Below are 57,409 nucleotides of genomic sequence, written 5' to 3'. Positions count from 1 at the left end.
CCACGAAGAAGAACGACAGCCGGGGCGCGAAGTCGTCCACGGCCAGCCCGGCCGCCAGCGCCGCCCGGACGTACTCCACGCCGTTGGCCAGCGTGAACGCGATCTCCTGCGCGGGCGACGCGCCGGCCTCGGCCATGTGGTAACCGGAGATGGAGATGGTGTTCCACTTCGGCACCTCGGCCCGGCAGTAGGCGAAGGTGTCGGCGACCAGCCGCAGCGAGGGCTTCGGCGGGAAGATGTACGTCCCCCGCGCGATGTACTCCTTGAGGATGTCGTTCTGGATGGTGCCGTTGAGCGCCCCGCCCGGCACCCCGGTCTCCTCCGCCACGAGCTGGTAGAGCAGCAACAGCACCGAGCCGGGGGCGTTGATGGTCATCGAGGTGGAGACCTTGTCCAGCGGGATGCCGCCGAAGAGCGTGCGCATGTCCTCGATGGAGTCGATCGCGACGCCGACCTTGCCCACCTCGCCGTGCGCGATCGGGTCGTCGGAGTCGTACCCCATCTGGGTGGGCAGGTCGAACGCGACCGACAGGCCCATGGTGCCGGCCCGCAGGAGCTGGTGATAGCGCGCGTTGCTCTCGGTGGCGGTGCCGAAGCCGGCGTACTGCCGCATGGTCCACGGCCGGGACGTGTACATCGTCGGGTAGACCCCGCGGGTGTACGGGTACTCGCCCGGCTCACCGAGTCGGGCGTCCAGGTCCGCCGGAAGGTCGGCCGCCGTGTAGACGCCCTTGATCGGGAAACCCGACTCGCTTGACCGCGCATCACTCATTACCGGATGGTAGGACGCGGCTGCCGCCCGGTGGGTGAGGGATACCGCACACCGGCGCCGGCGGCCCACCGGAGGTGAGTAGCTGGCCACATACCGTCGAGTAGGTAAACGCCCGCCGCGTCGGGTTTCGCATCGGGCGTCGGAACCAGCAAGATAGAGGGGTTGTGTCCCAGCCCCCTCGATATCCCCCGGTGGCTTTTCTGTGACTCAGATTCCGACGTGGAGCGGCGGACCGGCCAGTCCCCCCACTGGACGCGCGGCGCCCGGCACCACCATCGGTGGTCGCTACTCGCTGCGATCCCCGGTGGGCAACGGCGGCATGGGCACGGTCTGGCGGGCCACAGACACACTTCTGCGCCGCGACGTGGCGGTCAAGGAGGTCGTCCTCCCGCCGGGGCTCGCCCCCAGCGACCGCGACGCGCTCTACGAACGGACGCTGCGCGAGGCCCGCGCCGCCGCCGCGATCCAGCACCCGGCCGTGGTGCAGGTGTACGACGTGGTCACCGAGGGTGGCCGGCCGTGGATCGTGATGGAGCTGCTGGACGCCCGCAGCCTGGCCGACATGGTCATCGAGGACGGGCCGGTCGCGCCGCGTGCGGTCGCCAAGATCGGCATCGCGCTGCTCGGCGCGCTGGAGGTGGCCCACGCGCTCAGCGTCCTGCACCGCGACGTCAAGCCGGCCAACGTGCTGATCTGCTCCGACGGGCGCTGCGTGCTGACCGACTTCGGCGTCGCCCGGATGCCCACCGACGTGCAGCTCACCACGCCCGGCATGGTGCTCGGCTCGCCGCACTTCATCTCCCCCGAGCGGGCCATGGGCCAGGAGTTCGGCCCGCCCAGCGACCTGTTCTCGCTCGGCGTGACGCTCTACACCGCGGTCGAGGGCCGGCCCCCGTTCGACAAGGGCGACCCGATCGAGACCATGCACGCCGTGGTCGAGGACCCGCCCGCCACGCCGCAGCGCAGCGGCCCGCTCACCGGCGTGCTGATGGGCCTGCTGGAGAAGGACCCGGCCCGCCGCCTCGACGTGCACCGGGCCCGGGCCATGCTGCGCGAGCTGCTCGCCGGCCCGCTGACCAGCACCGCCACCGCGGTCAACTCGGTCACCGACCCGTACGCGGTGGTGCCGGTGCCGCGCCCGACCACGCCGCCGCCGGCCGCGCCGGAGCCGAAGCCCAGCGGGCAGATCGGCGGCCGGGCGATGATCGGCCCGAGCGAGTCGCTCACCGACCGGCTCGCCGCGCTGCGGCGCGGGGAGCGCCCCGCCGCGAAGCCGGCGACCGGCGCCGCGGCGCTCGACGAGACGAGCGCCGACGCGCTCGCCGGCCCGCTGCACACGCCGACCGGCGCGATGTCCGGGCCGGACGCCCCCGAGGCCACCCAGCCCATCTCGTCGTCGGACACCACGGTCCGCTTCGGCCAGGGCGCGGGCACGGACGCCACCCAGCGTGTCGCCACCGGCCCGCCGGCCACCTACGGCGGCAACGCCGACGCCACCCAGCCGGTGTACGGCGGCGGCGCGCAGTGGTCGGTGCCGGGCACCGGCCAGCCGTGGACCACGCCGGCCACCGCGCCGGTCGCGGACGGGGGCCGGCCTTCGGGGCTGCTCGGCAAGGTCAAGGCGTGGCCCCGCAAGGTCCAGCTCGCCGCCGCCGGTGGCCTGGCGGTGGTGCTGCTGGTGAGCGTGATCGCGCTGACCAGCGGCGGCGGTGACGACGCGCCACCGCCGATCGTGGGCACGCTGCCGTCGAACTCGGCCGCCGCCGCGCCGGAGATGCAGGAGCAGACCGTCAAGGGCATCACCATCCAGGTGCCGAAGGGCTGGCAGCGGCAGACCGGCGGCCTTTACGTCGACTACGTCGACCCGAACGACGAGGGTCGCAAGGTGCGGGTCATCGCGGAGGAGTGGGGCGGCACCTCGATCAGTTGGGCCGAGTTCGCCTCACGCAACCTGAAGAAGAACAGCGCCAAGAGCAAGAACTGCCCGGCCCCGTACACCGAGGTGTCGGTCTCCGAGCAGCCACTCGCCGGCCAGACCGCGGGCCAGGTCGAATACACCTGCGGCGAGGGCGACGCCATGCGGCACGGCATCTGGCGAGGGCTGGTCAAGGACGGCAAGGTCTACTCGTTCTACCTCTCCTCCACCGACGCGCGGTTCGCCGAGAGTAAGCCGATCTTCGACGCGATGGCCGGTTCGTTCCAGCTCACGGCCGACAACTGAATCGAGGCCGACGACCGGTGGTGATCCGCCGCCGTGCTATCAAGAGGCCATGGCGGCGGACACCACTGACCTTGACGACCTTCGCGGCCGAGCCGAGCGCTGGCTCGCCGACGACCCCGACCCGGCCGACCGGGACGAGCTGCGCGCCGTCCTCGACGGGCTGCCCGGCACGGCCGCCGAGCTGGCCGACCGGTTCGCCGGCCCGCTGACGTTCGGCACCGCCGGCCTGCGCGGCCCGCTGCGCGCCGGGCCCAACGGGATGAACCTGGCCGTGGTCACCCGGGCCGCCGCCGGGCTGGTCGGCTGGCTCGCCGCCCAGGGCGGCGAGGGCCCGCTGGTGATCGGGTACGACGCCCGGCGCGGCTCCCGCGCGTTCGCCGAGCGCACCGCCCAGGTGGCCACCGGCGCGGGCCGGCCGGCGCTGCTGCTGCCCCGCCCGCTGCCCACGCCGGTGCTGGCGTTCGCGGTCCGGCAGCTCGGCGCCGTCGCCGGCGTGATGGTCACCGCCAGCCACAACCCGCCGCAGGACAACGGCTACAAGGTGTACCTGGGTGCGCAGCTCGGCGGTGAGCTGGGCGCGGGGGCGCAGATCGTGCCGCCGGCCGACGCCGGTATCGAGGCCGCGATCCGGGCGGTCGGCCCGCTCGCCCGGGTGCCGCTCGGCCCGGCCGGCCAGGTGCTCGGTGACGACCTGGTCGCCGCGTACGTGGACCGGGCCGCCGCGGTGGTGGACCCGGCCGGCCCACGCGACCTGAGGGTGGCGTACACGCCGCTGCACGGGGTGGGCGCGGCGGTGCTGACCGCCGCGTTCGCGCGGGCCGGCTTCGGCGTGCCCGGGGTGGTGCCCGAGCAGGCGGAACCGGATCCGGCGTTCCCGACCGTCAACTTCCCCAACCCGGAGGAGCCGGGCGCGGTGGACCTGCTGGTCGCGCTCGCCGACCGCACCGGCGCGGACCTGGCGATCGCCAACGACCCGGACGCGGACCGGTGCGCGGTGGCCGTACGCGATGCCGGGTCCTGGCGGATGCTGCGCGGCGACGAGGTGGGCGCGCTGCTCGCCGACCACCTGATGCGGCGCGGCGTGACCGGCCTGTACGCCACCACCATCGTCTCGTCGACGCTGCTGCGGGCGATGGCCGAGGCGCGCGGGCTGCCCTACGACGAGACGTTGACCGGGTTCAAGTGGATCGTCCGGGCCGGCGGCGGCCGGGAGCCGCTGGTGTACGGCTACGAGGAGGCGCTGGGCTACTGCGTCGCGCCGGGGCACGTGCGGGACAAGGACGGCATCACCGCCGCGCTGACCGTCGCCGAACTGGCCGCCGGCCTCAGGGCCCAGGGCCGGACGCTCACCGACCGGCTGGACGAGCTGGCCGCCGAGTTCGGCGTGCACCACACCGACCAGCTCTCGGTGCGGGTGGAGGACCTGCGGGTGATCGCGGACGCGATGGCGCGGATCCGGGCGGCCACCCCGACGTCGCTGCTCGGGCAGCCGGTCGCCGAGGCATCCGACCTGCTTCCCGAGGCGGACGTGGTGATCCTGCGCACCGACGCCGCCCGGGTGGTCATCCGGCCCTCCGGCACCGAGCCGAAGCTGAAGGCGTACCTGGAGGTGGTGGCACCGGTGACCGACGGCGACGTGCCGGCGGCCCGCAGCCGCGCCCGGGCGGCCGTCACCGAGCTGCGCACCGAGATCGCCGCCGCGCTCGGCCTCTGCCCGTGACAGGGGCAAGGAGGGGCCCTTCTTAACCCCCGAGGGTGAGAAGGGGCCCCTCCTATACCGGAGGCGTTAAGAAGGGGCCCTTCCTTACCGTTTGCCGAGGGCGGCGTCGACCGCCTGGCCCAGCGCGACGATCACCAAGCTGATCGAGGGGCGTACCACGCTGTCGTCCAGGCTCACCGTGCCGGAGAAGCCGGCGCCGGCCGCGATCTCCTCCAGGCGCTTGCCGGCGTCGTCCGCGTCGGCGCCGGTGAGCCCGAGCGCCGGTTCCATCCGCAGCACCGCGACCAGCGTGGCGAGCGCGGCGGTCCGCTCGTCCGGGAGCTGCCCGCTGGTCAGCGCGTCGGCCAGCCGCCGTCGGATGTCCGCCTCGACCGAGGCGTCCGCCACCGGGTAGCGGTGCACGTGGATGAAGCCCAGCTCGGTCTCGTCGACGTCGCGGACCACGCCGCGTTCGCAGAGGTCGCCGAGGATCTTGTCGCGCAGCCCGTGCCGCAGGCGCTGCACCCAGGACGACGGCGTGTGCGGGGTGTCCGCGGCCATCTTGGCGAGCACCGCGTCCGCGATCGGCTCGCCGGTCGGCGCCGGGTCGACCACCGCGAGGTTCCCGTCCGCGTACGCGATCCGGCCGGCCAGGGCCAGCTCGACCAGCACCGCCGCGGCCATGCCCAGGTCCAGGCTGATCCGGGGCATGGCGGCCTTGCCGGATTCGTCGTCATACGCGAGGAGGAGCAACTCCTCGGCGAGCGCAACACCAGTCATGGCCCGGAACGCTAGCGCCTCCCCGCACCCCGCGCACCAACTCGCCGGGGTCGCGTCCCCCGGGTCGCCTGATTCACGGAAAGCGGGCCTTTCCGAGGGGAAATGCGCCCTCTTTCCGTGAATCAGCGACAACCCGGGCGTCAGAAGCGGGGCATTCCGCCGAACTGGCGGTCGCCGGCGTCGCCGAGGCCGGGGACGATGAACATCTTGTCGTTCAGGCCCTCGTCGATCGACGCGGTGACCAGGCGCAGCGGCAGGCCGCTCCGCTCCAGCCGCTCGATGCCGACCGGGGCGGCCAGCACGCAGAGCACGGTGATGTCGGTGCAGCCCCGGTCGGCGAGCAGCCGGCAGCAGTGCTCCAGCGAGCCGCCGGTGGCCAGCATCGGGTCGAGCACCAGCACCGGCAGGCCGCTGAGATCCCGGGGCAGCGACTCCATGTACGCCCGCGGCTCGTACGTCTCCTCGTCGCGGGCCAGGCCCACGAAGCCCATCGACGACTCGGGCACCAGGGCGAGCGCGGCGTCGGCCATGCCGAGCCCGGCCCGCAGCACCGGCACGAGCAGCGGCGGGTTGGCCAGCCGGGTGCCCTCGGTGGCGGTGACCGGGGTCTGGATCGAGTAGTTCTCGACGGGGAAGGAGCGTGCGGCCTCGTACACCAGCATGGTGGTGAGTTCGCGCAGCGCCGCCCGGAACGACGAGGAGTCGGTCCGGGCGTCCCGCATGGCGGTCAGCCGCGTCTGGGCGAGCGGATGGTCAATGACGGTTACGTCCACGATCGCTCAACCTACCGGTCCCCGGCCGGTGGCACGGCGGGTGCGGCCCGACCAGCGATGCCGCTCACGTGTGCCGAATGCGACCCGTTGGCCGTGACCAAGATCACTCGACTCGCAGGTGCGTACTATTCGGGGCATGACGGCGACAGCGACGTCGGCCCGGTCGGACCTCTCCGAGCTGGGACGATCCGAGACCGCTCTGCGGAACTTCCTGCACGGCCTACCGGGCGTGGACCAGGTCGGCGCGGAGCAGCGGGCGGCCCAGCTCGGCACCCGCTCCATCAAGACCACGGCCAAGGCCGAGGCGATCGACCTGGCCATCCGGATGGTCGACCTGACCACCCTCGAAGGGGCCGACACCCCGGGCAAGGTGCGGGCGCTGGCGGCCAAGGCGCTGCGCCCCGACCCGGCCGACCCGTCCTGCCCGCACGTCGGCGCGGTCTGCGTCTACCCGGCGATGGTCCCGTACGTGGCCGAGGTGCTGCGCGGCAGCGATGCCGGCTCCGGGCGGCCATCCGGCGGACCGGGACACGCGCCGGCCGGAGTCGGCACTGTGCACCTGGCCAGCGTGGCGACCTCGTTCCCGTCCGGGCAGGCCCCGTTGGAGATCAAGCTCGCCGACGTCCGGGCGGCCGTCGAGGCCGGCGCGGACGAGATCGACATGGTGATCAACCGGGGCGCGTTCCTGGCCGGCCGCTACGGCGAGGTGTACGACGAGATCGTGGCCACCAAGTCCGCCTGCGGGGACGCCCACCTCAAGGTGATCCTGGAGACCGGCGAGCTGGCCACCTACGACAACGTGCGGCGCGCGTCCTGGCTCGCCATGCTGGCCGGCGGCGACTTCATCAAGACCTCCACCGGCAAGGTCCCGGTCGCGGCGACGCTGCCGGTGACGCTGGTGATGCTGGAGGCGGTCCGCGACTTCCGCGCCGCCACCGGGCGGCAGGTCGGCGTGAAGCCGGCCGGCGGCATCAAGAACACCAAGGACGCGATCAAGTACCTGGTCATGGTCAACGAGACGGTCGGCGCCGACTGGCTCCACCCGGACTGGTTCCGGTTCGGCGCGTCCAGCCTGCTCAACGACCTGCTGATGCAGCGCACCAAGCTGACGACCGGCGTCTACGCCGGCCCCGACTACTTCACCCTGGACTGACCGCGATGTTCGAATACGCACCCGCCCCCGAGTCGCGCTCGGTGGTCGACCTCAGGCCCTCGTACGGGCTCTTCGTCGACGGGGAGTTCGTCGACCCGGCCGACGGTGGCAGCTTCAAGTCGATCAACCCGGCCTCCGAGGAGGTCCTCGCCGAGATCGCCGAGGCCGGCAGCGCGGACGTGGACCGCGCGGTCCGGGCCGCCCGGACGGCGTACGAGAAGGTCTGGGGTCCGATGCCGGGCCGGGACCGGGCGAAGTACCTGTTCCGGATCGCCCGGATCGTCCAGGAGCGCTCGCGCGAGCTGGCCGTGCTGGAGTCGCTTGACAACGGCAAGCCGATCAAGGAGTCGCGCGACGTCGACCTGCCGCTTGTCGCCGCGCACTTCTTCTACTACGCCGGCTGGGCGGACAAGCTGGAGCACGCCGGTTTCGGGTCCGACCCGAAGCCGCTGGGCGTGGCCGCGCAGGTCATCCCGTGGAACTTCCCGCTGCTCATGCTGGCCTGGAAGATCGCCCCGGCGCTCGCCGCCGGCAACACGGTGGTGCTGAAGCCGGCCGAGACCACGCCGCTGACCGCGCTGCTGTTCGCCGAGATCTGCCAGCAGGCCGACCTGCCGGCCGGCGTGGTCAACATCGTCACCGGGGCCGGCGACACCGGCCGCGCGCTCGTCGAGCACCCGGGCGTGGACAAGGTCGCGTTCACCGGCTCCACCGAGGTCGGCAAGGCCATCGCCCGCGCGGTCGCCGGCACCCGCAAGAAGCTCACCCTGGAGCTGGGCGGCAAGGCCGCCAACATCGTCTTCGACGACGCCCCGGTCGACCAGGCGGTCGAGGGGATCGTCAACGGCATCTTCTTCAACCAGGGGCACGTGTGCTGCGCCGGGTCCCGGCTGCTGGTCCAGGAGTCGGTCGCCGAGCAGGTGCTGGAGTCGCTCAAGCGCCGGATGGCCCGGCTGCGGGTCGGTGACCCGCTGGACAAGAACACCGACGTCGGCGCGATCAACTCGGCCGAGCAGTTGGCGCGCATCCGCGAGCTGTCCGACGTCGGCGCCGCCGAGGGGGCCGAGCGCTGGTCGCCGCCGTGCGAGCTGCCGGACCGCGGGTTCTGGTTCGCGCCGACCATCTTCACCGGGGTCACCCAGGCGCACCGGATCGCCCGCGAGGAGATCTTCGGCCCGGTGCTGTCCGTGCTGACGTTCCGCACCCCGGCGGAGGCGGTGGAGAAGGCCAACAACACGCCGTACGGGCTGTCGGCCGGGATCTGGACCGACAAGGGTTCCCGGATCCTGTGGGTGGCCGACCGGCTGCGCGCCGGCGTGGTGTGGGCCAACACGTTCAACAAGTTCGACCCGACCTCACCGTTCGGCGGCTACAAGGAGTCGGGCTACGGTCGCGAGGGCGGCCGGCAGGGGCTGGAGGCGTACCTCAATGTCTGAGCGGGTCGCGGTACGCAAGACGTACAAGCTCTTCATCGGCGGGAAGTTCCCGCGCAGCGAGTCGGGACGGTCGTATCTCGTGCAGGACTCCAACGTGTCGCTGGCCTCCCGCAAGGACGCGCGGGACGCGGTGGTCGCCGCCCGGGCCGCGGTGAAGGGCTGGGCCGGGGCGACCGCGTACAACCGGGGTCAGATCCTCTACCGGGTCGCCGAGATGCTGGAGGGCCGGCGCGAGCAGTTCGTGGCGCTCGGCGTTCCGGCCGACGAGGTGGACGCGGCGATCGACCGCTGGGTCTGGTACGCCGGCTGGTCCGACAAGCTCCCCCAGGTCTACGGCGGAGCGAACCCGGTGGCCGGTCCGTTCTTCAACCTGTCCGCGCCGGAGCCGACCGGGGTGGTCGCCGTGGTGGCCCCGGAGACGCCGGCGCTGCTCGGCCTGGTGAGCGTGATCGCCCCGGCGATCGTCACCGGCAACACGGTGGTGGTGGCCGCCTCCCCGGCCGCGCCGCTGGCGGCGGTCACGCTGGCCGAGGTGCTGGCCACCTCCGACCTGCCGGGCGGAGTGGTGAACATCCTCACCGGGCGGATCACCGAGACGGTGCCGACGCTCGCCGCGCACATGGACGTCAACGCGATCGACCTGACCGGGGTGGCGGACGCCGAGTTGGCGGTGGAGCTGGAGGTCAAGGCCGCGGAGAACCTCAAGCGGGTGCTCCGACCGGCCCCGGCCGACCACGACTGGCACACCGACCCGGGTCTGACCCGGATGACCACGCTCCTGGAGACCAAGACCGTCTGGCACCCCAAGGGCGTCTGACCCGCCTCACCCCTCCCCCTCCCCCAGATCCGCACGCTTTCACGGAAAGAGGGGCCATCCAGGCGCGGATGGCCCCTCTTTCCGTGAATCAGGGCAGGAGTGGGGTGGGGGGTGGGGGGTGGGGGCGCGGGGCGGCGGCGGGCGGGGGTGGGGGCGGGTCTACTACGGGGGGTAGGATTGGCGGGTGACTCGGCTGGGGGACCTTGAGCGTGCGGTGATGGACGTGCTGTGGGACTCGGTGCCCGCCACGTCGGACGGGGTGACCGTGCGCGAGGTCGCCGACGCCCTCGACGGGCGTGAGCTGGCCTACACCACCGTGATGACGGTGCTGGACCGGCTCGCCGGCAAGGGCATGGTCCAGCGCGAGCGGGAGGGGCGGGCCTGGCGGTACCGGCCGGCGGCCACCCGCGAGGCGCACATCGCCCAGCTCATGCTCGACGCGCTCGATCTCGGCGGCAGCCGGGACGCCGCGTTGGTGCGCTTCGCCCGCTCGGTCACCGGCACGGAGGCGGACGTGCTCCGCGCCGCGCTCGGCGCCGAGGCCGGGCTGGCCGACCCGCGACCGGGCGGGCCGGCGCTCGACGAGGCGACGGACCGGTAGGCGGCTGTCGTGGCGTACGCCGTGCACTTCGCCGCCACCGTCCTGGCCTGCTGGCTGACCGCGCAGGTCCTCGCCGCCGCGCGGTGGACGTGGCGCGCGCCGCGGGTGGCGATCGTCTGCTGGCAGGCGGTCGGGCTGGCGCTGGGGCTGTCCGCCATGGGGCTGCCGATGGCGGTCGGGCTCGCCGCCTACGACCGGCCGACCGGGAGCGCGCTGCTGGCGCTCGGTGACGACCTGGCCCACGGCACGCTGCCGGCCGGCGTGGGCGCGGTGCACCTCAGCCTGGTCGGGGTCGGTTTCGGCATCGGCGCGGTGCTGGTCACCACCACGGTGCGCAGCCTGCACGGCGCGGTCCGCGCCCAACGCCGGCACCGGGAGCTGCTGAGCCTGGTGGCCCGGCGCGATCCGACGGTGCCCGGCGCGCTGGTGCTCGACCATCCGAGCGCGGCGGCGTACTGCCTGCCCGGCGTGCGCCCCCGGGTGGTGGTGAGCGCCGGCACCGTCGACCTGTTGGACCCGGCCGAGCTGGCGGCGGTGCTCACCCACGAGCGGGCGCACGCGCAGGAGCGGCACGACCTGGTGCTGCTGCCGTTCACCGCGTTGTGCCGGGCGCTGCCCTGGTTCCGCTGGGTGCGTGACGCGCACGCCCGGGTGGCGTTGCTGGTCGAGATGCGCGCCGACGACAAGGCCCGGGAGCTGCACGCGGACGCGCCGCTGGCCGGCGCGTTGCGGCGGTTCGCCGCCGCCGGGCACCGGGTGACGCCGGCCGGCACGCTCGGCATCGGCGACCGGGACCTCGACGTACGGGTGCAGCGCCTGCTGGTGGCGGACCGCCCGCCCCGGGTGCTCGGCGCCACCGCGCTGGCCGTCGCCGGCACGCTCGTCGCGCTGCCGGTCTCCCTGTTCCTGAGCTGAGCCGTCCCCTACGGGATTGTTCCGGGTTCACGGGCCCGCATAGGTAGAAAGTCTACGTGTAGGGTGCCTATGACAAGCGAGCCAACCCGTGGGAGAACGCGCCATGGACCCCCTGCTCCTCGCCCGCCTCCAGTTCGCCACCACCACCTCGATCCACTTCCTGTTCGTGGTGGTCACGCTCGGCCTGGTCACGCTGCTGGTCGGCCTCCAGACCGCCGGCTACCTCACCGGCAATCCGGTCTACGAGCGGCTCACCCGGTTCTGGGGCCAGCTCTACGTGATCAACTACGTGCTCGGCATCGCCACCGGGATCGTGATGGAGTTCCAGTTCGGGCTGAACTGGAGCGGCCTGTCGCGCTACGTGGGCAACGTGTTCGGCGCGCCGCTGGCCATCGAGACGCTCGTCGCGTTCTTCCTGGAGTCCACGTTCCTCGGGATGTGGATCTTCGGGTGGCACCGGCTGCGGCGCGGCGTGCACCTGGCGCTGCTCTGGGGCGTCGCGCTGACCGCGTACGCCTCGGCGTTCTGGATCATGGTGGCGAACGCCTGGCTCCAGCACCCGGTCGGCTACGAGGTACGCGACGGCGTGGCCCACCTCACCGACTTCGGCGCGCTTGTCACCAACCCCACGTTCGGCTTCGCGTTCGGTCACGTGGTGTCCGCGAGCCTGGTCACCGGCGGACTGCTGATGGCCGCGGTCAGCGCGTGGCACCTGCTCCGGCGTACCCCCGACTTCCTGCTGTTCCGCACCTCGCTGCGGCTCGGCCTGGTCACCGCGGCGCTCGCGGTGAGCGCGTTGCAGGGCTTCGGCTTCGCCCAGTTCGGCCCGGTCGGTCAGCTCCAGCCCACCAAGTTCGGCGGCGGCCCGGACCGGGACGCGATGGTCGCCGACTGGACCGCCCGGTTCGGCCCGGGCGACTGGGAGCCGCCGGTGCTCGCCAGCGTCGGGCTCGGCTTCATGATCCTGATCGGCTTCGCGCTGGGCTGCGTCTGGCTGCTGCTGCCGCTGCTCTGGCGCGACTGGATCATCCGGCTGCGGTTCCCGCTCTGGCTGCTCCTGCTCGGCCTGCCGCTGCCGTTCGTGGCCGTGCTGCTCGGCTGGATCGCCCGCGAGGTGGGCCGCCAGCCCTGGGTGGCGTACGGGCTGCTGCCCACCGCACAGGCCGTCTCGCCGGTGTCGCCCGCGCTGATGCTCGCCTCGCTGATCGGCTTCGGCCTGCTGCTCGGCGCGCTCGCGGTCACCAACTGGACGCTGCTGGCCCGGCACGCCGCCCGGGGCGCGCTCGACCCCGCGCTCGGCCGCCCGCCCGCGCCCGACACCGACGCCCACCACCAGCCCGTGTTCGCCTGAGGGAGCCCGCCGTGGAACTCGCCTGGTACGCCCTGCTCGGCCTCTTCTTCGCCACCTACCTGGTGCTCGGCGGCTACGACTACGGTGTCGGCCTGCTGCTGGCCCGGCGCGCCGGAGCGGGCACCGGTCGGGCCGCGCTCACCGCGGTCGGGCCGTTCTTCCTCGGCAACGAGGTCTGGCTGGTGGCCACCGTCGGCATCCTGTTCGGCGCGTTCCCCACGCTGGAGGGTGAGCTGCTCGCCGGCTTCTACCCGGTGGTGCTCGGCGCGCTGGCCGGGGTGGTGCTGGTCACCGCCGGCGTGCAGTTGCGCGGTCGGGTCGGTGGCGGGGCGACCCGGGCCGGCTGGGACCGGATCGTGGTGGTCGGCGGCGTGCTGGCCGCGCTGGGCTGGGGCGCGCTGCTCGGCGGGCTGCTCCAGGGCGTGCCGCTGACCGCCGACGGGCACGTGGCCGGCGTCGGCCACGTGGTGACCCCGTTCGTGGCCGCCACCGGGTTGACGCTGCTCGCGCTGGTCGCGGTGCACGGTGCGACGTTCCTCACGCTCCGGCTGCCGCCCGCCGACGCCCCGGCCCTCGCCCGGCTGGCCCGCGGCCTGGTGCCCGCCGCGCTCACCGCGGTCGCCGCGACCACCGTCCTGGGCCTGCTCTCCGACCGGGTACGCGCCGCCGTGGCGCGACCGGCGCTCGCCGTACTCCTGCCATTGGTGCTGGTGGGAGCGCTGTTGGTGGTCCGCGCGGCGCTGCGCCGGGGCCGGGCCGGGGTGGCGTTTGCAGCGACCGCGACGGCGCTGGCGCTGCCGGCGCCGCTGGTCGGGGCCGCGCTCTGGCCCCGGATCCTGGTGGCCACCGGTGACCCGGCGGCCTCGCTGACCGTCGCCGGGGCCGCCGCCAGCCGCCCGACGCTGGCGCTGCTGGGCTGGCTCGTGCTGCCGCTCCTGCCGGCCCTACTAGGCTTTCAGGCGATGTGCTGGTGGGTGTTCCGAGGACGGATCGACGGCAGGGCACCGGTGTACTGGTGAACCGCCGCCCGTTCGATCCGCGTCTGCTGCGCCGGGTCCCCGCGGCCCGGCGCGACCTCGCCGTGCTCGCGGCGCTGGGCGGCCTGACCGCGCTGCTGGTGGTCGCCCAGGCCACCGCGCTGGCGACGCTGCTGGCCACCGCGGTCGACGGGCGGCTGCACCGGCCGGCGCTCGCCGGTTTCCTGGCCGCGGTCGCCGCCCGGGCGCTGGTGAGCTGGGCGCAGGGCACGGTGGCGGCGCGGGCCGCCGCGACGGTCAAGGCGGCGCTCCGGGCCGACCTGCTCCGCGCGGTCGGCCGGCACGGTCCCACCTGGGTCGCCGGCCGGCGGGCCGGGCAACTCGCCACGCTGGCCGGGCGCGGGCTGGACGCGCTCGACCCCTACTTCACCGGATACCTCCCCCAGCTCGTGCTCAGCGTGACCGTGCCGGCGGCGGTGCTGGCCCGGATCGTGTTCGCCGACTGGAGTTCGGCGCTGATCATCGCGCTCACCATCCCGCTCATCCCGATCTTCGGCGCGCTGCTCGGCTGGCAGGCGCAGGCCGCCACCGAACGGCAGTGGCGGCGACTGTCGCTGCTCGGCGGCCACTTCCTCGACATGGTCGCCGGGCTGCCCACGCTGCGCGCGTTCGGCCGGGCCCGGGCCCAGGTCGACGTGGTGCGCCGGATGGCCGACGGCCACCGCGAGGCCACCATGCGGACGCTGCGGATCGCCTTCCTCTCCGCGCTGGTGCTGGAGCTGGTCGCCACGCTCTCCGTCGCGCTGGTCGCGGTGCCGGTCGGCATCCGGCTGCTCGGCGGCGGGATCACGCTCTCCACCGCGCTGCTGGTGCTGCTGCTCACCCCGGAGGCGTACCTGCCGCTGCGGGCCGCCGGCAGCCGGTTCCACGCCAGCATGGAGGGGCTCGCCGCGCTGGACGAGGCGTTCACGCTGTCCGCGACCGACGCGCCGACCGCTCCGGCCGCCGCCGGGGGCACGGCCCCGGACGGCGGCGGCGAGATCCGCTTCGAGGGCGTGACCGTCGCGTACGACCGGACGACCGCGCTGCGCGACGTCACGCTGACCATCCGGCCCGGCGACCGGGTGGCGATCATCGGTCCCAGCGGCGCGGGCAAGAGCACGCTGCTCAATCTGCTGCTCGGCTTTGTCACGCCGACCGCCGGCCGGGTCACCGTCGACGGGACCGACCTGGCCGGGGCCGACCCGGACGCCTGGCGTCGCGAGGTGGCCTGGGTGCCGCAGCGGGCGCACCTGTTCGCCGGTTCCCTGGCCGACAACATCCGCCTCGGGGCGCCGGGCACCCCGGACGACGCGCTGGCCGCCGCCGTCGCCGACGCCGCGCTGGACGAGGTGGTCGGCGCGCTGCCCGACGGGCTCGGCACCCGGCTCGGCGAGCGCGGCCACGGCCTGTCCAGCGGGCAGCGGCAGCGCGTCGCGCTGGCCCGCGCGTTCCTGCGGGACGCCCCGCTGGTGCTGCTCGACGAGCCGACCGCCCGGCTGGACAGCGCCAGTGAGGCGGTGGTGCTGGACGCCACCCGCCGGCTGGTCGCCGGCCGGACCGCGCTGCTCGTCGCGCACCGGCCCGCGCTGCTGGCCGACGCGGACCGGATCCTGCGCGTCGAGGACGGCCGGGTCACCGAACTGCGCCCCACGACCACCGGCCCGGCGGTGGCCCGATGACGCCGCCCGCCCGCCCGGCACCCGCCGACCGCGTCGGCACGACGGTGACCGGCCGCGACGCCCGCACGACGGTGGCCCGGTGACCGCCGGCGACGGCGTCACGCCGGTGGGCCGGGTGCCCGCCGGGCCGACCGGGGTCCCGGTCGAGCCGTCCGGCGCGCCGGAACCGCCGGCGCCGGCCCGTCGCGACGCCGAGCGGGTGGTGCTGCGCCTGGCCCGGCCGTACCTGGGCCGGCTGCTGGGTGCCGGGCTGCTCGCCGCGGCCACCGAGTTCGCCGGGTTGGCGTTGATGGCCACCGCCACCTGGCTGCTGATGAGCGCCGCCGGCCGGCCGCCGCTGGACCGGCTCACCGTTGCCATCGTCGCGGTCCGGGCGCTCGCGGTCGGCCGGGGCGTGTTCCGCTACACCGAACGGCTCGCCGGGCACGACGCCGTGCTCCGCATGATCACCGACGTCCGGGCCCGGGTCTTCGCCACCCTCGCGGCCCGGCGCGACGCCGCCGACCGGCGCTCCGGGGACGCGCTCAGCCGGCTGGTCTCCGACGTCGAGGCGGCCCAGGACCTGCTCCTGCGGGTGCTGGTGCCGGGTGCGGCGGCGGCGCTGGTCAGCCTGCTCGCCGTCGGTGGCGCCGTGCTGATCGCACCGTCGGCCGCCGGCGTGCTCGCGGTCGGCCTGCTGGTGGCCGGAGTGGCGCTGCCCGCGCTGGCCACCCGGCTCACCCGGCGGGCCGCCGACGAGATGGCCCCGCTGCGGGGCGCGCTCGCGGTGGACGCGGTCGACCTCACCCACGGCGCCGCCGACCTGGCCGCGTTCGGGGCGACCGACGCCGCGCTGGCCGCCGCGAACGGGCGGGCCGGCCGGCTGGCCCGGCTGGAACGCCGGCTCGCCGCGGTCGGCTTCGCGGTGGACGCGACGGGCGTGCTGGTGGGTGGCCTCACCGCCGCCGCCGTGGTGTTCGTGGCGCTGCGCGCCGACGTGCGCGGGGTGCTGGTCGGCGTGCTCGCGGTGGGCACGCTGGCCGCCGTCGAGGTGGCGCTCGCCCTGGTCGCCGCCGCTCGGCAACGGACCCAGCTCCGGGCCGGCCTGGCCCGGGTCGCCGACCTGCTCACCGAGCCCGCGGCGCCAGCCCCGTCCGGCGTCCCGGGGCCGGCGCCGAGCGGCCACGACGTGTGCTTCGAAGGGGTGACGGTCCGCTACCGGGCCGGTGCCGCGCCCGCGCTGGCCGGGTTCGACCTCGACCTGCCGGCCGGCCGTCGGGTGGCCGTGGTCGGCCCGAGCGGGGCCGGCAAGAGCACGCTGGCCGCGGTGCTCACCGGCGCGGTCCACCCCGACGCCGGCCGGGTCACCGTCGGCGGCGTACCGGTGGCGGAGCACCCGGCCGGTCAGCTCCCCCGGGTGGTCGGCGGCCTGCTCGCCGAGGCGTACGTCTTCCACGCCACGGTGCGGGAGAATCTGCTGCTGGGCCGACCGGACGCCAGCGACGCGGACCTGGCCGGGGCCACCCGGGCGGCCGGGCTGCTGGACTGGGTACGCGACCAGCCCGACGGCTGGGACACCGTGGTCGGCGAGCAGGGCGGGCAGCTCTCCGGCGGGCAGCGGCAGCGGTTGGCGCTGGCCCGGGCGTTACTGGCCGCCCCGCCGGTGCTGGTGCTTGACGAGCCGACCGAGGGTCTCGACCCGGCGGCGGCGGACGCGGTGCTCGCCGCCACCCTGGCCGCCACTCCGGCCGGGCACTCGGTGCTGCTGATCAGCCACCGGCTCAGCGGCCTGGCCGGGCTGGACGAGATCGTGGTGCTGGAGGACGGCGGCGTGGTGCAGCGCGGCCGGCACGAGGAGCTGGTGGCGCGCCCCGGCTGGTACCGCGACCAGTGGCTGCGCCAGGCGGCGGCCGAGCGCGGATATCTGGCGCTCACCCCCTGAGCCCGCAATGGGGGAATTCCCGGACGCGCCGGCATGCCCCGGGTGGCAGGCTGGTGACCATGTGGGAGCTACCGGTCGAGGGCCGGCTGCGTGAGCTGTCCGGGCGGCTGCACGGGCCGACCCGGCTCAAGGCCGACCTGCTGACCGAGGCGCGGCACGCGCTGGAGGACGCCGTCGAGGCGTACCGGGAGGGCGGTCTGTCGCGGGCGGAGGCGGAGCGGCGTGCGGTGGCCGAGTTCGGCACCGTCGGCCAGCTCGCGCCGGGCTTCCAGGCCGAGCTGGCCGCCGGCGCGCTGCGCGGGCTGGCGCTGCGCACGCTCGCGGTCGCCACGGTGCTGATCGCCGCCGGGGATCTCACCTGGCAGGGGTCGAGCTGGAGCGCCGGCCCGCGACCGCCGACGGGCTACCTGCTGCTCGCCTCGTCGATACACGGCATCTGGGGAACGATCGCCGGGCTGGCGCTGGCCGGGCTGGCGCTCGGCGCGCTCGCCGCCCGGCGGGGCTCGCCGGGGCTCGTCCGGTCGGCCCGCGCGGTCGGCTTCGGGCTGACCGGTGGGCTGCTGGTCGGCGCGCTCGCCGGCGGCGCCCTGTTCGGCTGGTCGGTGCGGCTGTGGGACGCGGCGCTGACCTGGCCGCCGATGGTCATCGGGGCGGTGGTGGCGTCGGCGGCCTGGTTTTCGCTGGCCCGGTCGGCCCGCTGGTGGCTGCTCAGCACGCGCGGCCCACGGTTCGCCCGTCGGTGAGGTGACTCGGGCCGGTGTCGCAGGCGGCCGGCGCCGGCCAGCGTCGCGGACGGCTCAGGCGGGCGTCGCGGGCGCTCAGGCGGGCGTCGCGGGCGGCTCGGTCGGGCCGAGGAAACGGCCCACGGTGGCGCTGAACTCGCGCCAGCCGGCCCGTTCCCCGGCCAGTGCCCGACTGCCGGCGTCGGTGAGCTGGTAGGTGCGCCGTTCCCGGCCGTTGACGGTGCTCCAGGTGCTGGCCACCAGGCCGGCCCGTTCCAGCCGGCGCAACGCCGGATAGATGGTGCCGGTGGGCAGGTCCAGCGTGCCGCCGCTGCGGGCCCGCAACGCCTCGATGATCGCGTAGCCGTGCTGCGCGCCCTGTTCCAGCACGGCCAGCAGCAGCGCGTCCAGGTGTCCGTGCAGCGCCTGCGCCCTCATGCGTAGAAAGCCTACTTGTCGGGCGATCGAGGCGCCACCGGGTGCGGCTCCCGGTCGGAACCGGTTGCCCACTAGGGTATGTGCGCAGAGTCACTCGGCGGCGCGACGCCGCCGGGTGGGCACCCAGACGCACACGGAGGTCAGCGTGGCCCGCCAGTCGCCCCAACGGCCCGACGCCGACGAGCCCGAGCTCGACGACACCGACACCTCGGCCGCAGCAGACGAGGTCGAGGTCGACCGCCCGGCGGCGGACCGCGCACTCTGGGACGAGGTGCGGATCGACCCGGTGGAGATCGCCCTGCCCGCCGGCACCGGCTTCACGCTGCGGGCCTACCGGTCGGCGCGCGAGCTGACCCCGACCGACGTCGCCGAGCGCGACCAGGACGACCCCTTCCTGGCCCGCCGCCAGGTCGTCGAGGCCGAGGAGGACGAGGAGGTGGTGATCCTCGACGAGGAGTTCGCCGCCCTCTCCGCCGAGGAGGACGACGAGGACGAGAAGTCCGACGGGAAGCGCCGCCGCGGCAAGGCCGACGCGGACGCCGACGACGAGGCGGTCCCCGGCGACGACGAGGCCGACGCCGACGACGAGGCGGACGAGGACGACGACGCCGCGGGCGACGAGGAGGTGCCGGTCTTCCTCACCCACAAGGGGCGGCTGCTGCTCTTCAAGACGCCGGAGTCGCTCGTCACTTTCATCCGTTCCGGTGCGCCCAACGACCTCTCTCAACTGGACAGCTGGAATGAACTGTCCGAACGGCTCGAACCGGCCGACGTGGCCCCGCTGGACGAGGACACCTACGAGCTCGACCTGGTGGTGGAGAACCTGCGCGGCGGGCACGACGCGTGGGATCCGGCGCTGCTGATCGAGGCCGGCGAGGTCGCCCGTGACCTGGCGTACGCCCTGCGGCTACCGGCCGTTCTGGACATGCTCTCCGCCGGCTCCAGCCTGGACGATCTGGACGAGGCGCTGCGTGCTTCCGTCAACGGCGGGGTCGGTGGTTTCCTGGGTCGTCGCCGGCTGAAGAAAATCGGGGCACAAACCGCAAGTTTGGGTTGGCGCACCATTGTCGGCAAGATCTCTGCCGTCGTGGACTGGCGCGACTGACCCGGAGCGGGGAGCATCAGTCTCTGGCAGAGCAAGACCTGTGTCCCGGGAGGAGGACGACGCTGTGGCGCTCGTACGCGTGTACTGCGGTCTGGCCTCGGCAGATCCGGCCGACCGAACGGCTTCGGCCGGAACGACGCTGACGTCCGCTGTGGTCGACGACGCAGGCCGTCTGCTGCACGTCTGTGAGATCGGTGACGAGCCCGCCGGCTACGCCCGGCTGGTCACGCTGCTGGTGGAGCGGTCCGGTGGGCCGAGCGGCGTGGCCATCGCCGCGGACAGCGACGACCACACCGTCACCTCGCTGCTCAGCGCCGCCGGCCGGCCGTTGGCGATCGCTGACGACGACTCGGTCGACGACTTCGCCGAGCGGTTCGCCGACGACGACTCGCTGGAGGAGATGCAGTCCCCGCCGGCCGAGCGCCGGGCGGTCGGGCTGGCCCGGGCGCTCCAGGCCGGCGCGCTCTCCGCGGTGACGCTCCCGGCGCCCCGTGACCTGGCCGGCTACAAGCAGGTCCTCTCCGCCCACGCGGCACTGGCCAGCGGGCGGCACTCGGCCGCGGTGACGCTGCGCGAGGTGCTCCGCGAGCTCTACCCGGCCGCGCTGCGCGCGTACCCCGATCCCGCCGAGCCGGTCGCGCTGGCGGTCCTCGACGCGCTGCCCGAGCCGAGCATGCTGACCGGCACCTCGGCGCGGGGCCGCGACCTCGGCGCCGCCGCCGACGCGGTCGCCGCGCAACTGGCCGCCGACGGCCTGGCCGACGCCGACACCGTCACCGAGGCGGTGACCGCGCTCCGGGTCGCCATCTCCGAGACGCCCCGCCGGGCCACCGTCAACCGGGCGCTCACCGCCGCCGTCGCCGAGACGGTGCGGCAGGCCGTCGCCTCCGTCCGTGCCTGCGACGCCGGCTGCGACGCGCTGGTCGGCGCGCTGGCCGAGCGCACCACGCCGACCCCGGCCACCGGTCGTCGGGCCGCCGCCCGCCGCGGCGAGCAGGTCGACGAACTCGCCGTGACGCAGCCCGCGGGGCTGCGCCCGGTCCCGCCGGCGCAGCCCGAGCCGCTCGCCGAGCAGCCCGGCCGGCGCAGTCGCCCCGAGCCGGACCTCGACGCCACCGAGCCGGCGGGCCGCCGCAGCCGCCCCGAGCCGGTCCCCGGTGGCCGGCGCAGCCGCCCGGAACCGGTCTCCGGCCCGACCGGGCCGACCGTGCCCCGCCCGCTCGGCCCGCCGCCGGTGGCGCCCGCACCGGTCGCCCCGCCGCCGGTCGCCCCGGCCCCGGTCACCCCCGTCGCCCCGGCCGCGTCGCTGGGTCGCCCGACGTCCGCGTCGCCGAGCCGTCCCGAGCCCACCGGCGCGCCCCTGCCGTCGCGGGTGGACGGGCCGACCAACCGGCCGGTCTCCGCGCCGCCCCCGCCGCCGCCCGGGATCACGCCGATCCCCCCGTCCTCGCGTGGCTCGGTGCCCCCGGCCGAGGCCGGCGAGCCGTTCCGGCCGACGCTGACCACCGCCGCGATCAACAAGGCCCGGGCCGAGCGGCAGCGCACCGTCATCCCGCCGCGCCCCAAGACCACCGCTCCGGAGCCGCCGACCGGTGGGTTCAGCGCCACCGACCTGAGCATTCCGGTGCCGTCCCCGCGCCCGCCGGCGCCGGCGCCCGCTCCGCCGGGTTCCCGCGCCAACTGGCCCCTCGTCAACAACAGCGACGACCAGGCCGACCGGGAGCGGGAGGCCCCCGCCTACCCGTACGGGCGGAGCGTGGACGCGCCGAGCGACCCGGGACGCGTCACCCCGCCGTGGCTCGCCGACGACCTGCCGCCGGAGCCGCCGATGCTGCGGCTGGTGGAGCCGCCGCCGCTGGCCGACCGGGCGCTGCGCGGCGAGTCGGAGCGACCGGCCGACCCGGGGTTGGACACGCCGCCGCTCCGGCTGGTGGACCGGGGCAACGCCGGTCGACCGGCGCCCCGCGCCGAGCTGCCCGCCCCTCTGGAGCGGCGTCCCGCGCCGAAGGAGCACCGGCCGCCGCCGGTCTCCGACGAAGGCGACGGCGACCTGCTGATCTTCGCCCAGGCCAAGTCCGCCTGGTTCGTCGGGCACGGCGACGAGGCCGACCTGGAGTGGACGTCCACCGCCGACACCGGCTGGCAGGCCGCCGAGCAGGCGGCCCGCCCGTCGATCGGCGCGGAGACCAAGGCCGGCCTGCCCAAGCGGGTCCCCCAGGCCAACCTGGTGCCGGGCTCCCCGCTGCGCGAGGAGCGTCCACTGCGGATCGTCCGGAACGCGGCCAGCCTCGCCGAGAACACCACCGGCTACTTCCGGGGGTGGCGGCGCGGCCAGGAGATCGGCGGCTTCGCGGTCGGCGGTCGCCCCGGCCGGGAGGCGGCCGGCGGTTGGGACTTCAGCCGGGACACCGGCGACCGCGACGACGAGCGGGAGTACGAGTTCCGGTCCGCGGGCTACCGGTCCTGAGCCGGGCCGCCGACGGCGTGTTCCTACCCACACCCGGATGATTTGACGTCGGGTCCGGCCGGCCGGGAACATACCCGGCGGACCAGCGGCGGCGCCTGTTCGCCGGGGTGGGAAGGCGACTCCATTGGCGACACCGGCATTCGACTCCACCGTGCTCACCCGTCGGGGCGTCCTCGCGGTCGCGGCCGGCAGCCTGCTGCTCGCCGGTTGCGGGCCGCAGGGGCAACGGCCGGACGAGGGCGGGAGCAGCAGCGCCCCGGGTGACCAGAACCTGGTCGTCGGCGTCAGCCTGGAGCTGAGCGGTCGCGGCGCGGCGCTCGGCGTGGTGCAGCGCCGGGCGCTGGAGATCACCGCGGAGTCGCTGAACCGGTCCGGGATCCCGGTCGGGAACCTGCTCCGGTCGGTCCGGCTGGAGGTCCGGGACAACGGCAGCGACCCGCAGGTCGCCGCCCGGCACGCCGCCGACCTGACCCGCGCCGGGGCGCACGCGCTGATCGGCGGCGTCCTCGGTGAGACCGCGACGGCGCTCGCGACGGCCGCCCAGCAGCTCAAGACGCCGTTCCTGGCGCTCGGCCAGGGGGACCGCATCGTGCTGCCGCTCGCCGAGCGCACGTTCAGCTTCAAGCTCACCCCGGACGGCATCGACGTGGCCCGGCGGATGGTGGACCTGCTCGAATCCCAGCGGGTCCGGCGGGTGGCCCTGCTGGCCGCGGACGGGCCGCACGGCGACTCGGGCGTACGGGCGGTGCGCGAGGCGCTCGGCAACAGCGGCGTGGCACTGGCGCGCACGCTGCGGCTGCCGGAGACCGGGCGGAGCTTCCGGGCGGTCGCCGAGCGCGCCACCGCCGGCGACCCGGACGCCGTCATCGTCTGGGGCACCGCGCCTGATTCCGGTGACGCGGCCCGGGAACTGCGTCGGGCGGGTCACCGCGGCGCGATCTTCTTCGACGCCGGCGCGGTGGTGGACGACACGCTGCGCGGGGCCAACGCGAAGGCGGTCGAGGGGGCGTACGCCGTGCACCCGGCCTGCCTGGGCGGTTCCGCGTTGACCGCCACCAGCGGTGCCCAGGTGGCCCGGCGCGACTTCGACTACCGCTACACCCAGCGGCACGGCACCTCGGTCGGCTTCGCCCCGTACGCCGCGGACGCGCTCCAGCTCCTCGCCGCGGCGGCCCGGAAGGCGACCAGCCTCGACCGGGGTCGGCTGCGGGCGTTCCTCCAGACCCAGATGACCGAGGGCATCGCCGGCGGCTACGCGTTCAGCGCGGACCGGCACGGCGGCATGGAGGTCGACTCGCTCGGCGTCTACCGGGTGTCCCAGGGCAGCTGGACCCGGTACGCCTGACCCTCGTCCGGCGGCCGTCGGGGGACGGCCCGGTCACCGGACGACCGCGCACCGCGTTCGACCCCGGACGGCACGAAGCGCCCGGTGGCCCAGGGCCATCGGGCGCTTCCGCGATCGCCTCAGGCGGGCGCGACGGCCCGGGAGCGCCGCATGGTGAGCACGTACTCGACAAGCGAGATCAGCACGTGCTTCGTCGACTCCCGGTTACGGGCGTCGCAGGGCACCACCGGCACGTCACGGGAGATCGCCAGCGCGTCCCGTACGTCCTGCGGGTCGTGGTACTGCATGCCGTCGAAGCAGTTGATGGCCACCAGGTACGGCAGCCGCCGGTGCTCGAAGAAGTCGATGGCGGCGAAGCAGTCGGCGAGCCGACGGGTGTCGACCATCACCACCGCGCCGATCGCCCCCCGGACCAACTCGTCCCACATGAACCAGAACCGCGTCTGACCCGGCGTACCGAAGAGGTACAGGATCAGGTCACGGTCGATCGAGATACGACCGAAGTCCATCGCCACCGTGGTCGTCGTCTTGCCCGGCACCTGCCGGGTGTCGTCGACGCCCACGCCGGCGGAGGTCATGATCGCCTCCGTGGTCAGCGGCGTGATCTCCGAGACCGAGCCGACCAGCGTCGTCTTGCCGACGCCGAAACCACCGGCGATAACGATCTTCGCCGACGTCACGCGCCCGCTCGGGGCCGGCGGCCGGTGCGACATGTCAGAGCCTGCGAAGTCCACTCAGCACCCTCTCCAGCAATTCAGTGCCCACCGCGTCGTCGGAGTCGTCCAGAATGGTCGGCTCGTGGACTGCGACCAGGCCATCCGTCGCCATGTCGGCGATGAGCACCCGGGCCACGCCGAGCGGAAGCTGCATCCGCGCCGCGATCTCGGCAAGCGACTGCACGCGTCCGTCACACAACGCGGCTATGTACTGGTGTTCACGGCCTTGGCCCCCGTTGCCGGTGGCCATCGCTCGGCCGCGCACCGTCGTCTCGACGAGTGCCTCCAGGGCGATGTCGAGCCGGGGACGGGTACGACCACGGGTTACGGCGTACGGCCGGACCAACGCTCCGGTCGGCTCGTCACGATCCGCCATGTCGCCGCTCACCTCCCTCGCACCCGGCACCGGCTCGCCCCGGTGGCATCCGTCGCTTTCCTTGTTCTTCCCGCTCCTGACCCACCGGCCAGCGCGTCATTCAGCCCATCATCCCCACAGCCGTACGCGGCTGTGGGGTCAGGGCGTCGCCCACCCGGTCGACGAGCAGGGCCATCTCGTACCCGACCTGGCCCACGTCGCAGCTGCGCGCGGCGAGCACCGCGAACGACGAGCCGTCGGAGATGGACATCAGGAACAGGAAGCCGTTGTCCATCTCGACCACTGTCTGCAGCACCGCCCCGCCCTCGAAGCATCGCGCCGCGCCCTGGGTCAGGCTGACCAGGCCGGAGGCGATCGCCGCGAGCTGGTCGGCGCGGTCCCGCGGGAGGTCACGGGACGAGGCGAGAAGCAGGCCGTCGGCCGAGACCGCGACCGCGTGCGCCACGCCGGGCACCCGGTCGGCGAAGTTGGCGAGCAGCCATCCGAGATCCTGCGTACTAGTCATCCTTGTTGCTCCTTCTGCCCGCTCCCGGCCACCGGGCCTGAGCCAGACTGCGAGGACTGCTGCCGTCCCGGAGTGCCCTCCGGGCCGGTCGTGTTGCTGTCGGTCGGGTGGTTACGCCCCCGCTGCACGCCCCGATGGTAGGCCGAGAGGAGACCCCGGACGGCCTCCGGCGTCCGCCGCTGGGCCGCCGGCGCCGGCTTGTCGATGCTGCCCGGCACGAGCTGCGCCATCGGCGTCCGCTTGGGCAGACCCTTCCGGGTGGTCTCCGCCACCGGCACCTCGGTGGCCGCCGAGGCGGCACGCCAACCGTCGTCGGCCGCGGTCTGCCAGGGCGACGACGGTTGCGGCGCCGCCGGCTGCCGGCTGGGCAACCCACCGGCGTACGCGGGACGGCCGTTGCCGTTCGCCGGCCGGTCGTCACGGGGCGCTCCGCCGGCTGTCGGTGTCGGTGCCATCGGTGTGTTACCTGTCGTTGCGGATGTCGGCTGCGGCACCGGCCGGCCGGCGGTGTCGACCTTGGCGAACTGCTGGGTCGTGGCGCCGTTCGTCGGCGCGGCCGGGGCCGGCGTCTCGTCGTTCGGCCCCGGCCGGCGGGTGCGGAACCACGCGGACTCCAGCTCCCGGAAGATCGGCAGCTCCATCGTCTCGTCCGCGTACCGCTGACGGTTGCCGGCCTGCTGTGGCTGGGGCGTGGCCGGCCGCGGCGCGGGCGCCGAGGGCTGGGCTACCGGCTGCTGGGCTACCGGCTGCTGGGCTACCGGCTGTTGGGCGGCGGCCGACGGCTGGGCGGCGGCCGACGGCGTCTCCGCCCGCGGCACCCGCGGCAGCTCGGTGGTCATGTCGAGCCCGGCGGAGAGCCGTTCCGGCACCGCGGGAGCCGGTGCGGGCGCGGCCGGGGCGACCGGCGGCCAGACCGGCGGCGCGCCCACGTGCGGCGCGGGCGCCGGACGCGGCGGCACCTGGTCGGCCGGCGACGCGGAGAGCGGGTTTCCGCCGACCGGCTGGCCGGAGACCGGCACGGCGGATACCGGCCGGGTCGGGAGCGGGTGGCCGGAGACCGGCGTCGCCGACACCGGACGCCCGGAGTACGGGTCACCCGACACCGGACGGCCCGAGTACGGGTCACCCGACACCGGACGCCCCGGGTACGGGTCACCGGAGACGGGGTGGCCGGAGACCGGCGCGGCCGAGACCGGACGGCCCGGGAAGGGGTGGCCCGAGACCGGGGCGCCGGAGACCGGCGGCAGCGGCGGGGCGGACACCGGCGGGACCGGCGGGGCGGACACCGGCGGCGGCGAGTACGGCCGCGCCTCGGGGCTGCTGGGCAGCTGCCGTGGGATCACCGGCTGCTGGCCGCTGGTGGCCGGGTCGCCCTCACCCGGGGTGCGACGCTGGGGCAGCGGGTCGATCGGCTGGCCGTTGGCCGACCGGGGCGGGTAACCGTCGCCGGCGCTCGCGTCGGCGCCGGTCAGGTCGGACCACGCCGGCATGGCACGGCCGCCGTTGGCCGGCGTGCCGGCGCCGTTGCGGTGTGCCGGGTCGAAGGACCGACCACCGAGCGTGACCTGGTTGCCGGAGGTGCCGGGGTGCGGCGCGGGCGGCGGGGTGTGCGGGCCGTTGCCGAGCGCGGCCAGCGCGCCGAAGGCCGGCGCGGGACCACCCGACTGCCCGAAGGCCGGCGCCGGACCGCTGGGCTGACCGAACTGGCCGAAGGCGGGCGCCGGGCCGGGCTGCTGCGGACCGGCGGCGGGCAGGGCGGCTGCCGGCCCGCTGCGGCCGGCGAGGGCGCGCGGCACCAGGACGGTGGTGGGCAGCGTGACGTCGGCGACGGTGCCCCGGTCGCTGGCGGGCCGCAGCTCGACCTTGACGCCGTGCCGGGCGGCCAGCCGGGCCACCACGACCAGGCCCATCATCCGGGAGACGGCCACGTCCACCTGCGGGGGCGTGGCCAGCCGCTCGTTCAGGTCGTGGAGCTGCTCGGCGCTGATGCCGATGCCCCGGTCCTCGACGTAGAGGGAGGCACGGTCGCCGACCCGGCGGGCCTCCACCATCACGTGCGAGTCCGGCGGCGAGAACGCGGTGGCGTTGTCGAACAGCTCGGCGACCAGGTGCACCAGGTCGTTGACCGCGTGCGCGGCGACCTCGATGTCCCGGTCGATCACGCCGAACTCGATGCGGGTGTAGTGCTCGACCTCGGACTGGGCGGCGCGGAGCACGTCGATCAGGGCAGCCGGCTCGCGCTGCACCCGGGTGGAGTCCGCGCCGGCGAGCACCAGGAGGTTCTCGTCGTTGCGACGCATCCGGGTGGCCAGGTGGTCGAGCTGGAACAGCTCGGCCAGCCGGTCCGGGTCCTCCTCGCCGCGCTCCAGCCGGTCGAGGTGACCGATCAGCCGGTCGACCAGGATCTGCGAGCGGCGGGCCAGGTTGACGAACATGGTCGCGACGGACGCGCGCAGGGCGGCCTGCTCGGCCGCGGTCCGGACCGCCTCCAGGTGGACCGCGTTGAACGCCTCGGTCACCTGGCCGAACTCGTCCTTGCTGCGGACCGGCAGCGGCTCGGCGATCTGGTTGGCCAACTGCACCGGGGAGAGCTGGCCGGTCACCTGCGGGTCGCGCAGCCGGGCCACCGCCTGTGGCAGGCCGTACTGGGCCACCGAGAGGGCGCCCTGGCGCAGGTCGCGCAGCGAGCGGGCCATCGAGCGGGCGACCAGGTAGGCGAAGAGGATGGCCAGCAGCAGCATGGTGAGCAGCAGGCCGGTCTCCAGGAACACCTGGCGCTGGGTGTCCGAGCGCAGCTCGTCGGCCTGCTCGACCACGTTGCTGTCGAGGCGGGACTCGACGGTCCGGAGCAGCTTGGCGTTGCCGACCATGGCCTGGTCCCACTGGTCCGGCCCGAACGGCGCGTTCTTCATCGAGCCGCTGTTGTTCGCCGACATGAAGCCGGTGAGGTTGTCCGCCTTACGCAGGTCGGGACCCTCGACGGTCTGGTCGAAGAACTCGGAGTCGGCCGGCGTGGCGACGGAGCGGAAGGTGGCGAGCGCCTGGGCCTGGGCGGTGCCGCTGGCGATGAACTGCTCGCGCAACGCGGGACTGTACTGCCCCTGGGTGAGCGCCTGGTGCACGACCACCCGGCGCTGGGCCAGGTATTCCTTCTGCCGGGCCACCGCGCCCGCGGCGCGCATCCGGTCGCTGAGGTCGTTGTCACCGGCGAGCTGGGTGCCCGAGTCGCGGATCGACAGCAGGTCGTTGATCAGGCGCTCGTACGCCTTCTCCGCCTCGTCGATCTTGAGCTTGCCGTTCAGCACCTGGCTACGGGTCGCGGGCAGGTCCTTGAGCTGGTCGTCGATCTCGTTGAGCCGGACCTCGAAGTTGCGGGGCAGGTCGTCGATCTCACCGCGCTGCCGCAGGTAGGGACCCTTGGCCTGGTCCACCCGCTGGTTGGCCCGGTTGTAGGCCTCCTGGTACTGCGCCCGGGTCTGCACTTCCTTCGCACCGAGGAAGAGCACCGAGCCGACCCGCTCGTCCTGCATGGTGTCGGCGAGTTCACCCGAGTAGCCGATCAGGCTGGCCAGGTCGCCGGCCCGGTTGGCACTGTTGAGCGTCTCCAGGTGGTCGACCAGACCGCTGGTGCCCACCACGACCGTGGCGATGGTCGGCACGATCATGATCAGACCGAGCTTGGACCAGATCGGCATGTCGCGCAGCCGGCTCGCCGGCCGGCGCAGGCGCGACAGGAAGGAGCCCGCCGTCGTTGGCCGTTTGCTCACGTCACCGCCCTCGCAAAACCGCGTCCGGCGTCACCTGCGGGCAACGCCGAGCGTCCGACCCGGCGGGTCGGACCTCCGAGATTCCATCACGCCGCCCCGCAAAGAGAAAGCCCAGGTTGTCCCTCACCGGAGGTGTGATGAGATGTTGATGCAATTTGATAGCAATCCGTCTGGCCGGAGTCACTGAAGGTAATGGATCACCCGCACCGCGTCGTCCTCCTCGCCGGGCCCTCCGGCTCTGGAAAGTCGTATATAGCGCATCGAACCGGACTTCCCGTGCTCTGTCTGGACGACTTCTACAAGGACGGCGATGACCCTACGTGTCCGCGCCGAAACGGACAGGTCGACTGGGAGTCCCCGCTGGCGTGGGATGCGGACACGGCGGTGGAAACAATTGCCCGATTGGCCCGGGAGGGCAAGGCCGAAGTGCCGGTTTATGCGATCGGCGCGGACCGGCGGGTGGCCACCCGGCCATTCGACGTCGACGGATCGCCATTCTTCGTGGCCGAAGGGATCTTCGCCGCCGAGATCGTCGCCGAGTGCCGGCGCCGGGGCCTGCTCGCCGGGGCGTACGCGCTGCGCCGCCCGCGGGGCGCGACCTTCCTCCGCCGGCTCGCCCGTGACCTGGCCGAACAGCGCAAGGCACCGCGGGTGCTGGTCCGGCGCGGGATCACGTTGCTGCGCGCCGAGCCGGCCGTGCTGCGCCGGCAGACCGGGCTGGGCGCCGAGGCCGCCCGGGCCCGGGAGGTGCTGCGCGGGGTGGCCGCCCTGCTCGCCGGCCACCCGCGCCGGCAGTGATCAGCCGATCAGCTTGGCGTACGCCGGCTTGATCACCTCGTCGATGATCCGCAACCGCTCGTCGAACGGGATGAACGCGCTCTTCATCGCGTTGATGGTGAACCACTGGAGTTCCTTCCAGCCGTAGCCGAAGGACTCCACCAGCAGCGCCATCTCCCGGGACATCGAGGTGCCGCTCATCAGCCGGTTGTCGGTGTTCACCGTCACCCGGAAACGCAGGTCGCGCAGCAGCCCGATCGGGTGGTCGGCGATCGACGCCGCCGCCCCGGTCTGCACGTTCGACGACGGGCACAGCTCCAGCGGGATGCGCTTGTCCCGCACGTACGCGGCCAGCCGGCCCAGCACCGGCGGGTTGCCCGGGGTGATGTCGTCGACGATCCGGACGCCGTGGCCGAGCCGGTCCGCGCCGCACCACTGGATCGCCTGCCAGATCGACGGCAGCCCGAACGCCTCACCGGCGTGGATGGTGAAGTGGAAGTTCTCCCGCTGGAGGTACTCGAACGCGTCCAGGTGCCGGGTGGGCGGGAAACCGGCCTCCGCGCCGGCGATGTCGAAGCCGACCACGCCGGTGTCCCGGTGCCGCACCGCCAGCTCGGCGATCTCCTGCGAGCGGGCGGCGTGCCGCATCGCGGTGAGCAGCGTGCCGACCCGGATCGGGGTGCCCGCCTCGCCGGCCAACGCGCTGCCCTCCCGGAAGCCGGTGACCACCGCGTCGACCACCTCGTCCAGCGTGAGGTTCCGCTCCAGGTGCTGCTCGGGCGCGAACCGGACCTCGGCGTAGACCACGCCGTCGGCGGCCAGGTCGAGCGCGCACTCCCGGGCGACCCGACGCAACGCGGACGCGGTCTGCATCACGGCCACGGTGTGCGCGAACGTCTCCAGGTAGCGCTCCAGCGAACCGGAGTTCGCCGACTCGGCGAACCAGCGGCCCAGCGCGTCCGGGTCGGTGGTGGGCAGTTCGTGGTCGGCCTCGGCGGCCAGCTCCACGATCGTCGCGGGCCGCAGGCCGCCGTCGAGGTGATCGTGCAGCAGCGCCTTCGGGGCCTTGATGATGTCCTCGTACGAGATTGCGACCATGCTCAGACCCTAGTCACCGACGGTGCCGGCCCGGCACCGGACCGGCTCAGGGACGCCAGCCGTACACCCGCTCCACCGCCAGGCGCAGGACCAGCCGGCCGTCGGCCACCATCGCGGCCCGGTAGTCGGCCCAGTCCGGGTGCTCGCCACGGATGCCCCGGTAGACCTCGACCAGCTCCTCGACCGTCGCGTCGTCGGTCGCGGCGGCCGGCGGGGTGAGCGTCACCGTGCCCTCGGCCACCGCGTACGCCCCGCCGTCGGCGGTGGTCACGTGGAAGCTGGCCCGCGGATCCCGGCGCAGGTTGCGCACCTTGGCCCGGTCGCCCGTGGTGGAGCAGCGGAGGAGCCCCGGCTCGGCCAGGTAGTCGAGGTTGGACAGCTGCGGGCGGCCGTCCCGGCGCAGCGTGACAAGCACTCCGCGCCCGTGCCCACCGAACAGCTCCCACAACCGCGCGCTTGTCGACATGGCACCCAATCTAGGGCCGCCACCCGGCCGCCGGAATAGGATCTTCGGCGTGGCCGGTCCCGCTCTGCTCCCGTCGGTGCTGACCCGGCTGCGCTGCCCGGTCTGCGGCGAGCCGCTGACCGACGCCACCGCCGGCACCACCCGCGCGCTGCGCTGCCCGCGCGGGCACAGCTTCGACACCGCCCGCCAGGGGTACGTCAACCTGCTCGCCGGCCGCGCCCCGCACAGCGGGGACAGCGCGGAGATGGTCGCCGCGCGGGCCGACTTCCTCGCCGCCGGCCACTACGACACCGTCGCCGCCGCGCTGGCCGCCGCCGCGACGCGGGTCACGCCCGATGACCCGTACCCCCTGGTGGTGGAGCCCGGCGCGGGGACCGGGCACTACCTCGCGGCGGTGCTGGCGGCGCTGCCGGACGCCGCCGGGCTGGCCCTGGACGTCTCCAAGCCGGCGCTGCGCCGCGCGGCCCGGGCGCATCCGCGCGCCGCCGCCGCGCTGGCCGACACCTGGCAGCGGCTGCCGCTCGCCGACCGGTCCGTGACCGTGCTGCTGAACGTGTTCGCGCCCCGCAACGGCCCCGAGTTCCACCGGGTGCTCGACCCGGCCGGCGCGCTGCTGGTGGTCACCCCGACCGCCGACCACCTCGCCGAGATGGTCGACGCGCTCGACCTGCTGCGGGTGGACCCGGCCAAGGCCGACCGGGTCGCCGGCAGCCTGGGCGCGCACTTCGTCGAGGAGTCCGCCGGCGAGCACCGGACCCGGCTGGCGCTGACCCGTGCCGAGGTCACCACGCTCGTCGGGATGGGTCCCAGCGCCTGGCACGCCGACCCGGAACGGCTCGCCGCGCGGATCGCCGCGCTGCCCGAGCCGGCGCCGGTCACGCTCGCCGTCCGGCTCGGCACGCACCGCCCCCGCTGAGCCGGCTCAGGTGGAGAGGTCGACCTCTTCCCAACCGGGGGGCTCGTCGTGGTACGGCCCGCGCAGCACCACCGCCCACTCCAGCGCCCACCGGCGCTGGCCGATCGCGTTCGCGTCCACCAGCCCCGGCAACGCGCCGCCGGCCTGCTCGGTCTCCAGGTACGCCCAGTCCAGGCAGTAGTGCAGATCGAGCAGGGCGGCGGCGTCGGCGGGGTGCTGCGGGGCGGCCAGGATCCGGGCCCGCCACTGCACGAACGTCTCGCCGGTGACCAGGTTCGGCATCCGCTCGACCAGCCGCTCGTCCACCGGCACGGTCGGGTCGAGCTGCTTGCTCAGGCCGAGCACCCAGGCCAGCGAGAAGAGCGCGTCGTGGTGCAGCACGAACGACCGGTGGTCGCCCCGCCCGCCCATCACGAACTGCCACTCCGGTGGCGTCAGCATCTCCACCAGGTGCGACTCCAGCAGCCAGCTCATCGCGGCCTGCGGGGGCATCCCGAAACAGCGGGCCAGGATCAGGTGCAGCACCGCGATGCGCGCCTCGATCTCCGGCGTGGGCCGCAACTCGATCTCGTCACCCGGCTCCCAGACCAGCGGGAACTGCGGTGGGGGCAGTGGAAGACCCAGCCGGGACAGCTCGTCGAGGCTCGCCTCACGGACGGCCCGGGGGTCGGGAGCGGATACGCGCAACGCCTCAGTCCCTGTCTGCTCGCCCCGGCTCGTCGCCGGTCGGTCCCCCTGGCCTGGGAGGATAGCGGCTCCGACCGGGCGGGCACCATGGCGGCCGGTCACCCGATGCGCTCGATGACCAGGGGCGTCGTGGTCGGGGCCGCCGGCGCCACCCGGAACGCCCCGCGCGCCTGCGCCAGCGCGGCCGGGATCCGCTCGGCGTGCTCGGCGCGCAGCTCGAACAGCGGGTCACCGGCGCGTACCGGATCACCGGGACGCTTGTGCAGCAGCACCCCGGCCGGGACGCTGACCGGGTCCTCCTTGCGGGCCCGGCCGGCGCCGAGCCGCCAGGCGGCCACCCCGATCGCGTACGCGTCGACCTCCGCCACCCAGCCGTCCTCGTCCGCGGTGACCAGCTCGATCTCGTTGGCGGTCGGCATCGGCGCGTCCGGGTCGCCGCCCTGCGCCCGGATCATGGCCCGCCACGCGTCCATGGCCCGCCCGTCGCGCAGCGCGGCGGCCGGGTCGGCGTCCGGCAGGCCGGCCGCGTCGAGCATCTCCCGGGCCAGCGCCAGCGTCAGCTCCACCACGTCGGCCGGGCCACCGCCGGCCAGCACCTCCACCGACTCGGTCACCTCGACCGCGTTGCCGACGGCCAGGCCGAGCGGGGTGGACATGTCGGTGAGCAGGGCGACCGTGCGCACCCCGTGGACGCCGCCCAGCTCGACCATGGTGCGGGCCAGCTCGCGGGCGTCGTCGACGTTCTTCATGAAGGCGCCGGAGCCGACCTTGACGTCGAGCACCAGCGCGCCCGTGCCCTCGGCGATCTTCTTGCTCATGATCGAGCTGGCGATCAGCGGGATCGCCTCGACCGTGCCGGTGACGTCGCGCAGCGCGTACAGCTTGCGGTCGGCCGGGGCGAGCCCGTCCCCGGCCGCGCAGATGACCGCGCCCACGTCGCGGAGCTGGGCGATGAACTCGTCGTTGCCGAGCGCCGCCCGCCAGCCCGGGATCGACTCCAGCTTGTCGAGCGTGCCGCCGGTGTGGCCGAGGCCCCGGCCGGAGAGCTGCGGCACCGCCGCGCCGCACGCCGCGACCAGCGGGGTCAACGGCAGCGTGATCTTGTCACCGACGCCACCGGTGGAGTGCTTGTCCACGGTGGGCCGGGCCACCGGCGACAGGTCCAGCCGCTCGCCGCTGGCGATCATGGCGGCGGTCCACCGGGCGATCTCCGCGCCGGTCATGCCGCGCAACAGGATCGCCATCGCCAGCGCCGACATCTGCTCGTCGGCCACCAACCCCTTGGTGTACGCGTCCACCACCCAGTCGATCTGCCCGTCGCTGAGCACGCCCCCGTCCCGCTTCGCCCGGATGACGTCAACAGCCGTAAATGCACTCACCACAAGATCCAATCAGTAAATCGCGCGTGGCCGCACCGACCCGCGAACGGCGACCGGGTCGGGCCTGGGCCGACCGTGCCCGGCGCAGGGATCAAGCCTGACCGCCCGGAGCCGGGCACGGTCGACCCAGGCCCCCCACCTCAACCACCCCACCGAACCGGGATCTCCGACGGCGGCTCACCCTCACCGGCCCAGAAGATCGCGCCCAACGCGTCCACCACGACCACGCGCGGCGTCCGTGCCGCCCCCCACTCGATCGCCCTGGCCGGGTCGTCCCAGGTCGGGCCCTCCTCCAGCACGCCTGTCTCGGCGCCCTCGGTGTCCCCGGCGGACCGCTCCCAGTACGCCGTCCAGACGTGCTGCCCGGCCGAGAGGTCCGGGTGCACGAACACCGTGCCGCGCCCCCGCCAGGCGGCCAGCCGATCCGGCACCACCGGCACCGGGTGCTCGCCGGTCACCGCCTCGATGTCGGCCACGTCGAACGCGTGCGGCAGCAGCTCGGCCATCCGCAGCGGGCCGCCCTTCGCCTCGATCAGGCACTCCGGCCCACCCTGCTCCCAGAGGAGCTGCCGACACCGGCCGCACGGCATCAGCGGCTCGCCGGTCGCGTCGACGCAGGACAGCGCCACGATCCGGCCGCCGCCGGTGGCGTGCAGCGAGGAGACCACGCCGCACTCGGCGCAGAGCACCACGCCGTACGCGGCGTTCTCCACGTTGCAGCCGACCACCACCCGGCCGTCGTCGACCAGGGCGGCGGCCCCGACCGGGAACTTCGAGTACGGCACGTAGGCGTGCCGCATCACCTCGGTGGCGGCGGCCCGCAGCCGCTCCCAGTCGATGTCCATCACGACTCCCATTCTGCCCAATTCACGCCGATCGGTCGCGAGCGCGGCCGGAGACGACGGTGCCCGGCGGGTCACCCGCCGGGCACGGTGCGTCGGACCGGTCAGCCCTTGACGTACGGCTTGCCGTCGGCGGCCGGCGCGCGCACCCTGCCGACCAGCCCGGCCACCGCCAGGATCGTCGCCAGGTACGGCAGCATCGCGAGGAACTGGCTCGGGATGCTGCTGCCGATCGCGCCCAGGTAGGTGGCGAGCTGGTCGGCGAAGCCGAAGAAGAGCGCCGCGAGCAGGGCCCCGGTCGGGCTCCACCGGCCGAAGATCAGCGCGGCCAGGGCGATGAAGCCCTTACCGCCGATCATGTTCTTGGTGAACGAGTAGAGCGCCAGCGTGTACGACGCCCCACCCACGCCGGCCACCAGACCGGCCATGATCACGTTGCGGTAGCGCAGCCGCAGCACCTTCACGCCGAGCGTGTCGGCGGCGGTCGGGTGCTCACCCACCGACCGGGTCCGCAGCCCCCACCGGGTCCGGAACAGCGCCAGGTGGATGACCAGCACCAGCAGCAGGCCCAGGTAGAGGAAGATGTTGCCGCGGAACAGCGCCGGACCGATCAGCGGGATGTCCTTCAGCAGCGGGATCTCCCAGTTGCTGAAGCGTGGCGCGCTGTTGTACTTCGCCGCGTCGGTCGCCATCAACCGCTCGTAGAGGAAGCCGGTGATGCCGACCGCGAGCAGGTTGAGCACGATGCCCATGACCACCTGGTCGACCAGGTAGCGGATGGCGAACACGGCCAGCAGCAGCGAGATGAACGCGCCACCGATCGCGGCGGCCACCAGGCCCACCCAGACACTGCCGGAGATGCTGCCGAACAGCGCGCCGGAGAACGCGCCCATCAGCAACTGCCCCTCGATCGCCACGTTCACCACGCCGGAGCGCTCGCAGAGCACCCCGGCCAGCGCACCGAAGATCAGCGGCAGCGCCAGGACGAACGTGCCCCGCAGCACGTTGACGAGCGGCATGAAGTTGCGCCCCTCGGGGGCGGCGGAGACCTGCCAGCAGAGGAAACTCAGCACGAAGGCGACCAGCCCGGCGCCGAGCAGCAGCGTGAACCAACGCTTGGGCACGCCGGCCAGCAGCGCGGCGCCGGCCGCGGCGGCGATCACGCCGAACAGGATCGCGCCGACCGTGCCGTTGATCTCCAGGGCGGCGCCGCCCTCGGTCTCGCTGAGCGTGAAACGGGCCTGCTGGTCGGTGGCGAGCGCCCCGAACAGCACCGCAGCGACCACGCCCAGCGCCAGCAGGACGGCGCCGGCCTTGCGGGCCCGCGTCCAGAAACCCTCGTCGACCGCGGTGACCGCGACGTCGGGGACAGCGGTGGTGGACATGCTCACCAGCCCTTCGCGAGGCTCGTCTGCAGCCGGGCGGCACGGGCCGCCCGGAGCTGGAAGATCGCCTTCACCAGGGCGGGCGCGGCGATGAAGATGACGATGAGCGCCTGGAGCACGGTGACCAACTCCAGCGAGATCCCGGAGTACGACTGCATCCGGTTGCCGCCGGCCTGGAGCGCGCCGAACAGCAGCGCGGCCAGCAGCACGCCCCACGGCTTCACCCGACCCAGCAGCGCGACCAGGATGCCGTCGAAGCCGATCTGCGCGATCACCAGCGGGGTCAGCGCGTTGGCGGTGGAGCCGAGCACCATGTTCGAGCCGCCGAGGCCGGCCAGCAGACCCGCGATCACCATCACCAGCACGTACGTCTTGGTGACGCTGATGCCGGCGGTCCGGGCGGCGTCCGGGTTCGCGCCCACCGCGCGCAGCTCGAAGCCGAGCGTGGAGCGGTTGAGCAACCAGGCGATGAACCAGGTGGCCAGCACCGCGAGCAGGATGCCGGCGTGCACCCGCAGGTCGTCGCCGAGCAGCCGGGGCAGTTGCGCGGAGGAGTCGACCGGCTTGCTGATCGCGTCCGACCGGGTCGGGTTCTGCACCCCGCTCTGGACGATGATCCAGGACAGGAAGTAGACCGCCACGTAGTTGAGCATGATCGTGTTGATCACCTCGTGGGCGCCGGTACGCGCCTTGAGGATGCCCGGGATGAAGCCCCAGAGCGCACCGCCGAGCGCACCGGCGATCAACGCGACAAGCAGGTGCACGCCGGGCGGCAGCGGCAGCGCGAAGCCGGCCACGGCGGCCAGGATGACGCCGATGGTCGCCTGGCCCTGGGCGCCGATGTTGAACAGGCCGCCCCGGAAGGCCAGCGCGACCGACAGGCCGGTGAAGACCAGCGGCGCGGTGTAGGTGAGCGTCTCCGAGATCGGGCCCATGGCGGCGGTGAAGCCGACCGCGTCCGGGTCGAAGACCGCGCCCTTGAACAGGTTCGCGTACGCCTCGCTGACCACGGTCCAGCTCGCGTTCAGCGCGTCGGCCGGGCGGGCGGTGATGTAGCCGTAGGTGGCCAGCACGTCCGGGTCGGAGACGATGATCAGCACGGCGCCGACCAGCATGGCCAGCACCACCGCGAGCACGGTCACGGTGACCGTGTTGGCCGCCCAGAGGTTCTCCAGGAACAGCCGGCCCAGGCTGGGCCGGGGACCTTCGGCCGGCGGCTGCTTGAGCGCGGTGGTGGTGACCGCCCGCTCGGTGTCGCCGGCCGGCGCGGTCGGCGTCGCGCGGGCCTCGCTGCGCGCTTCCTGCGCCTCGGTCGCCGGCTCCTTGTCCGGGGAGCCCGACGCCGGGTTCGGGTTCGTCATGCCTCGTCCTCGTTGCCAGGGCCCTCGGGGGCCGGGGCGGCGGCGCTGCCCTCGTCCGCGGCGGCGCTGCCCTCGTTCGCGGTCGGGGCCGCGGTGTCCGGGGTGATGCCGGCCATCAGCAGACCGATCTCCTCGCGGGGCGTGTCCGGGCCGACGACGCCGATGACCCGGCCGCGGTACATCACCGCGATCCGGTCGGCGAGGCCGATCACCTCGTCCAGCTCGCTGGAGACCACCATGACCGCGGTGCCGACGTCGCGCTCGCGGATGACCTGGCTGTGGATGAACTCGATCGAGCCGACGTCCACGCCGCGGGTGGGCTGGGCGGCGATGAGGAGCTTCAGCGGCCGGGACAGCTCCCGGGCCACGATCACCTTCTGCTGGTTGCCGCCGGAGAGCGTGCCGACCGCCGCGTCGGCCGACGAGGTGCGGACGTCGAACTGTGCGATCCGCTCCTTCGCCGACTTCGCGATCGCGTCCGGCTTCAGCGAGAGGCCCCTGCCGAACGGCGGCCGGTCGTAGATGTCCAGCACCAGGTTCTCCGCCACGGAGAACTCCTTGACCAGGCCGTCGACGCTGCGGTCCTCGGGCACGTAGCCGACACCGGCGCGGAGCACCTTCTTCGTCGACCAGCCGTGGGTCGACTCGCCGGCCAGGCTGATCGTGCCGGCGAGCGTCGGGCGCAGGCCCATGATCGCCTCGATCAGCTCGGTCTGGCCGTTGCCCTGCACACCCGCGACGCCGAGCACCTCACCGGCGTGCACGGTCAGGTCGACGCCGTCGACCGCGCGTACCTGCCGGTCGTCGTCGACGACCAGGCCGGCGACCTCCAGGACCGGCCGGCCCGGCCGGGCCGGCTCCTTGTCCACGGTCAGCCGGACGTTGCGGCCGACCATCAACGCGGCCAACTCGTCCCGGCTGGCGGTCGGCTCGGCGGTACCGACCGTCCGGCCACGCCGGATCACGGTGATCCGGTCCGCGATCGCCTTCACCTCGCCCAGCTTGTGGGTGATGAACACGATCGACTTGCCGGCGGCCTTGAGCGACCGCATGACGGTCAGCAGTTCGTCGGTCTCCTGCGGGGTGAGCACGGCCGTCGGCTCGTCGAGGATCAGCAGGTCGACGTCGCGGGTGAGGGCCTTGACGATCTCCACCCGCTGCTGGATGCCGACCGGCAGATCCTCGATCACCGCGTCCGGATCGACCCGGAGGTTGTACCGCTCGGAGACCTCGGCCACCTCGCGGCGGGCCCGCCGACGGTCGAGGAACCCGGCGAAGGGCACCTTGACCTGCTCGGCGCCGAGCATCACGTTCTCGGCCACGGTGAAGACGGGCACCAGCATGAAGTGCTGGTGCACCATGCCGATCCCGGCGGCGATCGCGTCCGACGGGCCCTTCAGCTTCAGCGGCCGGCCGTCGACCAGGATCTCGCCCTCATCCGGCTGGTAGAGCCCGTAGAGCACGTTCATCAGGGTCGACTTGCCGGCGCCGTTCTCGCCGAGCAGGGCGTGGATCTCTCCAGGCTCCACCGTGAGGTCGATGTGGTCGTTGGCGACCAGATCACCGAACCGCTTGGTGATGCCGCGCAGTTCGAGTCTCAGCGCAACCTCCTGGAGTGCGAGCGATGGTGCAGCGTAGCGACTTGCCGCGCCGCCACCGCGCCGGGTGGGGGGATGGGGGATGAAGGTGACCGGCCGCCCCGGGGCGCGGGGTTCGGACCCCGTACGCCCGGGACGGCCGGATCGTGCTACCTGGTGCCCGCCGGCCCCGCTGCCGATGATCTCACCGCGGCGGCCGGCGGAGCGGTCACTTGGTCGGCTGGGCCTTCGAGGTGACCGTGACGGTGCCGGCGGCGATGTCCGCCTTGATCTTCTCGACCTCGGCCTTCAGGTCCGCCGGGACCTTGCTGTCGAAGTCGTGGTACGGCGCGATCGAGACACCGGTGTTGGCCAGCGTGCCGACGAAGCCCGGCTGCGCCTGGAGCTTCTCGCCACCGGCGGCCTTCACCACGGCCTCCTTGACGGCCTCCGGGATGTTCTTGACGACCGTGGTCACGATCGCCGAGCAGTCCGGGGTGCTCTCGCAGCCGTCGACGTCCACCCAGACGACCGAGTACTTGCCGCCCGAGGCCTTGGCCGCGGCGGTGGTGCCGAGGCCGGCGCCGCCGGCGACCGGCATGATGATGTCGGCGCCCTGGGCGACCAGCGCGTCGGAGACCTTCTTGCCCTCGTCCTGCTTGACGAAGTCGTTGGTGAAGGAACCCTTCTGGGTGGCCTTGTCCCAGCCCAGCACCTGGACGTTCTTGCTCTTGGCCTTGTTGTAGTACGCCACGCCGTCGGCGAAGCCGTCCATGAAGATGGTGACCGGCGGGATCGGCAGGCCGCCGTAGGTGCCCACCTTGCCGCTCTTGCTCATCCCGGCGGCCAGGTAGCCGGCCTGGAACGCGGCCTGCGCGGTGTCGAACTGCATCGGGTAGATGTTGCCCACACCCGGGTTGGCGTCGACGATCGCGAACTGCTGGTTCGGGTTCGCGGTGGCCGCCTTCTTGGTGGCGTCCGACATCAGGCCACCGACGGCCAGGATGAAGTCGCACTTCTGGTTGACGAACCCGGTGAGGTTGACCTCGTAGTCCGCCTCGGCCTTCGACTGGACGTTCTTGATCTCGATGTTGTCGTTCTCCTTCTTCGCCTCCTGAAGGCCCTTCCAGGCGGAGGTGTTGAAGGACTTGTCATCGATGCCGCCGACGTCGGTCACCATGCAGGCGCTGTACTTCTTGCCGCCGTTGCCGCCGGCGCTGTCGTTCTTGTCGTCCGGAGCCTCACCACAAGCGGCGGCGCCCAGCACGAGGCCACCCGCCACGAAGGCGGAGGCGATCCGCATCCCACGCACAGAGCGCAAGACGTCTCCTTCCCATTGCGCCCGCGTCGTGCGCGGTACGCATGCCCTTGCGCCGGCCTGCGGTGTGCGGCCGGCGTCCCACGTTACGGACGGGAGCGTACGCCCGCGCCCACCCACCGGCCGACAATCGTGCACGACTGTTGAGCGTCCGTTACCCCGGTGTAACCCTTGGGTGGGGCAGATCACTTCTGGGGCCGGTAGGGGTGCACGGGCGTGTCCCGAACGTCCGTTTTCGGGGCCGCTCCCGATCCCGGCGGACTACCGCCAGAACACCGCGACCGCCGCGTTGAGCAGCGTCAACCCGATGATCGCGAGGAAGTGCCCCCGGTTCACGGACTCCCGCTTACGGGAGAAGAAGACCATGACGAAGATGAGCAGCGCGAGCACCAACTTGGTAACAAGCTTCGCCGGGGCCGGCTCGTCGCCGTCCCGCAGCGGCGCGGAGAGCCCGAGACCGGTCAGGATCTGGATCACCGCCCCCCACAGCATGGCCGCGTTGATCCGCAGCCGGCCGCTGACGTACTGGGCGATCCCGCCGCCGAGCAGCAGCGCGAAGCCGATCAGATGGACGTAGAGAAGGATCAGTCGAAGAGCTTCCACGCCGGCCATCCTCCCCCATCAACGACACTGCGTAGTAGTCACCCCGCCGAGCTGCCGTCATACCGTGACCTGGGCCCGCTCGGGTGGCGCTGGCACCTCCCCGGCGACCCCGGCCCGCCGACCGGCCAGCACCAGCACCAGCCCGACCAGCGCGTACCCGGTCAGCACGGCCAGCGGCCGGCCGGCGCCCGCACCGTCGAAGAACGCCGCCGAGCGCAGCAGCGTGCCGCCCGCGCCGACCGGCAGGAACTGCCCGACCGTTCCCCACGGCTGCGGCAGCAGCTCGGGCGCGGCGGCGACCGCGGAGAGCGGGTTGCCGAGCAGGAAGACGAGCAGCGCCCCGAGCCCGATGCCGGCGCGGCCGAGCAGCGCGCCGAGCCCCGCCACCGTGGCGGCGGCGGCGAGCGAGAACAGCCCGATCGCGCCGGCCTCCCGCCACGGGTCGCCGTCGAGCAGGCCGAGCCAGCCGTGCAGCACCGTGGCACCGGCCGGGCCGGCGAGCGCCGCGTACCCGAGCAGGCCGGCCAGCCGCCCGCGGCGACCGGTGACCAGCAGCGTGAGCAGCGCGCCGACCAGCATGCCGGTGAGCGCCAGCGGCAGGAAACCGGCGGCGAAGCCGGCCCCACGCGGGTCGTCCGGGTCGGTCGGCACGACCACTGTCACCGGCACCGGGCGGCCGGCCGAGAGCTGGCCGGCGGCCTCGGTGAGCAGGGCCGCCACGGTCGGGCTGGCGGCCGGCGCGGTGTGCAGGGCGACGCCGTCCGGGCCGGCCACGAACGCGGCGTAGACCTCCCGGTCGCGTAGCGCCCGGTCGGCCGCCGCCGCGTCCGGCAGCGCGGTCACCGTGAAGCCGCCGGGGCGGGCGGCGGCCAGCCGGGCGGTCAGCTCGGCGACGGCGGGCGGCGGCCCGGCCACGGCCACCGGCAGGTCGCGCGGCGCGAGGTGCGCGGCAGGGGCCGCGAACAGCGGTACGAGCAGCACCTGCACCACCACCGCCACGCCGACCAGCAGCGCGGTGAGGGCCCAGGGCGAGCGGGAGCGGAGCATCGTCGCCTCCTTAAAACGAATGTTCGTTCTCTTGGAGAGGAGCGTGCGCCGCGGTCGACGTGTTCGTCAAGAACGAACGTTCGCTTTAGAATGTGTGTCGTGCCACGCGTCTCCGAACAGCACCTCGCCGCCCGCCGCCAGCAGATCCTCGACGCGGCCCGGCGCTGCTTCCTGCGGGACGGGTTCCACCAGACCTCGATGCAGGACGTGATCAGGGAGGCCGGGCTCTCGGTCGGCGCGGTCTACCGCTACTTCCCCAGCAAGAACGACCTGATCACGGCCATCGCCCAGGCGGTCGTCGGCACCGCCGACGAGAACTTCGCCGACCTGTCCACCGCCGACCCGCCGTTGCCGCTGACCGGGGTGCTGGAGCGTGCCCTGGCCTTCGTCGACGGCCAGCTCGGTCCGGACGGCGTACTTCCCCTGGCGTTGCAGGTGTGGAGCGAGGCACAGCGGGACCCGGTGCTGGCCGAGTTCGTCGCCGCCACGTACACCCGGTTGCGCGGCCACTTCGTGACCGCCGCCCGGCGGGCGCGCGACGCCGGTGAGCTGCCCCCCGAGGCCGACCCCGACGCGGTCGGCGCGGCCCTGTTCGGCCTGGTGCCGGGCTACTTCACCCAGCGCATCCTCACCGGCTCCCCCGACCGCGCCACCTACCTGACCGGCGCCCGCGCCCTGCTCTCCCGCCCCTGACCCGCCCTCGCGATCTTGCAGTTGCGGCCCACGCCGTGGGGCTTTCGTCCCCTCTGTCGGGGCGCCAACTGCAAGATCGCGGGAGGAGGGGTCAGGGGAGACGCCAGAGCTGGAACGTGGGGCCGTCTGCGGGGAGGGTGGCCGTGCCGGCGGGCAGCGCCGGGGCGCCGCCGTAGATGTTGTCGGCGGCGGGCAGGCCGGTCAGGCGCACCGGGGACCCGGGCGCGCGGCGGGCCAGGGCCAGCACGCTCCCGGTCGGCGTCTCCCGGAGGAAGACCAGCGTGTCCGCGTCGGCGTGCACCCACCGCAGGCCGCCGTGCCGCAGCGCCGGCTCGGCTCGGCGCAGCGCCAGCAGCGACCGGTACGCGTCGAACGTGCGCCGGTCCCAGCTCTCCGGCCGGCGCCACGGCATCGGGGTACGCGAGCCCTCCCCGTTCGTGCCGGTCAGGCCCAGCTCGTCACCGGCGAAGACCACCGGGGTCCCCGGCATGGTGGCGAGCAGCCCGGCCGCGACCTCCTGCCGGGCCGCGTCGCCCACCACGGTGCGGATCCGGGCCGAGTCGTGCGAGCCGAGGAGCTGCCACGAGTGCGTGTACGACCGCCACGAGACCAACGACCGGTAGGCGTTCATGGTGGCCAGCACCGCGTCCGCGTCCCGCCGCCGGACCCCGCCGGGCGTGCCGAGGAAGTTCGGCACCGGGCCGTCCCCGGCGCGCAGCCAGGACCACACCGGGTCGGTGAACCCGACGTAGTTCATCGTGCCGTGCCAGCCGTCGCGGTCCAGGTCGCCGGTGTGGTCGTGGCCGTGCTCGGCGAGCAGCAACGCGTCCGGCCGGGTCTCGGCGACCACCTCGCGCAGCAGTCGCGCCACCTCGTGGGTGTACGCGTCGGCGCCCCGCCGGCCGGTCATGTTCGCCACGTCCACCCGCCAGCCGTCCAGCCCGTACGGCGGACGCAGCCAGCGGCGCAGCAGCGAGTCCTCGGCGGTGGCGAACCGGCGGCGCAGCTCGGCGCTGCCCCAGTTGAGCTTCGGCAGCGACTTCACCCCGTTCCACGACTCGTAGTCCTGTCCCGGCAGGTCGAAGTAGTACAGGTCCCGCTCCAACGCGTCGACGTCGGAGACCGCGGCGGTGAACCAGCGGTGCGCGTCACCGGTGTGGTTGCTGGTGATGTCGCCGAGCAGCCGCCAGCCCCGGGCGCGTACCGCGTCGGCGAGCCGGACCAGCGCCGCGTCGCCGCCGAGCAGCGGGTCGACGGTGTCGAAGCTGGACGCGTCGTACCGGTGGTTGGAGCGGGCCGGGAAGATCGGGGTGAGGTAGACCGTGTTGACGCCGAGCCGGTCCAGGTGGTCCAGGCGCTCGGTGATGCCGTCCAGGTCGCCGCCGTAGAACTGGCGGGGCGTCTCCGGGCCGCGCCCGATCACCGGCGTGTCCCAGTCGCACGGGATGGCCCAGTCCGGCGCGGTGCGCCCGTCCGCCGCGGCCGAGCGGGCGAACCGGTCCGGGAAGATCTGGTAGATCACCGCGTCCCGGGCCCAGGCCGGCGGCGGCGCGTAGCTGACCAGCTTGAAGTCGCCGTGGTCCGGCACGTCGTGGTCGGCGGTGCCGGCCGCGTTGAGCCAGCGGGCGCCGGCCGTGCCGTCGAGCAGGAAACGGTAGTTGCTGACCGGGTTGCGGACCTCGACGTCGGCCCGCCACCACACGTCGCCGTTCGTGGTGCGGTCGACGACCGCCTCGGCGAAGTGCGGCTCGCCGTCGCCGGTGGTGCGCACGTGCACCTGGTCGACGCCGGCGCCGGCCGGCACCCGGACGAAGACGGGGACGGTCTGCCCGAGCGCGGGCTCCTGCTCCGGGACGTAGGTGGCGGAGCCGTCGTGGTGCGGTGGAAGGGACATGCCGCGGCCTTTCGCGTCGTACCGACAGGGAGTGGGCGGGCACCCGCCGCGGTCGGTCACCCGACCGCGGCGGTCCGCCCTCCAAACCGCTCCGGTGTACGCCGACACGACGCCCTTGCCGCAGCGTGAGCCGAGGAGGCTCAGCCTTTGACCGCTCCGGAGGTGAGGCCGGAGACGATGTAGCGCTGGAGCAATTGGAACACCAGCACGGTCGGGATCGCGGTGAGCAGCGTGCCGGCCGCGAACATCCCGAAGTTGTTGTTGCGTTCGCCCGCGACCAGGCCGAACATGCCGACCGCGAGCGTCTTCGACTCGGTGTTGGTGAGGAACACGTTGGCGATGATGAACTCGTTGATCGACCCGATGAACGCGAGCAGGCCGGTCACCGCCAGGATCGGCGCCACCAGCGGCAGCATGATCCGGAAGAAGACCTGCACGTGCGACGCGCCGTCCATGGTCGCCGACTCGTCCAGTTCCTTCGGCAGCGTGTCGAAGAAGCCCTTCATCAGCCAGGTGTTCGCGCCCAGCGCGCCACCCATGTAGAGCAGGAACAGGCCCCACGGGGTGTTGAAGCCGATCGACGGGTACAGGTCGGTGATCGTGGTGAAGATCAGGAAGATCGCCACGATCGCCAGGAACTGCGGGAACATCTGGATCAGCAGCAGCGTGAGCAGGCCGATCCGACGCCCGGCGAACCGCATCCGGGAGAACGCGTACGCGGCCAGCGCCGACAGGAAGATCGACGCGAAGCTGGCCACGCCCGCCAGCAGCAGCGAGTTGAGGAACCAGTGGCCGAACGCGGTCCGGTCGAACAGGTTGGTGAAGTTCTCCAGCGACGCCCCGGTCGGCAGCAGCTCGGTCGAGGAGAGCGTGCCGAGCGGGTTGAGCGCCGCGGAGATCACGAACATGATCGGGAAGAGGCTGAACAGCACCGCCAGCACCCCGACCAGATGCCGCCAGCCCACCTGGGCGAACCACCGGCCGCGCGACCGGCCGGCCGGGTTGCGGCGGGCCGTCGGCGTTTCCGCGATGCTGGTCACGAGTACACCTCCTCCTGCTTGCGGGTGCGCCGGAAGCTGATCGCCGAGACGGTCGCCACGATCGCGAAGATGAAGATCGAGACGGTGGCGGCCAGGCCGTACTCGGCGCCCTGGGCGCCGAACGCCAGCCGGTACGTGTAGGTGATCAGCAGGTCGGTGGCGCCGTTGCGCGGGTTGTCCGGCGCGAACGGCCCGCCCTCGGTGGTGAACAGGATCGCGTTGACGTTGTTGAAGTTGTACGCGAACGACGCGATCAGCAGCGGCGAGAGCGCCACCAGCAGCAGCGGCAGGGTGACCGCCCGGAACGACTGCCACGGGCTGGCCCCGTCGACCGAGGTGGCCTCCGTCAGCTCCCGCGGGATGGCCTGGAGCGCGCCGGTGGCCACCAGGAACATGTACGGGTAGCCGAGCCAGAGCTGCACCAGCAGCACCGCGACCCGGGCCGACCAGGCGCCGCCGAACCAGTCGACGTCCAGCCCGAACAGATTGTTGAGCAGGCCGAAGTCGGTGTTGAACATGTCCCGCCAGACCAGCAGCATCGCGAACGACGGCATGGCGTACGGGAGGATCAGCAGCATCCGGTAGAAGTTGGTGCCCCGCATCCGGGGCGAGTGCAGCGCGAGCGCGATGGCCATGCCGAGCAGGAAGGTGAACCCGGTGGACCCGATCGCGAACGCGAAGTTCCAGGCCAGCGTGCCGAAGAACGGCCCGGAGATGTTCGGGTCGGTGAGCACCGCGCCGACGTTCTTCAGCCCGACGTTCACCTTCCAGCCCTGGCTGAGCCGCTCGCCGTCGGCGGCCACGAACGAGCCGACCTTCTCGTCGGCGGTCCAGGTCTTGCCGCTCTCACTGTCCCTGATGCAGTCGCAGCCGGCGTCGTACGCCCGGGCTGCCTTGCCCTCGTAGGCCCGGGTGAGGCCGTTGGAGCGGATGGCGCCGTCGTCGGTCGGCACGACCAGCGCGGTGACCGCGTCGCTGCGGCTGCTGGCCTGCCCGATGTTCAGCACGGTGTAGCCGTCCGCGGCGGTGATCTTGCCGCTGAGGCTGCTGACGGTGACGGCGCCGGCGTCGAGCTGGCGCAGCCCGCCCGCGTCCCCCGCGAAGACCTCCTTGGTCTTCGGGTCGCTGAGCAGGAAGACCAGCGGGCCGCTCGCCGGGTCGCCAGTGGTGGCGATGGTGAGCGCGTACTCGGTCGAGCCGGGCACCTGCTTCACCGAGGAGGTCTGGATGGCGACGACCGCGTCGTCCTTGCTGCCGCGGTGGCCGTCGCCGAAGTTCGAGAACGCGGTACTCGCGGTGAGGAGCACCGGCAGCACCTGGAACGCGATCAGGAAGAGCGTGCCGGGGACCAGGTACTTGGCCGGGATGTGCCGGCGACCCAGGTAGAGGTAGAACAGGGCGGCGGTGGTGGCCACCAGGACGCCGAGCCCGATCCAGTGCCCGGCCTCGATGAGCGGGAACGCCGCCCAGAGCGCGATCCCGGCCACCAGGCCGAGCAGGACCACCTTGACGACGAGGCCGGTCGCGGTGATCGGCGCGTGGTGCCGCGCGGTACGCGGGAGCCCGGGGCGAGCGGGCTCCCGGCCCGGGGTCCGCGTGGCGGACCCCGGGCCGGACAGCGGCGCGCTCATTACTTGATCTGACCCTGGATGGTCTTGCCAGCGGCCGTGATCGTCTTGGCCGGGTCGGCGCCACCGATGACGGCGGCCTCGGCCTTGCCGAACGGGTCCCAGATCGCGGCCATGGCCGGGATCGCCGGGAGCACCTGGCCGTTCTTGCCGGCCTCGGAGAACTTCGCCAGGTCCGGGTCCTCGCCCTTGACCTGGTCGAAGGCGGCGGTCAGCGCCGGCGGGCGCGGCTCGGCCTTGTACAGCGCGACGGCCAGCTCGGGCTTGGTCACGTAGTTGGTGACGAACTCCTGGGCCAGGGCCTTGTTCTTGCCCTTGGCGGCGACGTAGAACGCCTGGACGCCCACGAACGGCTGGGCCTCCTTGCCACCGGCGAAGCCGGGGACCGGGGAGATGTCGTACTTGATGCCGGCCTTCTTGGCGTCGGCCACGGCCCACGGGCCGGAGACCAGGAAGGCGCACTTCTTGCCGGTGAAGGTGGAGATCGAGTTCTCCGGGGTGATGGACCGCTTCAGCGCGCCCTCGCCCTTCTCACCGAGCTTCGCGATCTTCTGGAACGCGGCGATCGACTCCGGCTTGCCCACGCCCAGGTCCTTCGGGTCGTAGTCGCCGTTGGCGGCGGTGCCGAACAGGTAGCCGCCGGCCGAGGAGTACAGCGGGTAGATGTGGTACGCGTCGCCGTTCTGGCCGGACTGGAGGCAGAGGATCTCGCTGGCCTTCTTCTCCGCCTTGAGCTTCTTGCCGGCGGCGACCAGGTCCTCGATCGTCTTCGGCGCCTCGGGGGCCAGCTCGGTGTTGCGGAGCAGCGCCAGGTTCTCGGTGGCGTAGGGCACGCCGTAGAGCTGACCGTTGAAGGTGACCGCCTTGACCGCGGTCTCGTTGAAGCCCGCCTTCTGCTCGGCCGTGAGCTGGACCGGGTCGATGGCGCCGTTCTGGACCAGGTTGCCGATCCAGTCGTGCGCGCCGACCACGGCGTCCGGGCCGCTGCCCTGCTGGGAGGCGGTGACGAAGTTGGTCTGCAGGTCCTTGGAGACGGCCTGCACCTCGACGGTCACACCGTTCTCCTTGCCGAACTCCTCGGCGAACGGCTTGAGGGCGGCGGTGCGCTTGTCGTCGGCCCAGATGACCAGCTTGCCGCCGGTCGCCTTGCTAGCGGACTGCTCGGCGGCCGGCTTGTCGCTGCCGCTGTCACCACAGCCGGACGCGGCGAGCGCCAGACCGAGGACGGCGACCACACCCGCGGTACGGATGCGCATCGGTACTCCTGTCGTCATGGCGGCACGCCGGGGGAAGGGCGACCGCCAGTGGGAACCTCTGAAAGTTCTTGCTGACCGGCGCCGGGGTGCTGCGCCGCTGCTCTCGCATGTTGCGGGGACGTTAGCAAGAGGTTGCAGAGAATGGAAGGGCTTGCAGAAGTGTACGCAAGACTTTGCCGTTGAGCTAAAGTGCCGCCATGCGCGCTCGACTGTCCGACATCGCCCAACAGGCCGAAGTCAGCGAGGCCACGGTGTCGCGGGTGCTCAACGACCGCCCCGGAGTGGCCCCGGAGACCCGGCAGGCCGTCCTCACCGCCCTCGACGTCCTCGGCTACGAACGACCGGCCCGCCTGCGCAAGCGCAGCGCCGGGCTGGTCGGCCTGGTCGTGCCCGAGCTGGACAACCCGATCTTCCCGGCGTTCGCCCAGATCATCGAGTCCGCGCTGGCGCCCACCGGCTACACGCCGGTGCTGTGCACCCAGACCCCCGGCGGCGTCCGCGAGGACGAGTACGTCGAGATGCTGCTGGACCGGCAGGTCTCCGGCATCGTCTTCGTCTCCGGCCTGCACGCCGACACCGCCGCCGACCACGACCGGTACCGCACGCTGCTCGCCCGGCCGCTGCCGATCGTCATGATCAACGGGTACGCGCCGGGCATCCCCGCGCCGTTCGTCTCCTGCGACGACCGGGAGTCCGCCGAACTCGCGGTCGCCCACCTGGTCGCGCTCGGGCACCGGCGGATCGGCCTGATCACCGGCCCGGACCGGTTCGTCCCGGTGCAGCGCAAGGTCGCCGGCTACAAGGCCGCGATGCGGCGCCTCACCGACATCTCCGACGAGGACCTGACCGAGCTGACCGAGCTGTCCCTGTTCGGCGTGGAGGGTGGCGAGGCCGCCGCCGGCCGGCTCATCGAGCGCGGGGTGACCGGCCTGGTCTGCGGCTCGGACCTGATGGCGCTCGGCGCGATCCGGGCGGCCCGGCAACGCGGTCGCTCCGTCCCCGAGGACGTCTCGGTGGTCGGCTACGACGACTCGCCGCTGATGGCCTTCACCGATCCGCCGCTGACCACGGTGCGCCAGCCGGTCGCGGCCATGGCGGTGGCCGCCGTACGCGCCCTGGTCGACGAGATCAACGGGCACCCGTCCCCGAACTCCGAGTACCTGTTCCGCCCGGAGTTGGTGGTACGCGGCTCCACCGCGGTCGCCCGGCCCGCCCCCGCACCCAAGCGCCAACGCCCCGCCCCCACCCTTCCCGTCCCCGCCTGACCCGGGCCCGGCGCGGGCCGTCTCGGGATCTGGGAGAGGTGCGAACGGTAACCGCACTGGTGGAGCGGGTGATCGGCGTCATTTCTTGCGCAAGGAATGCTTGACTCTTGCAGCGCCGACGCGGCATTCTGCACAGACACCCCTGCGCCGCCACAGAACGGGATCGCCACCGATGACCTCCGCCCCCACCCCCACGCCACCGGCCACCGACGACGACTGGTGGCGGTCCGCGGTCGTCTACCAGGTCTACGTCCGCAGCTTCGCGGACGCGAACTCCGACGGCGTCGGTGACCTCCAGGGCATCCGGGGGCGCCTGCCCTACCTGCGCGAGCTGGGCGTGGACGCGCTCTGGCTGACCCCGTTCTACACCTCCCCGCAGGTCGACGCCGGCTACGACGTGGCCGACTACCGCGACGTCGACCCGCTCTTCGGCAACCTCACCGACTTCGACGAGATGATCACCGACGCGCACGCCCTGGGCCTGCGGATCATCGTCGACCTGGTGCCGAACCACACCTCCAGCGCGCACCCCTGGTTCGCCGCGGCGCTCGCCGCCGGCCCGGGTTCCCCGGAGCGCGAGCGCTACCTGTTCGCCGACGGCAAGGGCGAGCAGGGCGAGCTGCCCCCGAACGACTGGGAGAGCATCTTCGGCGGCCCGGCCTGGACCCGGGTGGTCGACGGCCAGTGGTACCTGCACCTGTTCGACCCGGCCCAGCCCGACCTGAACTGGCGTCACCCCGAGGTGCGCGCCGAGTTCGAGGACGTCCTGCGCTTCTGGCTGGACCGCGGCGTCGACGGCTTCCGGATCGACGTGGCGCACGGCATGATCAAGGCCGAGGGCCTGCCGGACGTCGGCTTCAGCACGATGACCACCGGGCAGCGCCAGTCGGACCTGCTCGGCAAGGGCCGGCTGCCCTACTTCGACCAGGACGAGGTGCACGACATCTACCGCGCCTGGCGGCCGATCCTGGACAGCTACCCGGGCGGCCGGATGGCGGTCGCCGAGGCGTGGGCCGAGACGCCGCAGCGGCTGGCCCGCTACATCGGCCCGGACGAGCTGCACCAGGCGTTCAGCTTCGACTTCCTGGAAGCCACCTGGTCGGCCGACTCGTTCCGCAAGGTGATCGACACCGCGCTTGCCGAGTCGACAATCGTCGGCGCGCCGACCACCTGGGTGCTCTCCAACCACGACAAGCAGCGCCACGTCACCCGGTACGGCGACGGCGAGGTCGGCCTGCGCCGCGCCCGGGCCGCCGCGCTGCTGATGTTCGCGCTGCCCGGCTGCGCCTACGTCTACCAGGGCGAGGAACTGGGCCTGCCGGAGGTGCTGGACCTCCCCGACGAGCTGCGCCAGGACCCGTCGTTCCTGCGCACCGGGGAGAGCCGGGACGGCTGCCGGGTGCCGATCCCGTGGAGCGGCGAGCTGGCCCCGTACGGCTTCGGGCCGGACGGCAGCGAACTGAGCTGGCTGCCGGCGCCGGCGACCTGGCGGGCCCTCTCGGTGGCCGCCCAGACCGGCGTGCCCGGCTCGACGCTGGAGCTGTACCGGGCGGCGCTGCGGATCCGGGGCACCCACCCGGCGCTGGCCGACCTCGGCGGCATCACCTGGCTGGAGACCGAACCCGGCGTGCTGGCGTTCCGGCGGGCCGCCGGGGACACGGAGCTGACCTGCGTGGTCAACCTCAGCGGCGCGGACGTGACGGTCGCCGGCTTCGGCCGGCCGCTCGTCGCCAGCGCCGATCTCACCGAGCGGGGCGACGGGCACGTCCTGCCGGTGGACGCGGCTGCGTGGTTCGAACGGCGCTGAGCCGGGTAACCCGCCAATGACCTGGTCGTCCGTTGTGCTCCGCGCCGACGGGCGGCTGGGCTGCCGACCCCTTGTGGTGGGGGGTGAGGTGACATCGGCCCCCGGGAGTCCGCTCCCGGGGGCCGGCGTCCGTTCGGGCCGCCGCGCCGGTGGTCAGCCGCCCTTGGCGGTGAGCAGCGCGGCGATCCGGGCGAAGCCGGCGCGGACCTCGTCGGCGCCCGGCGGCTCCGCCGGTTGCGGCGCCGGCTGGCGCTCGGCGGCCAACTCCAACTCGTCGTCGATGACGTCCTCGAAGTCGCCGTAGAGATCCGCCTGGTCGGCCTCGGCCGCCTCGTCCTCCGCGGCGATCTGCGCGGCGGCGATCTCACCGCGGATCTCCTCCGGCGTCAGCGCCGGCAGCAACGGCTCCACGACCGCCATCAACTGCTCCTCGGCCACCACCGCCTCGGCCAGCGCCAGCGCGTGCGGCCGTTCGTACGGGCCGCAGACCACGGGCTCCCACTCGTCGTCGGCGGCCAGCGGACCGAACGTGATGATCCAGGGCAGGCCGAGCATCGGCGAGTCGTCCGGCAGGTCCAGTGTCACGAGTGCGCCCACCGGCCCATCATCGTCGTTCCGCGCCGGCCCGGGGACCGCAATCTGACGAGTCTCCCCGCTCAGGCGACCGTGCTCAGCCACGCGTGCCGGCGTCCAGCGCCGCCCGGACCAGGGCGACCGCCCGCTCCGGCGGCACCCCCAGGCGACGCGCCTCGGCGGCGTAGTCGGCCGCGGCCCGGTGCAGCCGGTCGGTGGCGTCGTCGCGCCCGGGCGCCACCACCGTGCCGTGCCGGCCTCGGGTCTGCACCAGCCCGGCGGCCTCCAACTCGCGGTAGGCCCGCGCCACCGTGTTCACCGCCAGCCCCAGGTCGGCGGCGAGCTGCCGGACCGCGGGGAGCCGGGTGCCCACCGGCAGCCGTCCGTCGCCGACGGCGCTCGCGAGTTGGGCGCGCACCTGCTCGTACGGGGGTGTCGCCGACTCCGCGTCCACCCGGATCCGCGGGCTCATCCCCCGCCGCCCGGGGTGCCCGGATCGGTCTCCTCGTCCAGCACGTCGGCCTCCACGTCCACCTCCCGCGCACCGCCCTCGGCCAGGTCGACCACCCGGCCGTACCGGCTGGTGGCGGCGAGCGCCGCGCCGAAGAGCACCATCTGGTTGAGCAGGTAGAGGTAGAGCAGCAGGCCCACGGCGGTGGCCACCACCGTGTACGCCGGATTCCGCTCGGTGCGCACCACGTAGTAGCGCCCCACGGTGTTGAGCAGCGTGATCCCGATCGCGACGGTCAGCACCGCCGGGCGCAACCGGCGGCGGCTCATCCGCAGCCGGGGCACGGCCAACAGCAGCGCGGCGGCGAGCACGGCGTTGACCAGCACGCTCAGCACCGCGCTGACCGTGGTCAGGCCGACCGAGCCGGTGCTGCGCAGCAGGAAGCGCAGCAGCGACTCCAGCGCGTCGACGGCGGCGACCGAGACGAAGAGCAGCACGAAGACCGCGACCAGCACGCCCAGGTCGACCAGGTGGCGCACCACCAGGTTGCCGGGCTGCTGGTTCAAGCCGTACATCAGGCGCTGCGACGAGCGGATCGCCTCCACCCAGCCGATCCCGGTGAAGACCAGGATGATCAGACCGACCACGCCGACGGTGTTGCTGCTCTCGGCGATCTGCGCCGGGTCGACAAAGGGCAGGTTCTCCCGGAGGAACTCGGCCGCCGCGCGGCTGACGTCCTCGTTGTCCCGCAGCACCGCGCCGAAGATCCAGTACGCGACCAGGGCGAGCGCGAACACGGCGAAGAAGCCGTAGTAGGCGATGGCGGCGGCGAGCCGCCCGGCGAGCAGGTCGGCGTAGAGCGTCCCGGCCAGCCAGACATGGTCGAAGGCGGACGAGCGACCGCGGACCGCGTCGATCCGACGCCCGACCGCTTCCTCGATCCGGCCGAAGACGTTCACCCCGCCATCCTCGCCGATCGTCGCCCTCGGCGGAGGCGGCCCGGCCGGCCGGATGTTCAGCGCGGGCCGCCGAGCCGGAAGTCGCGACGGGGCTGCCACCGGGTCGCCCCGCTGTGCGAGAAGAGCGTGAACGCCTCCACCTCGAACAGCGCGGAGAAGTCGGCCAGATCCTCGTACGCCTTGTCGAGCACCTCGGGCGGCACGTCCTGGGCCACGGTGACGTGCGGGTGGTACGGGAAGCGGGCCTCGCGGTGCAGCTCCGGAGCCGAGTTGATGGCGGCGGCGAGCAGCTCGCACTCGCTGATCCCGGCCGCCACCGTCACGAATACCACCTGGGTGACCGGGCGGAACGTGCCGGTGCCGCGCAGGTGCAGCGTGAACGGCAGGTGCGTGGCGGCCACCCGGCTCAGGTGCGCCTCGACCGCCGGCAGCGCGCGTACCGGGATCTCGGTGGGCCCGAGCAGGGTGACGTGCGCCGGGACGGCCTGCGGGTCGCCGGCGGAGACCCGGCGGCGGGTGAGCAGCCCGCCCCACGGCTCGGGCACGTCGACCGCGATCCCGATCTGGATCGTGTCCCCGCCGCCCGGCGCTGCGTCACTGCCCGCCACGTTGCGCGCCATCCCTCCGCTCACCGTCACCGTTCCCCGCCCGCCGCTACGCGGACCGCACCGGGGGAAGGAACCCCACCCGTTCGTACGCGGTGCGCAGCGTGTCGACCGCCACCGCCCGGGCCTTCTCCGCGCCCCGCGCGAGCAGCTTGTCGAGCTGGGCCGGGTCGTCCAGATAGCCGTTGGTGCGCTCCTGGATCGGGGTGACGAACTCCCGCACCACCTCGGCGAGGTCCTTCTTGAGATCGCCGTAGCCCCGGCCGTCGTACGCGGCGACCAGGTCGTCGATGCCGCGGCCGGAGAGCGCGGAGTAGATGGTGAGCAGGTTGGAGATGCCCGGCTTCCCCTCCGCGTCGAAGACGATCTCGCGGCCGGTGTCGGTGACCGCCGAGCGGATCTTCTTGGCCGAGCGGGCCGGGTCCTCCAGCAGGTCGATGATGCCGGCCGGGGCGGAGAACGACTTCGACATCTTGGCGGTCGGGTCCTGGAGATCGACGATCTTGGCGGTGTCCTTCACGATGTGCGGCACCGGCACCCGGAAGGTGGGGCCGAACAGCGAGTTGAACCGCTGCGCCAGGTCACGGGAGAGCTCCAGGTGCTGCCGCTGGTCCTCGCCGACCGGCACCGCGTGCGCCTGGTAGAGCAGGATGTCGGCGGCCTGGAGGATCGGGTAGGTGAACAGGCCGACGCTGGCCCGGTCGCTGCCCTGCTTTTGCGCCTTGTCCTTGAACTGGGTCATCCGGCCGGCCTCGCCGAACCCGGTGATGCAGCCGAGCACCCAGGCCAGCTGCGGGTGCTCGGGTAGCTGCGACTGGACGAACAGGGTGCTGCGTTCCGGGTCGATGCCGAGCGCGAGGAGCTGCGCGGCGGCCACCCGGGTGCGCCGCGTGAGCACCTGGGGGTCGTGCCCCGCGGTGATCGCGTGCAGGTCGACGACGCAGTAGAACGCGTCGTGGCTGTCCTGGAGCGCCACCCAGTGCCGCAGCGCGCCCAGGTAGTTCCCGAGATGGAACGAGTCGGCCGTCGGCTGGATGCCGGAGAAGACGCGCGGGCGGGCGGGTACGTCGGACATGGCGGCAATTCTGTCAGCAAGCCCCCGGGTCCGTCATGACGGGCCGGCGGGTCGGGCAGGTACGGACGGGCGCGGGCCGCTGACCTCGCGCCGGGGCTCGGGCAGCCGGCGTACCGAGACCGCCAGGCGGGACACCCGCCGGCCGTCGAGCGCCAGCACCCGCAGCAGCCAGCCCTCCGGATCGGCGGCATCCGACCCGTCGGCCGGGTCGTCCCGCACCGGCACCTCGTCGCCGACCACCGGCAGGCGGCCCAGCGCGGCCATCACGTACCCGCCGACCGTCTCGTACGGGCCGGCGGGCAGCGGCACCCCGGTGCGTTCGGCGAAGTCGGCCAGGTTGAGCCGGCCGTCGACCACGGCGGGCAGGCCGGCGGGCCCCGGGTCGGGCGGGCCGTGGCTGCCGTCGCGGATCTCCCCGACCAACTCCTCCACCAGGTCCTCGCAGGTGACGATGCCGGCGGTGCCGCCGTACTCGTCGACCACGACGGCCAGGTGGTGCCCCTCCCGACGCATCTCGGTGAGCGCCGCCAGCACCCGTTTGCTGCCCGGCAGCCGCTTCACCTCGCGGGTCAGCGCGCCGACCGCGACCCGGCCGGCCGGCTCCGGGCACAGCAGCACGTCCCGCAGGTGCACCAGACCGACGACGTCGTCGTGCGTGCCGTCCACCACCGGGTAGCGGGTGTGCGGGTCGGCCCGGACCAGCCGCTGCGCCTCGGCCACCGGCAGGCCGGCGGCGAGGAAGACCACCTCGGTGCGGGGCACCATCACCTCGCGGACCAGCCGCGCGCCGGCCACCAGCACCTCGTCGATGATCCGGCGTTCGTCCGGGTCGAGCAGCGTGTTGGCGGCGACGAGGTCGCGCAGGTCGGCCTCGCTGATCCGTTCCCGCCCGGCGGTGGGGCTCGCCCCGAGCAGGTGGGTCACCACCCGGGTGGCGCCGTCCGCGGCCCGCACCACGAGCCGGGCCACGGCCCGGGCCAGCGGGCCGGATTCGCGTCGGGGCCGCCCCGACGGTCGCCGCCGGGGCCCGGGACCACCCGCTTCCCGCATGACAAGCATGGTAGACAGCGACCGGCGCGAACCCGCCCCGATGTGCGGATCTGTTCAATCCTGATGGATCGTGGTGGAATAGCAGCGGGACTCACTTGACAGCGCCGACACAGTCGTCAGCCGTAGGGTGATCAACGACGGCCGTCACGGACGCGGCCCGAGGCAGGAGGACCGGACGTGAAACTGCTCGTCACCGGCGGCGCCGGCTACATCGGCAGCGTGGTGACCCGGATGCTGATCGACCACGGCCACCAGGTGACCGTGTTGGACGACCTGCGCACCGGCCACCGCGAGGCGCTCGCCCCCGACGCCACCCACGTCGACCTGCCGGTGCACGAGGCCGCCCGGGTGCTCACCCCCGACGCCGGGTTCGACGGCGTGCTGCACTTCGCCGCCCTGATCGCCGCCGGCGAGTCGATGATCCGCCCCGAGCTCTACTGGCACACCAACACCGTCGGCTCGATCGCCCTGATCGACGCCGTCCGCGCCGCCCGGGTGCCCCGGATGGTCTTCTCCTCGACCGCCGCGGTCTACGGCAACCCCACCGAGCTACCCATCCCGGAGACCGCCGTCAAGGCGCCCACCAACACGTACGGGGCGACCAAGCTGGCCGTCGACATGGTGCTCACCTCCGAGGCGGTCGCGCACGAGCTGGGCGCCGTCTCGCTGCGCTACTTCAACGTCGCCGGGGCGTACCTGCGCGACGGGACGGCGATCGGCGAACGGCACGACCCGGAGACGCACCTCATCCCGATCGCGCTCGACGTGGCCGCCGGCCGGCGCGAGAAGCTCCAACTCTTCGGCGACGACTACCCCACCGCCGACGGCACCTGCGTCCGCGACTACATCCACGTCGAGGACCTCGCCCGCGCCCACCTGCTCGCGCTGGACGCCGCCACGCCGGGCCGGCACCGGATCTACAACCTGGGCAACGGCAACGGCTTCACCAACCGCCAGGTCGTCGACGTGGTCCGCGAGGTCACCGGCCACCCGGTGCCGGTCGAGGTGGCGCCCCGCCGCGAGGGAGACCCCGCCGAGTTGGTCGCGTCGTCCGCGCTGGCCCGCGACGAGCTGGGCTG

At 73.5% G+C, this 57,409-nt stretch carries 50 protein-coding genes (2 of these 50 running past the window's edge); 21 read left to right on the top strand and 29 right to left on the bottom strand.

Annotated elements, in window-relative coordinates:
- Window positions 1-772 carry the 5' portion of a methylmalonyl-CoA mutase gene (locus ACIA6B_RS13015; RefSeq protein ID WP_396772976.1) on the bottom strand. The gene continues 812 nt to the left of window position 1, outside the view, so the window shows 772 of its 1,584 coding nt (coding positions 1-772); its start codon is at window positions 770-772; the stop codon falls past the left edge of the window.
- Window positions 773-974: 202 nt separating this feature from the next.
- On the opposite strand from ACIA6B_RS13015, the gene ACIA6B_RS13010 reads away from it, so the two are divergent.
- The gene (locus tag ACIA6B_RS13010) at window positions 975-2,993 is read left to right on the top strand and encodes a serine/threonine-protein kinase (RefSeq protein ID WP_396772974.1); all 2,019 of its coding nucleotides are present in this window, start codon (window positions 975-977) and stop codon (window positions 2,991-2,993) included.
- 49 nt (window positions 2,994-3,042) lie between these two features.
- Window positions 3,043-4,713, top strand: coding sequence for a phospho-sugar mutase (locus ACIA6B_RS13005; protein WP_396772972.1), 1,671 nt, complete (start codon window positions 3,043-3,045; stop codon window positions 4,711-4,713).
- 84 nt (window positions 4,714-4,797) lie between these two features.
- Here ACIA6B_RS13005 and ACIA6B_RS13000 read toward each other — a convergent pair whose 3' ends face one another.
- Both ACIA6B_RS13000 and upp read right to left on the bottom strand, forming a co-directional pair.
- The gene (locus tag ACIA6B_RS13000) at window positions 4,798-5,472 is read right to left on the bottom strand and encodes a GPP34 family phosphoprotein (protein ID WP_396772970.1); all 675 of its coding nucleotides are present in this window, start codon (window positions 5,470-5,472) and stop codon (window positions 4,798-4,800) included.
- A 140-nt stretch (window positions 5,473-5,612) separates the two neighbouring features.
- On the bottom strand, window positions 5,613-6,245 hold the full coding sequence (gene upp, locus ACIA6B_RS12995; protein ID WP_396772968.1) for a uracil phosphoribosyltransferase: 633 nt from the start codon (window positions 6,243-6,245) through the stop codon (window positions 5,613-5,615).
- 136 nt (window positions 6,246-6,381) lie between these two features.
- Here upp and deoC point away from each other — a divergent pair, with 136 nt between their 5' ends.
- The 10 genes from deoC to ACIA6B_RS12945 all read left to right on the top strand — a co-directional run bounded on the left by deoC (window position 6,382) and on the right by ACIA6B_RS12945 (window position 17,880).
- The gene (deoC, locus tag ACIA6B_RS12990) at window positions 6,382-7,398 is read left to right on the top strand and encodes a deoxyribose-phosphate aldolase (RefSeq protein WP_396772966.1); all 1,017 of its coding nucleotides are present in this window, start codon (window positions 6,382-6,384) and stop codon (window positions 7,396-7,398) included.
- A gap of 5 nt (window positions 7,399-7,403) precedes the next feature.
- Window positions 7,404-8,834 (top strand): aldehyde dehydrogenase family protein, encoded by a 1,431-nt coding sequence (locus ACIA6B_RS12985; protein ID WP_396772963.1) that lies wholly within the window; start codon window positions 7,404-7,406, stop codon window positions 8,832-8,834.
- Window positions 8,827-9,651, top strand: coding sequence for an aldehyde dehydrogenase family protein (locus ACIA6B_RS12980; RefSeq protein WP_396772960.1), 825 nt, complete (start codon window positions 8,827-8,829; stop codon window positions 9,649-9,651). The genes ACIA6B_RS12985 and ACIA6B_RS12980 overlap by 8 nt, the downstream gene beginning before the upstream one ends.
- Window positions 9,652-9,835: 184 nt before the next feature.
- A complete protein-coding gene (locus ACIA6B_RS12975; RefSeq protein WP_107157189.1) occupies window positions 9,836-10,252 on the top strand; it encodes a BlaI/MecI/CopY family transcriptional regulator in 417 nt (138 codons plus the stop codon).
- A gap of 9 nt (window positions 10,253-10,261) precedes the next feature.
- A complete protein-coding gene (locus ACIA6B_RS12970) occupies window positions 10,262-11,167 on the top strand; it encodes a M48 family metalloprotease (protein WP_396772958.1) in 906 nt (301 codons plus the stop codon).
- 103 nt (window positions 11,168-11,270) lie between these two features.
- The gene (locus ACIA6B_RS12965; RefSeq protein WP_396772957.1) at window positions 11,271-12,518 is read left to right on the top strand and encodes a cytochrome ubiquinol oxidase subunit I; all 1,248 of its coding nucleotides are present in this window, start codon (window positions 11,271-11,273) and stop codon (window positions 12,516-12,518) included.
- A gap of 11 nt (window positions 12,519-12,529) precedes the next feature.
- Window positions 12,530-13,537 (top strand): cytochrome d ubiquinol oxidase subunit II, encoded by a 1,008-nt coding sequence (locus ACIA6B_RS12960; protein WP_396772955.1) that lies wholly within the window; start codon window positions 12,530-12,532, stop codon window positions 13,535-13,537.
- The gene (gene cydD, locus ACIA6B_RS12955) at window positions 13,534-15,216 is read left to right on the top strand and encodes a thiol reductant ABC exporter subunit CydD (RefSeq protein WP_396772954.1); all 1,683 of its coding nucleotides are present in this window, start codon (window positions 13,534-13,536) and stop codon (window positions 15,214-15,216) included. The genes ACIA6B_RS12960 and cydD overlap by 4 nt, the downstream gene beginning before the upstream one ends.
- A 79-nt stretch (window positions 15,217-15,295) precedes the next feature.
- Window positions 15,296-17,137, top strand: coding sequence for a thiol reductant ABC exporter subunit CydC (cydC, locus tag ACIA6B_RS12950; protein WP_396772952.1), 1,842 nt, complete (start codon window positions 15,296-15,298; stop codon window positions 17,135-17,137).
- 59 nt (window positions 17,138-17,196) lie between these two features.
- Window positions 17,197-17,880, top strand: coding sequence for a permease prefix domain 1-containing protein (locus ACIA6B_RS12945; RefSeq protein ID WP_396772950.1), 684 nt, complete (start codon window positions 17,197-17,199; stop codon window positions 17,878-17,880).
- Window positions 17,881-17,955: 75 nt separating this feature from the next.
- Here the strand turns inward: ACIA6B_RS12945 and ACIA6B_RS12940 are convergent, their stop codons facing one another.
- On the bottom strand, window positions 17,956-18,297 hold the full coding sequence (locus ACIA6B_RS12940; RefSeq protein WP_396772948.1) for a PadR family transcriptional regulator: 342 nt from the start codon (window positions 18,295-18,297) through the stop codon (window positions 17,956-17,958).
- 115 nt (window positions 18,298-18,412) lie between these two features.
- On the opposite strand from ACIA6B_RS12940, the gene ACIA6B_RS12935 reads away from it, so the two are divergent.
- From ACIA6B_RS12935 to ACIA6B_RS12925, 3 genes are all read left to right on the top strand, one after another.
- A complete protein-coding gene (locus tag ACIA6B_RS12935) occupies window positions 18,413-19,402 on the top strand; it encodes a DNA primase (RefSeq protein ID WP_396772947.1) in 990 nt (329 codons plus the stop codon).
- Between the two features lie 40 nt (window positions 19,403-19,442).
- Complete coding sequence (locus ACIA6B_RS12930; protein WP_396772945.1) at window positions 19,443-21,869, top strand: transposase; 2,427 nt, start codon at window positions 19,443-19,445, stop codon at window positions 21,867-21,869.
- 124 nt (window positions 21,870-21,993) lie between these two features.
- A complete protein-coding gene (locus ACIA6B_RS12925; protein ID WP_396772943.1) occupies window positions 21,994-23,214 on the top strand; it encodes an ABC transporter substrate-binding protein in 1,221 nt (406 codons plus the stop codon).
- Between the two features lie 119 nt (window positions 23,215-23,333).
- On the opposite strand, the gene ACIA6B_RS12920 is transcribed toward ACIA6B_RS12925, so the two are convergent.
- The 4 genes from ACIA6B_RS12920 to ACIA6B_RS12905 form a co-directional block, all read right to left on the bottom strand.
- Window positions 23,334-23,927, bottom strand: a complete 594-nt coding sequence (locus ACIA6B_RS12920) for an ATP/GTP-binding protein (protein WP_107157178.1) — start codon at window positions 23,925-23,927, stop codon at window positions 23,334-23,336.
- 1 nt (window position 23,928) lies between these two features.
- Window positions 23,929-24,306: a DUF742 domain-containing protein gene (locus ACIA6B_RS12915; RefSeq protein ID WP_107157253.1), complete on the bottom strand. Its 378-nt coding sequence runs from the start codon at window positions 24,304-24,306 to the stop codon at window positions 23,929-23,931.
- Window positions 24,307-24,406: 100 nt separating this feature from the next.
- Complete coding sequence (locus ACIA6B_RS12910) at window positions 24,407-24,811, bottom strand: roadblock/LC7 domain-containing protein (protein WP_013731521.1); 405 nt, start codon at window positions 24,809-24,811, stop codon at window positions 24,407-24,409.
- Window positions 24,808-28,578, bottom strand: a complete 3,771-nt coding sequence (locus ACIA6B_RS12905) for a nitrate- and nitrite sensing domain-containing protein (protein ID WP_396772940.1) — start codon at window positions 28,576-28,578, stop codon at window positions 24,808-24,810. Before ACIA6B_RS12905 ends, ACIA6B_RS12910 begins: the two co-directional genes overlap by 4 nt.
- A gap of 501 nt (window positions 28,579-29,079) precedes the next feature.
- Between ACIA6B_RS12905 and ACIA6B_RS12900 the strand changes: the two genes are divergently transcribed.
- The gene (locus ACIA6B_RS12900; RefSeq protein ID WP_396772939.1) at window positions 29,080-29,376 is read left to right on the top strand and encodes a hypothetical protein; all 297 of its coding nucleotides are present in this window, start codon (window positions 29,080-29,082) and stop codon (window positions 29,374-29,376) included.
- On the opposite strand, the gene ACIA6B_RS12895 is transcribed toward ACIA6B_RS12900, so the two are convergent.
- Complete coding sequence (locus tag ACIA6B_RS12895; protein ID WP_396772937.1) at window positions 29,377-30,453, bottom strand: adenosine deaminase; 1,077 nt, start codon at window positions 30,451-30,453, stop codon at window positions 29,377-29,379. It abuts the gene before it with no gap.
- 46 nt (window positions 30,454-30,499) lie between these two features.
- On the bottom strand, window positions 30,500-30,919 hold the full coding sequence (locus ACIA6B_RS12890; RefSeq protein ID WP_396772936.1) for a PPOX class F420-dependent oxidoreductase: 420 nt from the start codon (window positions 30,917-30,919) through the stop codon (window positions 30,500-30,502).
- Between the two features lie 64 nt (window positions 30,920-30,983).
- Here ACIA6B_RS12890 and ACIA6B_RS12885 point away from each other — a divergent pair, with 64 nt between their 5' ends.
- Window positions 30,984-31,835: a putative RNA methyltransferase gene (locus tag ACIA6B_RS12885; protein WP_396773155.1), complete on the top strand. Its 852-nt coding sequence runs from the start codon at window positions 30,984-30,986 to the stop codon at window positions 31,833-31,835.
- 6 nt (window positions 31,836-31,841) lie between these two features.
- Here the strand turns inward: ACIA6B_RS12885 and ACIA6B_RS12880 are convergent, their stop codons facing one another.
- The 9 genes from ACIA6B_RS12880 to ACIA6B_RS12840 form a co-directional block, all read right to left on the bottom strand.
- The gene (locus ACIA6B_RS12880; protein WP_396772934.1) at window positions 31,842-32,522 is read right to left on the bottom strand and encodes a DUF4272 domain-containing protein; all 681 of its coding nucleotides are present in this window, start codon (window positions 32,520-32,522) and stop codon (window positions 31,842-31,844) included.
- A 98-nt stretch (window positions 32,523-32,620) separates the two neighbouring features.
- Window positions 32,621-33,901: a thymidine phosphorylase gene (locus ACIA6B_RS12875; RefSeq protein WP_396772932.1), complete on the bottom strand. Its 1,281-nt coding sequence runs from the start codon at window positions 33,899-33,901 to the stop codon at window positions 32,621-32,623.
- A gap of 140 nt (window positions 33,902-34,041) precedes the next feature.
- The gene (locus ACIA6B_RS12870) at window positions 34,042-34,746 is read right to left on the bottom strand and encodes a cytidine deaminase (protein ID WP_396772930.1); all 705 of its coding nucleotides are present in this window, start codon (window positions 34,744-34,746) and stop codon (window positions 34,042-34,044) included.
- A 101-nt stretch (window positions 34,747-34,847) separates the two neighbouring features.
- On the bottom strand, window positions 34,848-36,128 hold the full coding sequence (locus tag ACIA6B_RS12865; RefSeq protein WP_281942966.1) for an ABC transporter permease: 1,281 nt from the start codon (window positions 36,126-36,128) through the stop codon (window positions 34,848-34,850).
- Between the two features lie 2 nt (window positions 36,129-36,130).
- Window positions 36,131-37,489, bottom strand: coding sequence for an ABC transporter permease (locus tag ACIA6B_RS12860; RefSeq protein WP_396772928.1), 1,359 nt, complete (start codon window positions 37,487-37,489; stop codon window positions 36,131-36,133).
- The gene (locus ACIA6B_RS12855) at window positions 37,486-39,030 is read right to left on the bottom strand and encodes an ABC transporter ATP-binding protein (protein WP_396773154.1); all 1,545 of its coding nucleotides are present in this window, start codon (window positions 39,028-39,030) and stop codon (window positions 37,486-37,488) included. The genes ACIA6B_RS12860 and ACIA6B_RS12855 overlap by 4 nt, the downstream gene beginning before the upstream one ends.
- Before the next feature lie 265 nt (window positions 39,031-39,295).
- Window positions 39,296-40,369 (bottom strand): BMP family protein, encoded by a 1,074-nt coding sequence (locus tag ACIA6B_RS12850; protein ID WP_396773152.1) that lies wholly within the window; start codon window positions 40,367-40,369, stop codon window positions 39,296-39,298.
- A gap of 276 nt (window positions 40,370-40,645) precedes the next feature.
- Entirely contained in the window at window positions 40,646-40,987 is a 342-nt protein-coding gene (locus ACIA6B_RS12845) for a hypothetical protein (RefSeq protein ID WP_091061503.1), read from the bottom strand.
- A 57-nt stretch (window positions 40,988-41,044) separates the two neighbouring features.
- A complete protein-coding gene (locus tag ACIA6B_RS12840) occupies window positions 41,045-42,034 on the bottom strand; it encodes a hypothetical protein (RefSeq protein ID WP_396772926.1) in 990 nt (329 codons plus the stop codon).
- Window positions 42,035-42,133: 99 nt separating this feature from the next.
- Here ACIA6B_RS12840 and ACIA6B_RS12835 point away from each other — a divergent pair, with 99 nt between their 5' ends.
- The gene (locus ACIA6B_RS12835; protein WP_396772924.1) at window positions 42,134-42,727 is read left to right on the top strand and encodes a TetR/AcrR family transcriptional regulator; all 594 of its coding nucleotides are present in this window, start codon (window positions 42,134-42,136) and stop codon (window positions 42,725-42,727) included.
- Between the two features lie 91 nt (window positions 42,728-42,818).
- Here ACIA6B_RS12835 and ACIA6B_RS12830 read toward each other — a convergent pair whose 3' ends face one another.
- From ACIA6B_RS12830 to ACIA6B_RS12815, 4 genes are all read right to left on the bottom strand, one after another.
- Window positions 42,819-44,621, bottom strand: a complete 1,803-nt coding sequence (locus ACIA6B_RS12830; RefSeq protein ID WP_396772922.1) for a glycoside hydrolase family 13 protein — start codon at window positions 44,619-44,621, stop codon at window positions 42,819-42,821.
- A gap of 140 nt (window positions 44,622-44,761) precedes the next feature.
- The gene (locus ACIA6B_RS12825; RefSeq protein ID WP_396772920.1) at window positions 44,762-45,661 is read right to left on the bottom strand and encodes a sugar ABC transporter permease; all 900 of its coding nucleotides are present in this window, start codon (window positions 45,659-45,661) and stop codon (window positions 44,762-44,764) included.
- Entirely contained in the window at window positions 45,658-47,292 is a 1,635-nt protein-coding gene (locus ACIA6B_RS12820) for an ABC transporter permease subunit (RefSeq protein WP_396772918.1), read from the bottom strand. The genes ACIA6B_RS12825 and ACIA6B_RS12820 overlap by 4 nt, the downstream gene beginning before the upstream one ends.
- Entirely contained in the window at window positions 47,292-48,545 is a 1,254-nt protein-coding gene (locus ACIA6B_RS12815; protein WP_396772916.1) for an extracellular solute-binding protein, read from the bottom strand. The genes ACIA6B_RS12820 and ACIA6B_RS12815 overlap by 1 nt, the downstream gene beginning before the upstream one ends.
- 197 nt (window positions 48,546-48,742) lie before the next feature.
- Between ACIA6B_RS12815 and ACIA6B_RS12810 the strand changes: the two genes are divergently transcribed.
- Entirely contained in the window at window positions 48,743-49,810 is a 1,068-nt protein-coding gene (locus ACIA6B_RS12810) for a LacI family DNA-binding transcriptional regulator (protein ID WP_396772915.1), read from the top strand.
- Between the two features lie 172 nt (window positions 49,811-49,982).
- Entirely contained in the window at window positions 49,983-51,617 is a 1,635-nt protein-coding gene (locus ACIA6B_RS12805) for a glycoside hydrolase family 13 protein (RefSeq protein ID WP_396772913.1), read from the top strand.
- Between the two features lie 153 nt (window positions 51,618-51,770).
- On the opposite strand, the gene ACIA6B_RS12800 is transcribed toward ACIA6B_RS12805, so the two are convergent.
- The 6 genes from ACIA6B_RS12800 to ACIA6B_RS12775 all read right to left on the bottom strand — a co-directional run bounded on the left by ACIA6B_RS12800 (window position 51,771) and on the right by ACIA6B_RS12775 (window position 56,330).
- Complete coding sequence (locus tag ACIA6B_RS12800; RefSeq protein ID WP_396772911.1) at window positions 51,771-52,214, bottom strand: hypothetical protein; 444 nt, start codon at window positions 52,212-52,214, stop codon at window positions 51,771-51,773.
- 73 nt (window positions 52,215-52,287) lie between these two features.
- The gene (locus ACIA6B_RS12795) at window positions 52,288-52,662 is read right to left on the bottom strand and encodes a GntR family transcriptional regulator (protein ID WP_396772909.1); all 375 of its coding nucleotides are present in this window, start codon (window positions 52,660-52,662) and stop codon (window positions 52,288-52,290) included.
- Window positions 52,659-53,600, bottom strand: coding sequence for a YihY/virulence factor BrkB family protein (locus ACIA6B_RS12790; protein ID WP_396772908.1), 942 nt, complete (start codon window positions 53,598-53,600; stop codon window positions 52,659-52,661). The genes ACIA6B_RS12795 and ACIA6B_RS12790 overlap by 4 nt, the downstream gene beginning before the upstream one ends.
- 56 nt (window positions 53,601-53,656) lie before the next feature.
- Window positions 53,657-54,220 carry a 2'-5' RNA ligase family protein gene (locus tag ACIA6B_RS12785; RefSeq protein WP_396773151.1) on the bottom strand — a complete coding sequence of 188 codons (564 nt, stop codon included), beginning with the start codon at window positions 54,218-54,220 and terminating at the stop codon, window positions 53,657-53,659.
- 34 nt (window positions 54,221-54,254) lie between these two features.
- Complete coding sequence (gene trpS / locus ACIA6B_RS12780; protein ID WP_396772906.1) at window positions 54,255-55,280, bottom strand: tryptophan--tRNA ligase; 1,026 nt, start codon at window positions 55,278-55,280, stop codon at window positions 54,255-54,257.
- Between the two features lie 33 nt (window positions 55,281-55,313).
- Entirely contained in the window at window positions 55,314-56,330 is a 1,017-nt protein-coding gene (locus tag ACIA6B_RS12775; RefSeq protein ID WP_396772904.1) for a hemolysin family protein, read from the bottom strand.
- A 177-nt stretch (window positions 56,331-56,507) separates the two neighbouring features.
- On the opposite strand from ACIA6B_RS12775, the gene galE reads away from it, so the two are divergent.
- A protein-coding gene (galE, locus tag ACIA6B_RS12770) for a UDP-glucose 4-epimerase GalE (protein ID WP_396772902.1) crosses the window boundary here: on the top strand, window positions 56,508-57,409 show its 5' portion. Its footprint extends 85 nt past the window's final position; the window shows 902 of its 987 coding nt (coding positions 1-902); the start codon lies at window positions 56,508-56,510; its stop codon lies beyond the right edge, outside the window.

The organism is Micromonospora sp. NPDC051141, assembly GCF_044455765.1.
GTDB lineage: Bacteria > Actinomycetota > Actinomycetes > Mycobacteriales > Micromonosporaceae > Micromonospora.
Note: the sequence above shows the minus strand (reverse complement) of the source record. Positions and strands in the feature narration are given on the sequence as shown.

What these genes read in the sequence shown, in the direction of transcription:
- ACIA6B_RS13005 (WP_396772972.1), top strand. Translation starts at nt 3,043, where the DNA reads ATGGCGGCGGACACCACTGACCTTGACGACCTTCGCGGCCGAGCCGAG.
- ACIA6B_RS13000 (WP_396772970.1), bottom strand. Translation starts at nt 5,472, where the DNA reads ATGACTGGTGTTGCGCTCGCCGAGGAGTTGCTCCTCCTCGCGTATGAC.
- deoC (WP_396772966.1), top strand. Translation starts at nt 6,382, where the DNA reads ATGACGGCGACAGCGACGTCGGCCCGGTCGGACCTCTCCGAGCTGGGA.
- ACIA6B_RS12985 (WP_396772963.1), top strand. Translation starts at nt 7,404, where the DNA reads ATGTTCGAATACGCACCCGCCCCCGAGTCGCGCTCGGTGGTCGACCTC.
- ACIA6B_RS12980 (WP_396772960.1), top strand. Translation starts at nt 8,827, where the DNA reads ATGTCTGAGCGGGTCGCGGTACGCAAGACGTACAAGCTCTTCATCGGC.
- ACIA6B_RS12965 (WP_396772957.1), top strand. Translation starts at nt 11,271, where the DNA reads ATGGACCCCCTGCTCCTCGCCCGCCTCCAGTTCGCCACCACCACCTCG.
- ACIA6B_RS12945 (WP_396772950.1), top strand. Translation starts at nt 17,197, where the DNA reads ATGTGGGAGCTACCGGTCGAGGGCCGGCTGCGTGAGCTGTCCGGGCGG.
- ACIA6B_RS12940 (WP_396772948.1), bottom strand. Translation starts at nt 18,297, where the DNA reads ATGAGGGCGCAGGCGCTGCACGGACACCTGGACGCGCTGCTGCTGGCC.
- ACIA6B_RS12920 (WP_107157178.1), bottom strand. Translation starts at nt 23,927, where the DNA reads ATGTCGCACCGGCCGCCGGCCCCGAGCGGGCGCGTGACGTCGGCGAAG.
- ACIA6B_RS12915 (WP_107157253.1), bottom strand. Translation starts at nt 24,306, where the DNA reads ATGGCGGATCGTGACGAGCCGACCGGAGCGTTGGTCCGGCCGTACGCC.
- ACIA6B_RS12910 (WP_013731521.1), bottom strand. Translation starts at nt 24,811, where the DNA reads ATGACTAGTACGCAGGATCTCGGATGGCTGCTCGCCAACTTCGCCGAC.
- ACIA6B_RS12895 (WP_396772937.1), bottom strand. Translation starts at nt 30,453, where the DNA reads ATGGTCGCAATCTCGTACGAGGACATCATCAAGGCCCCGAAGGCGCTG.
- ACIA6B_RS12890 (WP_396772936.1), bottom strand. Translation starts at nt 30,919, where the DNA reads ATGTCGACAAGCGCGCGGTTGTGGGAGCTGTTCGGTGGGCACGGGCGC.
- ACIA6B_RS12870 (WP_396772930.1), bottom strand. Translation starts at nt 34,746, where the DNA reads ATGGACATCGACTGGGAGCGGCTGCGGGCCGCCGCCACCGAGGTGATG.
- ACIA6B_RS12865 (WP_281942966.1), bottom strand. Translation starts at nt 36,128, where the DNA reads ATGTCCACCACCGCTGTCCCCGACGTCGCGGTCACCGCGGTCGACGAG.
- ACIA6B_RS12860 (WP_396772928.1), bottom strand. Translation starts at nt 37,489, where the DNA reads ATGACGAACCCGAACCCGGCGTCGGGCTCCCCGGACAAGGAGCCGGCG.
- ACIA6B_RS12850 (WP_396773152.1), bottom strand. Translation starts at nt 40,369, where the DNA reads ATGCGGATCGCCTCCGCCTTCGTGGCGGGTGGCCTCGTGCTGGGCGCC.
- ACIA6B_RS12840 (WP_396772926.1), bottom strand. Translation starts at nt 42,034, where the DNA reads ATGCTCCGCTCCCGCTCGCCCTGGGCCCTCACCGCGCTGCTGGTCGGC.
- ACIA6B_RS12830 (WP_396772922.1), bottom strand. Translation starts at nt 44,621, where the DNA reads ATGTCCCTTCCACCGCACCACGACGGCTCCGCCACCTACGTCCCGGAG.
- ACIA6B_RS12820 (WP_396772918.1), bottom strand. Translation starts at nt 47,292, where the DNA reads ATGAGCGCGCCGCTGTCCGGCCCGGGGTCCGCCACGCGGACCCCGGGC.
- ACIA6B_RS12815 (WP_396772916.1), bottom strand. Translation starts at nt 48,545, where the DNA reads ATGCGCATCCGTACCGCGGGTGTGGTCGCCGTCCTCGGTCTGGCGCTC.
- ACIA6B_RS12810 (WP_396772915.1), top strand. Translation starts at nt 48,743, where the DNA reads ATGCGCGCTCGACTGTCCGACATCGCCCAACAGGCCGAAGTCAGCGAG.
- ACIA6B_RS12805 (WP_396772913.1), top strand. Translation starts at nt 49,983, where the DNA reads ATGACCTCCGCCCCCACCCCCACGCCACCGGCCACCGACGACGACTGG.
- ACIA6B_RS12795 (WP_396772909.1), bottom strand. Translation starts at nt 52,662, where the DNA reads ATGAGCCCGCGGATCCGGGTGGACGCGGAGTCGGCGACACCCCCGTAC.
- ACIA6B_RS12785 (WP_396773151.1), bottom strand. Translation starts at nt 54,220, where the DNA reads ATGGCGCGCAACGTGGCGGGCAGTGACGCAGCGCCGGGCGGCGGGGAC.
- trpS (WP_396772906.1), bottom strand. Translation starts at nt 55,280, where the DNA reads ATGTCCGACGTACCCGCCCGCCCGCGCGTCTTCTCCGGCATCCAGCCG.
- ACIA6B_RS12775 (WP_396772904.1), bottom strand. Translation starts at nt 56,330, where the DNA reads ATGCGGGAAGCGGGTGGTCCCGGGCCCCGGCGGCGACCGTCGGGGCGG.